Source organism: Paenibacillus sp. IITD108 (assembly GCF_036541265.1).
GTDB lineage: Bacteria > Bacillota > Bacilli > Paenibacillales > Paenibacillaceae > Pristimantibacillus.
The window spans coordinates 57,672-115,342 of the sequence record NZ_JAZHCT010000015.1; the positions used below are offsets into that span (position 1 = coordinate 57,672).

Annotated in this window: 40 protein-coding genes and 5 tRNA genes (2 of these 45 cut by a window edge); 28 read left to right on the forward strand and 17 right to left on the reverse strand. The window is 44.5% G+C overall.

Annotated features, from left to right (window positions below; genetic code table 11):
* Together V1L65_RS14645 and V1L65_RS14650 are read right to left on the reverse strand one after the other, a co-directional pair.
* Nucleotides 1-856, reverse strand: partial view of a sensor histidine kinase gene (locus V1L65_RS14645; RefSeq protein ID WP_331699928.1) — the 5' portion only. It extends 587 nt beyond the left edge of the window; 856 of the gene's 1,443 nt are visible here — the first part of the coding sequence; the start codon lies at nucleotides 854-856; the stop codon falls past the left edge of the window.
* A gap of 3 nt (nucleotides 857-859) precedes the next feature.
* The gene (locus V1L65_RS14650; protein ID WP_331699929.1) at nucleotides 860-1,516 is read right to left on the reverse strand and encodes a response regulator transcription factor; all 657 of its coding nucleotides are present in this window, start codon (nucleotides 1,514-1,516) and stop codon (nucleotides 860-862) included.
* 188 nt (nucleotides 1,517-1,704) lie between these two features.
* Here V1L65_RS14650 and V1L65_RS14655 point away from each other — a divergent pair, with 188 nt between their 5' ends.
* From V1L65_RS14655 to V1L65_RS14730, 16 genes are all read left to right on the forward strand, one after another.
* On the forward strand, nucleotides 1,705-2,442 hold the full coding sequence (locus tag V1L65_RS14655) for a M15 family metallopeptidase (protein WP_331699930.1): 738 nt from the start codon (nucleotides 1,705-1,707) through the stop codon (nucleotides 2,440-2,442).
* A complete protein-coding gene (locus tag V1L65_RS14660; RefSeq protein ID WP_331699931.1) occupies nucleotides 2,429-3,667 on the forward strand; it encodes a CapA family protein in 1,239 nt (412 codons plus the stop codon). The genes V1L65_RS14655 and V1L65_RS14660 overlap by 14 nt, the downstream gene beginning before the upstream one ends.
* Nucleotides 3,668-4,509: 842 nt before the next feature.
* Entirely contained in the window at nucleotides 4,510-6,198 is a 1,689-nt protein-coding gene (locus tag V1L65_RS14665) for a glycoside hydrolase family 10 protein (protein ID WP_331699932.1), read from the forward strand.
* Between the two features lie 119 nt (nucleotides 6,199-6,317).
* Nucleotides 6,318-7,310 carry a LacI family DNA-binding transcriptional regulator gene (locus V1L65_RS14670; RefSeq protein WP_331699933.1) on the forward strand — a complete coding sequence of 331 codons (993 nt, stop codon included), beginning with the start codon at nucleotides 6,318-6,320 and terminating at the stop codon, nucleotides 7,308-7,310.
* Nucleotides 7,311-7,377: 67 nt separating this feature from the next.
* Nucleotides 7,378-8,373 (forward strand): N-acetylglucosamine kinase, encoded by a 996-nt coding sequence (locus V1L65_RS14675; protein WP_331699934.1) that lies wholly within the window; start codon nucleotides 7,378-7,380, stop codon nucleotides 8,371-8,373.
* Nucleotides 8,374-8,387: 14 nt separating this feature from the next.
* Entirely contained in the window at nucleotides 8,388-9,716 is a 1,329-nt protein-coding gene (locus V1L65_RS14680; protein ID WP_331699935.1) for a 6-phospho-beta-glucosidase, read from the forward strand.
* On the forward strand, nucleotides 9,716-10,642 hold the full coding sequence (locus tag V1L65_RS14685; RefSeq protein WP_331699936.1) for an ABC transporter permease: 927 nt from the start codon (nucleotides 9,716-9,718) through the stop codon (nucleotides 10,640-10,642). The genes V1L65_RS14680 and V1L65_RS14685 overlap by 1 nt, the downstream gene beginning before the upstream one ends.
* 27 nt (nucleotides 10,643-10,669) lie before the next feature.
* Nucleotides 10,670-11,563, forward strand: coding sequence for a carbohydrate ABC transporter permease (locus V1L65_RS14690; RefSeq protein ID WP_331699937.1), 894 nt, complete (start codon nucleotides 10,670-10,672; stop codon nucleotides 11,561-11,563).
* 32 nt (nucleotides 11,564-11,595) lie between these two features.
* The gene (locus V1L65_RS14695; protein WP_331699938.1) at nucleotides 11,596-13,251 is read left to right on the forward strand and encodes an extracellular solute-binding protein; all 1,656 of its coding nucleotides are present in this window, start codon (nucleotides 11,596-11,598) and stop codon (nucleotides 13,249-13,251) included.
* A gap of 181 nt (nucleotides 13,252-13,432) precedes the next feature.
* Nucleotides 13,433-18,301: an endo-1,4-beta-xylanase gene (locus V1L65_RS14700; RefSeq protein ID WP_331699939.1), complete on the forward strand. Its 4,869-nt coding sequence runs from the start codon at nucleotides 13,433-13,435 to the stop codon at nucleotides 18,299-18,301.
* A gap of 153 nt (nucleotides 18,302-18,454) precedes the next feature.
* Nucleotides 18,455-20,200 (forward strand): sensor histidine kinase, encoded by a 1,746-nt coding sequence (locus V1L65_RS14705; RefSeq protein WP_331699940.1) that lies wholly within the window; start codon nucleotides 18,455-18,457, stop codon nucleotides 20,198-20,200.
* A complete protein-coding gene (locus V1L65_RS14710) occupies nucleotides 20,193-21,755 on the forward strand; it encodes a response regulator (RefSeq protein ID WP_331699941.1) in 1,563 nt (520 codons plus the stop codon). The genes V1L65_RS14705 and V1L65_RS14710 overlap by 8 nt, the downstream gene beginning before the upstream one ends.
* A 183-nt stretch (nucleotides 21,756-21,938) precedes the next feature.
* Nucleotides 21,939-23,246 carry an ABC transporter substrate-binding protein gene (locus V1L65_RS14715; protein ID WP_331699943.1) on the forward strand — a complete coding sequence of 436 codons (1,308 nt, stop codon included), beginning with the start codon at nucleotides 21,939-21,941 and terminating at the stop codon, nucleotides 23,244-23,246.
* 142 nt (nucleotides 23,247-23,388) lie between these two features.
* Nucleotides 23,389-24,324 carry a carbohydrate ABC transporter permease gene (locus V1L65_RS14720; protein ID WP_331699944.1) on the forward strand — a complete coding sequence of 312 codons (936 nt, stop codon included), beginning with the start codon at nucleotides 23,389-23,391 and terminating at the stop codon, nucleotides 24,322-24,324.
* Nucleotide 24,325: 1 nt separating this feature from the next.
* A complete protein-coding gene (locus V1L65_RS14725; protein WP_331699945.1) occupies nucleotides 24,326-25,153 on the forward strand; it encodes a carbohydrate ABC transporter permease in 828 nt (275 codons plus the stop codon).
* Nucleotides 25,154-25,169: 16 nt separating this feature from the next.
* The gene (locus V1L65_RS14730; RefSeq protein ID WP_331699946.1) at nucleotides 25,170-27,920 is read left to right on the forward strand and encodes a family 78 glycoside hydrolase catalytic domain; all 2,751 of its coding nucleotides are present in this window, start codon (nucleotides 25,170-25,172) and stop codon (nucleotides 27,918-27,920) included.
* A gap of 590 nt (nucleotides 27,921-28,510) precedes the next feature.
* Here the strand turns inward: V1L65_RS14730 and V1L65_RS14735 are convergent.
* The 7 genes from V1L65_RS14735 to V1L65_RS14765 form a co-directional block, all read right to left on the reverse strand.
* Nucleotides 28,511-28,969: a nucleoside deaminase gene (locus V1L65_RS14735; RefSeq protein WP_331699947.1), complete on the reverse strand. Its 459-nt coding sequence runs from the start codon at nucleotides 28,967-28,969 to the stop codon at nucleotides 28,511-28,513.
* A gap of 20 nt (nucleotides 28,970-28,989) precedes the next feature.
* The gene (arcC, locus tag V1L65_RS14740; RefSeq protein ID WP_331699948.1) at nucleotides 28,990-29,940 is read right to left on the reverse strand and encodes a carbamate kinase; all 951 of its coding nucleotides are present in this window, start codon (nucleotides 29,938-29,940) and stop codon (nucleotides 28,990-28,992) included.
* 107 nt (nucleotides 29,941-30,047) lie between these two features.
* Nucleotides 30,048-31,496 carry a cytosine permease gene (locus tag V1L65_RS14745; RefSeq protein WP_331699949.1) on the reverse strand — a complete coding sequence of 483 codons (1,449 nt, stop codon included), beginning with the start codon at nucleotides 31,494-31,496 and terminating at the stop codon, nucleotides 30,048-30,050.
* Nucleotides 31,497-31,560: 64 nt separating this feature from the next.
* The gene (locus tag V1L65_RS14750) at nucleotides 31,561-32,736 is read right to left on the reverse strand and encodes a tetratricopeptide repeat protein (RefSeq protein WP_331699950.1); all 1,176 of its coding nucleotides are present in this window, start codon (nucleotides 32,734-32,736) and stop codon (nucleotides 31,561-31,563) included.
* Nucleotides 32,733-34,163, reverse strand: coding sequence for a DUF1116 domain-containing protein (locus tag V1L65_RS14755; protein ID WP_331699951.1), 1,431 nt, complete (start codon nucleotides 34,161-34,163; stop codon nucleotides 32,733-32,735). The genes V1L65_RS14750 and V1L65_RS14755 overlap by 4 nt, the downstream gene beginning before the upstream one ends.
* Nucleotides 34,164-34,169: 6 nt before the next feature.
* Nucleotides 34,170-35,714 carry an acyl-CoA synthetase FdrA gene (fdrA, locus tag V1L65_RS14760; RefSeq protein ID WP_331699952.1) on the reverse strand — a complete coding sequence of 515 codons (1,545 nt, stop codon included), beginning with the start codon at nucleotides 35,712-35,714 and terminating at the stop codon, nucleotides 34,170-34,172.
* A 15-nt stretch (nucleotides 35,715-35,729) separates the two neighbouring features.
* Nucleotides 35,730-36,632, reverse strand: coding sequence for a DUF2877 domain-containing protein (locus tag V1L65_RS14765; RefSeq protein ID WP_331699953.1), 903 nt, complete (start codon nucleotides 36,630-36,632; stop codon nucleotides 35,730-35,732).
* 347 nt (nucleotides 36,633-36,979) lie between these two features.
* Between V1L65_RS14765 and V1L65_RS14770 the strand changes: the two genes are divergently transcribed.
* Together V1L65_RS14770 and V1L65_RS14775 are read left to right on the forward strand one after the other, a co-directional pair.
* Nucleotides 36,980-38,674 carry a PucR family transcriptional regulator gene (locus tag V1L65_RS14770; RefSeq protein ID WP_331699954.1) on the forward strand — a complete coding sequence of 565 codons (1,695 nt, stop codon included), beginning with the start codon at nucleotides 36,980-36,982 and terminating at the stop codon, nucleotides 38,672-38,674.
* Nucleotides 38,675-38,869: 195 nt separating this feature from the next.
* The gene (locus tag V1L65_RS14775; protein WP_331699955.1) at nucleotides 38,870-39,622 is read left to right on the forward strand and encodes a uracil-DNA glycosylase family protein; all 753 of its coding nucleotides are present in this window, start codon (nucleotides 38,870-38,872) and stop codon (nucleotides 39,620-39,622) included.
* A gap of 95 nt (nucleotides 39,623-39,717) precedes the next feature.
* On the opposite strand, the gene V1L65_RS14780 is transcribed toward V1L65_RS14775, so the two are convergent.
* Together V1L65_RS14780 and V1L65_RS14785 are read right to left on the reverse strand one after the other, a co-directional pair.
* Nucleotides 39,718-40,083 carry a hydrolase/acyltransferase gene (locus V1L65_RS14780; protein ID WP_331699956.1) on the reverse strand — a complete coding sequence of 122 codons (366 nt, stop codon included), beginning with the start codon at nucleotides 40,081-40,083 and terminating at the stop codon, nucleotides 39,718-39,720.
* A 250-nt stretch (nucleotides 40,084-40,333) separates the two neighbouring features.
* On the reverse strand, nucleotides 40,334-40,540 hold the full coding sequence (locus tag V1L65_RS14785) for a hypothetical protein (protein WP_331699957.1): 207 nt from the start codon (nucleotides 40,538-40,540) through the stop codon (nucleotides 40,334-40,336).
* 317 nt (nucleotides 40,541-40,857) lie between these two features.
* On the opposite strand from V1L65_RS14785, the gene V1L65_RS14790 reads away from it, so the two are divergent.
* The 7 genes from V1L65_RS14790 to V1L65_RS14820 all read left to right on the forward strand — a co-directional run bounded on the left by V1L65_RS14790 (nucleotide 40,858) and on the right by V1L65_RS14820 (nucleotide 43,931).
* Nucleotides 40,858-41,325: a SprT family protein gene (locus V1L65_RS14790; RefSeq protein ID WP_331699958.1), complete on the forward strand. Its 468-nt coding sequence runs from the start codon at nucleotides 40,858-40,860 to the stop codon at nucleotides 41,323-41,325.
* Between the two features lie 39 nt (nucleotides 41,326-41,364).
* A tRNA-Asn gene (locus tag V1L65_RS14795) sits at nucleotides 41,365-41,440 on the forward strand.
* A gap of 5 nt (nucleotides 41,441-41,445) precedes the next feature.
* Nucleotides 41,446-41,536, forward strand: a tRNA-Ser gene (locus V1L65_RS14800).
* A 567-nt stretch (nucleotides 41,537-42,103) separates the two neighbouring features.
* Nucleotides 42,104-42,178: transfer RNA gene (locus tag V1L65_RS14805), tRNA-Glu, on the forward strand.
* A 47-nt stretch (nucleotides 42,179-42,225) separates the two neighbouring features.
* Nucleotides 42,226-42,301 (forward strand) — tRNA-Lys (locus tag V1L65_RS14810).
* A gap of 45 nt (nucleotides 42,302-42,346) precedes the next feature.
* Nucleotides 42,347-42,432: transfer RNA gene (locus V1L65_RS14815), tRNA-Leu, on the forward strand.
* A gap of 680 nt (nucleotides 42,433-43,112) precedes the next feature.
* Nucleotides 43,113-43,931, forward strand: coding sequence for an alpha/beta hydrolase (locus V1L65_RS14820; protein WP_331699959.1), 819 nt, complete (start codon nucleotides 43,113-43,115; stop codon nucleotides 43,929-43,931).
* Here the strand turns inward: V1L65_RS14820 and V1L65_RS14825 are convergent.
* A complete protein-coding gene (locus tag V1L65_RS14825; protein ID WP_331699960.1) occupies nucleotides 43,903-44,163 on the reverse strand; it encodes a hypothetical protein in 261 nt (86 codons plus the stop codon). The genes V1L65_RS14820 and V1L65_RS14825 overlap by 29 nt on opposite strands.
* A 126-nt stretch (nucleotides 44,164-44,289) precedes the next feature.
* Here V1L65_RS14825 and V1L65_RS14830 point away from each other — a divergent pair, with 126 nt between their 5' ends.
* Both V1L65_RS14830 and V1L65_RS14835 read left to right on the forward strand, forming a co-directional pair.
* The gene (locus V1L65_RS14830; protein WP_331699961.1) at nucleotides 44,290-50,217 is read left to right on the forward strand and encodes an S-layer homology domain-containing protein; all 5,928 of its coding nucleotides are present in this window, start codon (nucleotides 44,290-44,292) and stop codon (nucleotides 50,215-50,217) included.
* Nucleotides 50,218-50,221: 4 nt separating this feature from the next.
* Nucleotides 50,222-50,641 (forward strand): alpha/beta hydrolase, encoded by a 420-nt coding sequence (locus V1L65_RS14835; protein ID WP_331699962.1) that lies wholly within the window; start codon nucleotides 50,222-50,224, stop codon nucleotides 50,639-50,641.
* Here the strand turns inward: V1L65_RS14835 and V1L65_RS14840 are convergent.
* The 5 genes from V1L65_RS14840 to V1L65_RS14860 form a co-directional block, all read right to left on the reverse strand.
* On the reverse strand, nucleotides 50,601-51,620 hold the full coding sequence (locus tag V1L65_RS14840) for a FecCD family ABC transporter permease (protein WP_331699963.1): 1,020 nt from the start codon (nucleotides 51,618-51,620) through the stop codon (nucleotides 50,601-50,603). The genes V1L65_RS14835 and V1L65_RS14840 overlap by 41 nt on opposite strands.
* Nucleotides 51,621-52,646, reverse strand: coding sequence for a FecCD family ABC transporter permease (locus V1L65_RS14845; RefSeq protein ID WP_331699964.1), 1,026 nt, complete (start codon nucleotides 52,644-52,646; stop codon nucleotides 51,621-51,623).
* A 25-nt stretch (nucleotides 52,647-52,671) separates the two neighbouring features.
* The gene (locus tag V1L65_RS14850) at nucleotides 52,672-53,691 is read right to left on the reverse strand and encodes an ABC transporter substrate-binding protein (RefSeq protein WP_331699965.1); all 1,020 of its coding nucleotides are present in this window, start codon (nucleotides 53,689-53,691) and stop codon (nucleotides 52,672-52,674) included.
* Nucleotides 53,692-53,836: 145 nt separating this feature from the next.
* Nucleotides 53,837-55,663 (reverse strand): cache domain-containing sensor histidine kinase, encoded by a 1,827-nt coding sequence (locus V1L65_RS14855; RefSeq protein ID WP_331699966.1) that lies wholly within the window; start codon nucleotides 55,661-55,663, stop codon nucleotides 53,837-53,839.
* Nucleotides 55,660-57,225, reverse strand: coding sequence for a response regulator transcription factor (locus V1L65_RS14860; protein ID WP_331699967.1), 1,566 nt, complete (start codon nucleotides 57,223-57,225; stop codon nucleotides 55,660-55,662). The genes V1L65_RS14855 and V1L65_RS14860 overlap by 4 nt, the downstream gene beginning before the upstream one ends.
* Before the next feature lie 239 nt (nucleotides 57,226-57,464).
* On the opposite strand from V1L65_RS14860, the gene V1L65_RS14865 reads away from it, so the two are divergent.
* A protein-coding gene (locus V1L65_RS14865) for an ABC transporter permease (RefSeq protein ID WP_331699968.1) crosses the window boundary here: on the forward strand, nucleotides 57,465-57,671 show its 5' end (the start). It continues 708 nt past the right edge of the window; 207 of the gene's 915 nt are visible here — the first part of the coding sequence; its start codon is at nucleotides 57,465-57,467; the stop codon falls past the right edge of the window.

Below are 57,671 nucleotides of genomic sequence, written 5' to 3' on the forward strand. Positions count from 1 at the left end.
CGTTATACTTCGTCACACGCAAGTAATTGGCATAACCGATAATTGACGTGAGCGGGGTTTTAATTTCATGCGTAAAGTTTTGAATAAAACGATCCTTTTCACTATTGCGCAGCTCCAGCTCTTTAATCGTATTTTCCACCGCATCGGCCATAATATTGAAATTGTTGGCAAGCACCCCAACCTCATCTTTTGCTTTTATTTTTACACGTTCTGTGAAATCTCCCTGCGCTATTACTTTGACCGTCCGAATTAACTTATCAATCGGTCTGGTCAGCCCTTTGCTGACAAAAAACATAATGAGCATGTAAAGTAAGCAAGCGATAATATCCATTTGAATAAAAAAGCGGTATTGATCGATTCTTTCCTCATAAAGATGAGTAACATCCTTGGTATACGTAAATAAATAAGCCTTTTTTTGAACGTCAATTAAGTTAGCCGTAAACAGCAGCGTCCGGTCATCAATGTCCCGTAAAATGTACCGAATTTCCTCCAACTGCAAGCCGTCAAGCTCTTCCCGTTCCTCTGGCAGCTTTTGATCGGCATTATTGCTGAAAATGAGCTTGTTATCCTCATCTTTAATTTCTATAAAAATTTGCTGATTGCGATTTTGGGAAATAAACTCGTTAACGATTTGCTCCATTACTTTTTTTTCGTAATCGACAGAATCATAAATTTGCATAATAGGGACGATGGCATTGACGCTTGCCTGAATATTCATATTTTCGCTCAGCGTGCTCTTAATTTCCTGCTCCAGCATTTTGCTATGAATGCGCTCGATAAATAGGATGGATGATAAATTAAAGATGAGAACGAATGCAAGGAGGGAGAACAGATAAATCTTTTTCCAAAACTTCATGCTTTAGTCCTCCAGGCGATAGCCAATCTTGTAGATGGTTTTAATATAATCCTGCATATGGAGCTTTTTGCGCAAAGATTTAATATGCATATCAACGGTTCTTGTCTCGCCGTAATAATCAGCTCCCCATACCCGGTCGAGAAACTGCTCGCGCGTCAGCGCGATGTTTTTATTTTTCATCAACACAAGCAGCAGCTCGTATTCTTTAGGGGTCAGTTCCACAGGCTCTCCGTTTATCGTCACCTCTCTTTTGTCCATAAGCAGCTTTACATTTCGAAACTCCAGTACATTTTCTTCCTTGCCATATCTTCGAAGCACGGTTTCTATCCGCGCCAGAAGCTCAATTGCTTCAAATGGCTTTACCATATAATCTTCAGCGCCAAGCTTCAAGCCGTTCACCTTATCAAATACTGAATTTTTTGCAGTAAGGAAAATGACAGGTATGCCAAAGGCTTTAATCCGATCCATTAGCATGAAGCCGTCCATGCCGGGAATCATTACATCGAGCAGGATCAAGTCGATTTTTTCTTTCTTGATAAGCTCCAAAGCAACAAGCCCGTCATAAGCTTCCATAGTCTCGTAATGAACGAGATTTAAATTCATTTTTATGATTTTCGATATATTCACATCATCTTCAACGATCAATATTCGCTTGCTCAATGGTTGCTTGTCTCCTCTATCATTTTTATAAGCCTATTAATAGCACCAATCCCCGCCTATTGCAATGTCAATATTAAACTATGAACACTTCTCTCCTTCGACTTTACAACTTCATTACAATTACATCTAACTTCCCATATATCTAACTTTTAAACTTTATGTATAGACATAAAGGAGAGAGTATACCGATGACTAACAAATGGATAGCTGCATTTGGCGCATGTTTGCTGGCTATGCAGCTGACAGGCTGCTCCGATTCGGCTGTTAAGGCTGATCCGGCAGCAAGCGAAATTCCTGTGGGCGGAGCTGTTGAATCTGACAAGCCTTCTCCGCCTGCTCAAGACCCTTCGATTGTGGCTTTAGTCAACAAGCAGCAAAGTTTAGACGAGACGTATGTGCCGGATGACTTGGTTACAGTGGATGTGCCTACTGTTCTGAACAATCCGGAAGTGAATCAGTTAAGAAGGGAAGCTGCCGGGGCATTGAAGGAAATGTTCGACAAGGCTGCTGACGCAGGCATTAAGCTGTATGCTCGCTCGGGTTATCGTTCCTTTCAAACGCAAAGGCAGCTATTCGAAAATTACGCTGCCAAGCATGGCGAGGAGGCGGCTAATCGCTATAGCGCCAGAGCAGGGCAGAGCGAGCATCAAACGGGGCTCGTGATGGACGTTACAAGCGAAAGCGTTAATCTTCAGCTCGAGGAAACGTTTGGCGAAACGGCCGAAGGCGAGTGGCTCAGCGAGCATGCGCATGAATTCGGATTTATTATTCGTTATCCGAAGGGTCAGGAAAAGATAACAGGCTATATTTATGAGCCTTGGCATATCCGCTATTTAGGAACAGAGCTTGCCGGCAAAGTTTACACGAGCGGTCTGACTTATGAGGAATATTTGGAGAAGGAGAAGCCAAAAGATGAGATCAGCTAGTGCAAGGCGCAGAGCGCGCAGGAGGCTGCTGGTACTGCTGCTATTTATGGTTCTCGTTGGTTTAATTGCAGGAGTTCCCTATCTCGTGAAAGTATTTCAGCGCTTAGAAACGGGCAATCTGCCAGTTGCAGCCGAATCCAGCCCGAATGCAGGCAGCGATTCGGAGCAGCATACCACTATCCGCATCGCTGCTGCCGGCGACATTATGTTTCATCAGACACAGCTCGACAGCGCTTATGATGCTAACAGCAAAACCTATGATTTTAAATCCGTATTTGAAGATATTAAGCCAATTATTAGCGCTGCTGATCTGGCTATTGCTAATTTTGAAACGACGGCAGCCGGATCAAGTCGGCCATACAGCGGCTATCCTGTCTTCAATTCTCCAGATGAAGCTATCGATGCGATTAAATATGCAGGCTTTGACGTTTTGACCACTGCGAACAATCACAGTCTGGATACCGGCAGCGAGGGACTGAAACGGACGGTTGAAGCGATTCAAAGTAAAGGTATCGATACAGTGGGCACGTATAACAAAAAACCGGAATCACGAGTGCTGATGAAGGATGTTAAAGGAATTAAAGTGGCTATACTATCTTATACAGAAAGCACGAACGGCTTAGGCAGCAAGTATGCCGCTGATGAACTAAATGCGATGATCAATATGATGGACAAGACCGCGATCGTTAAGGATATACGAGAAGCCAAGCAGCTTGGAGCCGATATAATAATTTCCTTGATGCATTGGGGCGATGAATATGTGGAGCAGCCGAATGCGAAGCAAATTGAATTTGCACAGCTGATGGCTAAGGAAGGCGCAGACATTATTTTAGGAAGCCATCCGCATGTTATACAAAAGTCAGAATTCATAGAGACAGCAGATAAATCAACGTTTGTCATTTATTCGATGGGCAATTTCATTTCCAATCAAAGGAGGGAAACGCTCGACAGCCGCAATGAGCTTACGGAGGACGGTATTATCGTTAACATCGATATTCGCAAAGACAACAAAACTAATGAAACGACGATACAGCATGTGGAATACGTGCCTACATGGGTTTATCGCGACAAGGAAGAAGGCCAATCCAAATATACGTACCGCATACTTCCTGTTGAGAGTTATCTTGATAGCAATGATATATCCGCGGCATTCAAACAACGCATGAAACGTTCACGCGATGCAACGGTATCTAAAATGGATACAACACCAATTATTAAAAATTGAAGCTATTCGTGGATTAAAATAAAAGAACCTGCTTCGCCTGTCAATGCGGCTAATGGACGCTTGCATGGGCGAAGAGAAGGTTCTTTTTTAAAAATATAGAAAAGTATATCATTTTACTATACTTTCTCTATATTTCTCTGGAATGAAACGTGCAATCGCTATAAGGACGGCGAAAGCCGTTTCACCTTGTTAAGCCTAGTTATGAGTAAGTTGTTTTGCTGTATATGAAATATCATATACAATATGCTGAAATGCCCCAAAAAACACAAATGTATATGAATTTTCATATACACTACAATGAAATGCCCCAAAAAACACAAATGTATATGAAATATCATACAGAATCGGTCGGTGCCACCTCAAAACAGCTAAATGTATATGAAATTTCATATATAATAGGCTGAAATGCCCCAAAAAATACAAATGTATATGAAATATCATACAGAATCGGTCGGTGCTACCTCAAAACAGCTAAACAACAGTGGCCGGAATCCCAAACTTGATCGCAGTAGTATTCCAAGCAGTAACATCCATTCTATTGCTTCTTGTTGCCCTATTCACAATTAATCGGTACCCTCCAAAGTTACGCTACAAATTTTAATTGACGGATAGCGCGAGCGATGGTAATATCTAACTAAAGTTTAAACCTTTAAACTTTTATAACGTAAATGACCAACAAGACCAATCAAACGAAGAAAGCTGTTCTCTTATTGATTAATGTGTAGAAATATGTTGTTACTTGCAACAATTATGCCTATTACATTGATCAAGCAATTCGTATCAAGCATTTTTTTTAACTTTAAAGTTAAAGCCTTTAAACTTTTGTGAAGGGTGAGATGCTTATGGCGATTAGAAAAGGAAAGCTGATGAGGTTCGGTCTTATTCTGCTTGTAATCTGTTTTGTAATGCCAATGTACGCTCCAGCTGCAAGTGCAGCTAATACACCATTCGAAACAGAAATTATTGTGAGGACAGTCAATCAGTTTAAAATTGCGGCAGACGTCACAACGTTTATCAACAAGGCCGTGCAGTATAATGTCGACGTTATTAATTTGAATGTGAAGCAGGATGAGGATGACGAGGTGCCTTCAGGCTATGTATTTTACGACAGCGATATTGCGCCGATCGCCCCTGGCTATGCCACATTCGATGCTCTGCAGCACGTTATTACGGCAGCGCATGCCAACAACATTAAGGTCAGGGCATGGATACCGCAATTTCATGATCAGGCTGCCTTCAATCTTAACCCCGGCTGGCAAATGTATTCACTAGTCGGCGGTGTCGCCAAACCGTTCAAAGGGTCGGGAGGCGACGAATATTTTGTCAATCCGATTCATCCCGATGTGCAGGCCTATCAGCGTTCCATCATATCTGAGGTTGTAAGCAATTATGATGTTGACGGGGTTGTACTGGATTGGCTGCGATTTGATGATTACAACATGGATGTGAGCAGCTACACGGTAAATTTGTATCAGAGTCTGTATGGCTATTCGCCGCTCACGATCAATTTTGCGACAGATTCTACCCGCAGACAGGAGTGGAACGCATGGCGAACAGATAAAATCGGACAGTATGTCGCCGATGTGCGGGATGATATCGAAGCGGTGAAGCCGGGGCTGGAGCTGGGCGTATATATTTTGCCGCCTGAATTTACTGAGGTAGGGCAGGATGTATCGAAATTTCATGAATCGATAGATTTTGTTGCTCCGATGGCTTATTTCGATGATTGGGGCTTTACTCCGGATTGGGTGTACGGTACAAACGGGATTTTGGCGGATACAGCGGCATTAGCGGGTTCAGCCGTGCGCATCGTCCCGGCGCTCGATGATGATTGGACGACTGCTCAGTACAATCAGGTGTACGGCGGCATTCGAGATAACTATCCGAATGTTACACATTTATCATTTTTCTCTTATGGGGCATGGAGCGATACGACGCTGAGTCAAATAAACACGCGAAGAACCTGGCCGGATAATGGAGAGTATGACGCTGCGCTTCCTGCCGGCTGGAAAGCAAGAAATATCGGTTTAACAGCGGGCACAGCCTCCTACAGCAGCGGAGATTTTACGCTTACGAGCAAGAGCTCCGACATTTGGGGCACGCAGGATAAGCTTAATTTTATTTACCAGACGATGACCGGTGATGGGACGATTGTTGCCAAAGTGAATGCTATGAGCAATATGAACAGCTGGGCAAAAGCTGGCGTCATGATAAGGGATACGCTGAATCCATCTGCAAAGCATGCAGATATGCTTATGACGCCTAGCAATGGCGCGACGTTCCAGTATCGCGCTGCAACTGGCGGCAGCATGACGGATGTCCTTGCATCTGCCAGTGTGCCGCGCTGGGTAAAGCTGGAGAGAGCGGGCAATCAGTTTATCGGTTATATATCGTCCAATGGAACGAGTTGGAGCGAGGTGAGCAGAAAAACGATTGCGATGAACAGTTCCGTGTACGTAGGCATTGCGCTGAGCAACCCAGGCAGCTCATCCTCGAACAAAGCCATGTTCAGCCAGGTCCAAATCTATTAAAAATTAGGATTCAAAACGCATCCATTCCCGAATTGACAACATTCGGGATGGATGCTAGCATCACAATTAAAGTTAAAACCTTTTAACTTTAATTCGGATTAAAGGAGAAGGCTGTATAGATGAACATTTATGATGTAGCAAAAAAATCAGGATTATCCGTTGTAACGGTTTCCAGGGTCATTAACAATTCCCCAACTGTGCGTGAAGGAAATAGACAAAAAGTACTAAAGGCGATGGAAGAGCTGAATTATCAGCCCAACTCGGCAGCACAGAGCTTAGTGCGCGGCAAGACAGGAATCATCGGCATGTCGATCACAAATTTGAATGACTCCTTTTATGACCGGGTTATTAAAGTCGCCAATCGCAAGCTGGCGGATCAAGGCTACTTTTTAGCATTGTCTATTTTGGAAAATGAAGGCGAAGGCGATATCAACAATTTTTTGTTTCAAAGAGACCGCGTGGACGGCATTATATTGCTGTCGCCTATCGAAGAGGAGCAGTACGTTGCCGAGCTGAAAAAGAAAAAAATCCCGTTTATTTTGCTGGATAACCAATTTGAGCACGACGATGTATCCAGTGTTGTTGTAGACAATTTCAAAGGGGGCTATGATGCGACGAAGCATTTGATTGAGCTGGGACATACAAAAATCGCGCATATTGGGGGCCCAACTATTTTTCTAAGCGTTACAGAGAGAAAGAAGGGCTATGTGCAGGCTCTTGCCGATGCAGGACTGGCGCCATTTGCCATTGAATATAGCGGTTTTACGGTAAGCAATGGCTATGAGGTAGCGAAAAAATGGATAAGGGAGGATGCCTTGCCTACAGCCATTTTTGCAGGGGATGACTTTATCGCGCTGGGCGTCGTCCATGCACTGCGTGAGGAAGGCATCAAGGTACCGCATGATATATCAGTAGTCGGTTTTGATGATCAGCAGCTCGCCGCAGAGTTTTTTCCGCGGCTGACAACGGTGCGGCAGCCAGAGGCGCAAATGGCGAGCATAGGTGTAGATTTGCTGCTGAAGCAAATTAATGGCCAGCTCGAGAAACCGACGGTAACTAAGCTTAGCCCTCAGCTGCTTGTTAGAGAGTCTAGCGCTTATCTGAAAATATAATGTTTGAAGAAATTATGAGTCCGCGAAAGAGAACGACAGAAATAAATATTTAGGAGTGACTGAGCCTGTGAAATATTATTTGGGAGTCGATGCGGGTGGCAGCAAGACTTACGCAGTAATTGCCGATGAGCTGGGCCAAGTAGTCGGAATGGGAAAAGGAGGGAATGGCAATCATCAAACGAATCGCAAGCAGGCGGAAATTAGCTTGAACGAAGCGGTAGCCGGTGCGCTTGATGAAGCAGGCTTAACAGCCCAGCAAATTGCCCTTGCCTGGTTTGGCCTTGCCGGAGCAGATCGTGAAAGCGATTTCCGTATTCTTCGGCCGATTATTGCGGGGCTGAAGCTTCCGAAAACCGAAATATCATGTGATACAACGATTGCTTTGCGGGCAGGGACAGAGCATCCGTACGGCATTGTGCTTATTTGCGGCTCTGCAGTTAATTGCTCAGGAGTAAACCGGGCTGGCGAGACGTTCCAATGCGGAGGCTTTGGCTATCAATTCGGCGATTTCGGCGGCGGATATGATCTTAGCGTAGAAGTGTTCCGCAGTGTTATTCGCGCATTTGAAGGCAGGGAAGCTGAGACGCATCTATCAGATAAGCTTATCAAGCTGCTCGGGTACGCCAGCGTTGCAGAGCTAAGGGACGATTTTCTCGATCATTCCAGAAGCTTGCCGGTCAGTGCAGCAAGGCTGCTGTTTCAGGCTGCGGAGGAAGGGGATGCAACAGCAACCAAGCTGCTCATTAAACAGGGGGAGGAGCTTGGGCTTGCAGCATTAGCTACGATTAACCGCTTGAATATGAGCGGGGAAGCGTTTGATATTGTGCTCGCAGGCAGCTTGCTTGCAAAAGGCGATCGAGCAGGAATTATCCGTTCAGCTATTGAGAAAAAGGTCAAGCTGGCAGCCCCTGACTGTAAACTCAAGGCTTTGGATAAGGAGCCGGTTATCGGAGCGGTCATTTTGGCCATGGAGAGCAGTGGCTTGCAGCTGGACCGGGAGCGAATAGAAAGGCTTTCGCAAACGCAGCTTGGTTATATTCGAAAAATTCAAAATATTCAATAAAGGAATGGTTTGGCATGAAGAAAGCGTTGAAGCTGGTCGTTATTGGCGGCGGTTCCTCCTATACGCCGGAGCTGATGGAAGGTGTCATACAGCACTACAAGGAGTTGCCCGTAGAGGAAATATGGCTGGTTGATATTGAGGAAGGAATCGAGAAGCTTCATATTATTACGGAGCTGAGTAAACGCATGGTTGCAAAGTCACAGCTGCCGATTAAAGTGTACGGCACAACGAACCGCAGGGAAGCGATTGCCGGTGCTGATTTTGTTTGTACACAAATCAGAGTTGGTATGCTGGAGGCACGCAAATGGGATGAACGGATTCCTATTAAGTATAATGTCATTGGCCAGGAAACGACAGGCCCCGGCGGCATGATGAAAGGACTGCGCACGATTCCGGTCATCCTTGATATTTGCAAGGATATGGAGGAGCTGGCGCCGGACGCCTGGCTGCTTAATTTCACGAATCCGGCAGGGATGGTAACCGAGGCTGTGCACAAGTACTCATCGATTAAAAGTGTAGGCTTATGCAACTCGCCGATCGGCTTCAATAAGTGGCTGATGGAATTTTTCAAGCTTCCAGCCGAGCGCATTTATGCTGAGTTTGTAGGCATCAACCATTTGCACTGGGTGTCGGATGTCGTAATTGACGGGCAAAGCAAGCTGCAGGAGCTGATCGATTATCCGCAAAGCTATAAAGCCGCCAATGTACCTTTTGAAGCTTGGAGCCACCGCTTTCTTGATTCCTTGCAAGCGATTCCATCTTATTATTTGAGCTACTTCTATATGACAGATAAGCTGCTGAAGGAGCAGCAGGAAGCAGCGAAGCAAAGCGGCTCGCGGGCTGAGGTTGTCAAAAAAGTAGAGGAAGAGCTGTTTGAGCTGTACCGCAATGTCGAGCTGGAGGAAAAGCCGAAGCAGCTGGAGCAGCGCGGCGGCGCTTACTATTCTGAGGCGGCAGTGCTGCTCATGCGTTCGATTTATAACGATGCCAGAGATATTCAAACGCTCAACGTAAGAAATGGCCGTATTATTGATTTTTTGCCGGAGGATGCTTCAATCGAAGTCAATTGCATCGTTACAAAGCAAGGGCCTATCCCGCTGCCTCTGCGTAAAATTCCGCCTTCCGTCAAAGGCTTGCTGGCTGCTGTTAAGCAATATGAAAGCTTGGCGATTGAAGCAGCTGTACACGGCGACCGGAAAATAGCCTTGCAGGCGATGGTTCATCATCCGCTGGTGCCTTCTGTCGAAATAGCGGAGCAATTGCTCGATGAGATGCTCAAGCAAAATAAGCAATATTTGCCGAAATTTCAATGGGCCGCACAAGGCAGGGAGGACGAAAGCTGATGAAGGCAGCCCCTAAGCCGAGTAAACTGAACAAGTTTTGGAAGCAGTGGGATTTGCAATCTATGGTTTTGCCAGGCGTTATCTTTATATTCATTTTCAGCTACATTCCGATGTACGGGATTGTAATGGCTTTTCAGCAGTACGATATTTTTGCAGGAATATGGAAGAGCGAATGGACGGGGCTGGCCAATTTTCGGATGTTTTTCAATGCGCCGGAGTTTCTTAACATTATGCGCAATACAATTGCGATCAGCTTGTTCAAGCTCGTTATTTCTTTTCCTGCGCCTATCATTCTTGCGCTCATGCTCAATGAAGTAAGGCATATGGCGTTTAAGAGAATGATTCAAACGATAAGCTATCTGCCTTATTTTTTGTCATGGGTTATTGTGTCTGGCTTCGTGTTCTCTCTCCTCTCGGTTGATAATGGCACAATCAACATTCTTCTTCAGAAGCTCAATCTGATTGAGCATCCAATTAACTTCTTAGCGATTCCAGAATATTTTTGGACCATATTAGTAAGCGTAAATGTTTGGAAGGAAGTCGGCTTTGCCAGCATTGTCTATCTTGCAGCTATTGCAGGCGTAGATCCGACGCTGTATGAGGCTGCTTCCATCGACGGCGCAAGCCGATTGAAGCAAATTTATTTAATTACGCTGCCCAGCATAGCGCCTATCATTATTATTTTTATGATTTTAGCTATCGGCAATATTTTAAGCGCTGGCTTTGAGGATATATTGCTGCTTGCCAACAATCCTATTTTGCGGGAATACTCCGATGTTATTGATACTTACGTATACCGAGTCGGCATATTGAATTCGCGCTTCTCGTATGCCACAGCAGTGGGGTTATTTAAAGCGGTTATTAGCGTCAGCCTGCTCATTATTGCCAACAAAATAGCACGCAGAGCAGACGTCAGCCTTTGGTAGAAGTCTGTATTCATAAGGGAGTGATTCATGATGCGGCTTAGTCTCGGAGACAGAATGCTGCAAAGAACAATCTACGTTTTTCTCACGCTGCTCGCCATCGTCATGCTCTATCCGTTCTGGAACTCGCTCGTCATTTCCTTCAATCTGGGAAGCGACACATCGCTTGGCGGAGTTACGCTATGGCCAAGGGCATTCACGCTGGAAAACTACTATATCGTTTTTCGCGATCAGAGGCTGCTGAATTCCTTCTGGATTTCCATTGCAAGAACATTAGCCGGGACGGTATTATCCGTATTTTTCACTGCGCTGCTTGCTTATGGCATGTCCAAAAAAGTGCTCTATTTGCGCAAATACTACATGGTTTTCTTTATCGTTACGATGTTTTTCAGCGGCGGCCTTATTCCTACCTTTATGCTTGTCCGTTCACTTGGCATGCTGAACACATTTTGGGTTTTTATTATTCCAGCTTTAATCAGCGTGTATCATATGATCGTGATTCGCACCTTTTTCTCGGCATTGCCTGATGGATTGGAGGAGTCTGCAAAAATAGACGGCTGCAGCAACTACGGCATTTTCTTTCGTATCGTAGTGCCGATCTCAGGTCCTGTGCTGGCGACCATCTCGCTGTTTACGGCGGTTGGGCACTGGAATGACTGGTTTACAGGGGCGATCTATGTGTCCAAGGATCATTTGCTGCCTATTCAAACGCTGCTCCGGCAAATTATGAATTCGAATATTATGACTGAAATATCGTCGTCCAATGCCATTGCGCTCGATCATATGAACCGCAATCGAACGGTCACGACCAAGTCATTGACGATGGCTACTATGATGGTTGCTACTATTCCAATTATTTTGACCTATCCGTTTTTACAGAAATATTTTGTCAAAGGGGTATTGATCGGGTCGATGAAGGAGTAGCTTCAATAAATTAAAGGAAAGTAGGGGAAAAGATGACTAAAAAATTAAAGTGGGTGTCATTTGTTATTGCTGCTTTACTTGTTTTCCTTGCTGCTTGCTCCAACAATGGGGGAGGCAAGGAGCCGAGCGCAGCGCCGCCGGCAACTGGCGGGCCTACGAGCGATGCCGGAGATGTGGAAGACAATTTAGGCGTTAAGCCTGTAACCTTCAGCTTCTACGGCCATTATGACTGGATGACGACGGCACCCTGGGGAGACAATGAGGCGACGAAATGGATACAGGAAAATTTAAAAGTGAATGTGAATCCCGTACAGGCAGGCGGAGCGGCTGAAGAGAAGCTCAACACGATGATCGTCGGCAACGATTTGCCAGATGTCATATTTACAGATCGCGGAGCGGTAGTCGAACGTCTGGTGAAGGCCGGCAAGCTTGTCGCACTCGACGAATACTACGATAAATATCCGAACTTTAAAAAGTATGTGAAGGAATCCACCTTTAACCTGCTTCGATCCGAAGACGGTAAAATCTATCAAATTCCGAACTGGTACACAGCCGGCACCTTTGGCAACGGGGGCTGGATGGTGAATAAAGATATTTACAATGAGCTTGGCAGACCTAAGCTGGAAACCTTTGATGACTTATATGATTATTTATTGCAGGTTCGGGACAAGTATCCGAATGTTGTGCCTTTGGAAGTTGGCGAGAAGGGTGCCGGACTGGACATTATGTATGGCGGCTTTAAAGAAAATGCGACCAGTCATGATATCGGTCTCAAAGGGTATCCGGACGGCGACAAGCTGGTATCCATCTTTGAGGATCAAGCATATAAAGAGCTGGTGCTCTACATTAATAAGCTGTTCCGAGAAAGACTGATTACGCAGGACGCGCTGCAGCAAACACAGGATGCCGTGAAGGAAAAGGTGAATACGGGCCGTGTAGCCGTCATGATCGAATCCAATATTACGACTTACGGCGCTGAGGGTCATCGTGCACTGACCAATGCGAATCCAGACAGCGGTTATGAAATTATTTGGCCGATCCGCAAAGCGGGATTAGACAAGGATAAAATTTTTGTTAGCGGCTTTGAGAGCTTGGGCTGGAACGTAAACGTCATTACTACAGAAGCAAAAGATCCGGAAGCGATTTTTGCTTACTATGATTGGATCACCGGACCTGAAGGGCAAAAGGTACTGTTCTTCGGACCTAAAGGCTTGTTCTGGGATGAGGAAAATGCGGACGGCTCGCCCATTCCGAATGAAGCGTACAAAACGGGCGATGTCAACGAACGTACAGAGAAGATGAGAAAATTCGAGGACTTCAACTGGGCGGGCAATACGACATTTATTGATACGGCCAAAATGAACCTGGAGATGGCGCTCTCCGAAAATCAGCGCTCATGGGAGACGATCGCGCAATCTACTGTAACATGGGCGACTAGCAAGGACGTGACGGAATATGTGAATACGGAGCCGATTCCTGAAACAGAAATTGGCGTCATTTTACAAAATGTGAATGATATCTATACAGTAGCCTTCGCCAAAATGGTACATGCAAAGTCGGATGAGGAAGTGCTTGCTGTGCTGGAGCAGGCGAAAAAAGATTCAAACAAGGCAGGCCTTGATAAGCTGCTGCAATTCCGCACTGAAAAGTGGCAGGAGAACGTACAAAAAATTAATGCAGGCCATTAGTTTATTCGTATAACGCAGACAAAACGAGGACGATACACCTGAGTATGTATTTTGCACAATTGTTATCACTTATTTTTTTAATAAGTTTGTTTAACTATGGAGCGAAGTATATACCAGGTGATTTTTTTTGCCAAAAAAGCTGTATTGGCAGCACGAATAGACGAAACAGGAGGGGTAATTAATGAAATTAAGGCTAAAGAAGCGGCTCGCTTCAATTGCTGCGGCATCCTTGTTGTTCAGCTCAATTGGCCTGCAATTAGGCTATGCAGAACCGGCTTCAGCTAATGAAGCGACGAACACGCCGTTTGAAACAGAGGTTATCGTGAGGACGGTCAATCAATTTAAAAATAACGCTGATGTGCAAAGCTTTGTGAATATGGCTGAGCAATATGGCGTTAATGTCATCAGTATGAATGTGAAGCAGGATGAAGATGACGAGGTTCGTTCCGGGCAGGTGTTTTACAACAGCAGCATTGCCCGGATAGCTGAAGGCTATGAAGATTTCGATGCCCTGCAGGCTGTTATTGATGCTGCTCATGAAAAGGACATTAAGGTACATGCCTGGATTCCTCAGTTCCACGATCAGGAAGCTTTTTTGGAAAATAGTGATTGGCAAATGAAAGCATTGGTTGACGGCGTACCGACACCTTTCACTGGCTGGAATGGAAGCGAATATTTCGTCAACCCGCTTCATCATGAGGTGCAGGCGTACGAGCGCTCTATTATATTAGAGGTTAACGAAAATTATGATGTCGATGGCGTCGTGCTCGATTGGATTCGCTTTGATGATTACAATATGGATGTAAGTGAGTATACAGTAGACAAATATGAAGCAGAGTTTGGTTACTCGCCGCTTGAAATCGACTTCAGTACGGAATCTGCCCGGCGTTCGCAGTGGAATGAGTGGAGAACGGATCAGATTGGTGAATATGTAGGCGGTATTCGCAGTGATATTGCGCAATCCTCCAAACCGAATACGAAGCTGGGCGTGTACATCTTGCCGCCTGAATTCGTAGAGGTAGGACAGGATGTGTCCAAATTCAAGCAGCATATTGATTTTGTAGCGCCCATGGCTTATTTCGACGATTGGGGCTTTGAGAGCGATTGGGTATACAGCAATGAGTATGGCATTTTGAAGGATACATCGGATTTGACCAGCGGAGCGAACGTCGAAATTGTAGCTACGCTGGATAACGATTGGACGGATGATGAATATCAGGAAATTTATAAGGGCTTACGGGAAAATTATCCGGATGTAAAAAGGCTGTCCTTTTTTGCTTATCAAAAGTGGCCAGAATCTGAGTTGATTAAAATCAAAGAGCGCAAGGATTGGCCTACGCCTGGCTGGACACCGCCGGTTGAGCAGGATTACGAAGCGGAACTGCCGGAAGGCTGGAAGGCTAGAAATATTGGACTTAAGCCGGGAGCTGCAAAGTATGAAGCTGCAAACGGTCAATTTATACTAAGCGGCCATTCAACGGACATCTGGGGCAATATGGATCAATTGAACTATGTCTACAAAGAGGCTTCGGGCGATATGACGATGATTGTTAAGGTCAAATCCATGGAGCAAATGAGCGGATGGGCCAAGGCGGGCGTCATGATTCGCGAATCACTCGATCGAGACTCGAAGCATGCCGACATGATGCTTACGCCGGAGAATGGCGCAACCTTTCAATATAGGCAACATACAAGAGGAGGCATGGCAGATCAAACCGCTGATGCAGCAGCGCCGTTATGGCTGAAGCTGAGCAGAAGCGGTGATGATTTTACTGGCTATATATCCGCCGATGGCGATTCTTGGGAGCCAGTAGGCAGTATTACGATTCCAATGGATGAGCAGGTGTATGTTGGCATCGCATTAAGCAACCCGGACGATAGCGAGTCCAATCAAGCAGTTATTGAAAATGTGGAACTGTTAGAGGAAGATTCGCCAACAAATCCTAATCCGGGCGGAGGAGCGATCCCTCAGCCTTGGTCAGCAGCCAGTATTGGATCCGGCACAAGCAGCTCTCAATATGATGCGGCAAAAGATAGCTTTACAGTAAAGAGCACAGGCACAGATATTTGGGGCACCAGCGATGCGATGCATTATATTTATCAGCCGCTTAATGGCGACGGGCATTTAATGGCCAAGGTTGCCGGAATGACAGATGTAAGCGAATGGGCAAAAGCGGGTGTCATGATCCGTGAATCCATTGCTGCCAATGCTGCGCATGCCGATATGATGATGACGCCGAATGTGGCCAGCTTTCAATTCCGTGAACAAATGGAAGGCAGCACAGCTGACACGACCAGACCGGGAACGCTTCCTGCATGGGTGAAAATTGTGCGCACAGGCGATACGTTTATTGGATTCGTATCGTCAGACGGCAGCGAGTGGACGAAGGTGGGCGAGAAGCAGATTGCGATGCCGGACAATGCGTATGCAGGGCTGGCTGTCAGCAACCCGGGCAGCAGTTCTTTAGGCAAAATTATGTTCGAGGAGGTTTTGATTTACGAAGGAACGGATGCAGAGCCGCCAACCGCACCGGGTTCACCGCAGGTTACTGAGGTGACAAGCGATACGATTGCACTGTCCTGGATTGCGTCAACGGACAATATTGCCGTTTCGGGCTATGAGATCAGTTATGGAGAGCGCACTGTTTTTACAGCAAATACAGCAATTATATTGCAAGGCCTGACGGCTAATACGACGTATGATTTTTTGATTAAAGCTGTTGACCTGGCGGGCAACCGGTCTGGCGCAGCTGCGATAACGGCGTCTACTGAGGGGTATAATTTGCTGAAGGGACATAACTGGAATCAAATGTCGGGTGCAACGATGGTAGGCAGCGAGCTGATTGTAAAAGGATTGGGAAGAGGGATCATTCCGCTAGGCAACCAGTCAAGTCAGCCTGCTGTTGCCAATCCGCCTATAAATTTGCGCGGGCCGCAGCTGAATGTATCTGGTAATTTTATGATAGATTTTGAGCTTCTAGCTTCGCAGCAGGCGCGCCCTTCTGTACAGCTGTACGGCGCCTTGCCGATCATTCAGGATGAATGGCGGGAAGAAGGCAAATATGTCAGCATGGAGCTGCATGGAGGCAAGCTGCATGTAAATGTTTATGATGGCTTGTCCGCTTATCCGGATACAGCTGAGTACAGTTATAACGGAGCTGGCGAAACCAGAGTTTCCGTAGCAAGCAATGCTGGCAAGCTTGTATTTTATGTGAACCAGAATGAGGTCGGGCAGTTGGATGATCCAGGCGTATTCGATAGCCATAAGGTTTATTTCGGAGCAGATGCGGCTGTCGGCAAATCCTTCATGATTCAAGCCATCTATGCGAAGCCGCTGGATCCAGCTTCAACACTGGACGTCCAGGATCAGCAATTTAGCTTATCGGGCAGCAGGGCTGAGTCGCTGCGCAGCCTGGCGGCCAAAAAATATTCGCATTTGTCTATCGGTACAGCCGTTTCTGTCAATGCGCTGATCAGCGACCCTCAATATGCGGAAATACTAGGGCGCGAATTCAATATGATTACGCCGGAAAATGATATGAAATTCCAATTCATACATCCGCAGCGCAATGAATATGCCTTTGCTGAAATGGACGCGCTGATGGAATATGCTGAGCTTCATAAAATGAAAGTGCATGGCCATACGATGGCTTGGAGCGAAGCTGTACCGCGATGGGTAACCGACGGCAATTTCAGCAAGCAAGAGTTAAAGACGATATTGGAAGAGCATATTACAACTGTTGTGAGCCGTTACCCGAAAATTATGAGCTGGGATATTATTAATGAGCCGATGGCAGGCCTGAATGTTGATCCCAATATTCGTCCGTCTATTTGGTATGATAAGCTTGGCGAGGAATATATTGAAATCGCATTAAGAGCGGCACATGCGGCTAATCCGGCAGCAAAGCTATATGTAAATGAGTATTGGATAGAAGAGGATAATATAAAAAGCAATGCTGTGTTTGAATTAGTCAAAGGGTTGAAGCAGCGCGGTGTGCCTGTGCATGGCGTAGGCTTTCAGATGCATGAGGATTTAACGGATCAGTGGGATCCTGTCAGCGCAGCAGAGTTTAAAGCAACAGCGACTAAATTCGCTAATATCGGCATCGAGGTTCGTGTTTCGGAGCTGGATATGAACATTCATAAACCTGTCAATGCGGCTACACTGCAAGAGCAAGCTGATTATTTCGGTGAAATTACCGATATGGTTAAAAAATTCAAAGTTAATGGTATAAAGTTCAATGCACTGTCGATGTGGGGCTTTACGGATCGTTACTCGTCCCTGCAGCCGCATCATTCTTATGGCAGCTTTGGAAATGGACTTATTTTTGATGAGAATTACGAAGCGAAGCCTGCATATGATGCTTTAGTTGATTCCTTGAAAGAGCCAGGTCCGGCAAATCCTAACCCTGATACTAATCTAAACCCAACCCCAAATCCAAATCCGCCAAGTGAAACCGATGAGGACGAGGAAGAGGAGTCGGGTGAGAATGGGAAAACCGATGGAGATGGCAATGGGCAGTCCGGCAATCAGCTGAAGGACATAGGCAATCATTGGGCAAAGCAGGATATTGAGCAAGCGGTGCAAAAAGGCTTCGTGAAAGGGTATCCGGATGGAAGCTTCCAGCCGGATCGTCATGTAAGCCGGGCTGAGTTTGTGCATATGCTGGTGCAAGCTTTAAAAGTGCCGCAATCAGCTTCGACATTCAGCTTTGTTGACCAAGCTGCTATCGGCAGTTGGGCGCAATCATCGATCGCAGCAGCGGCAGGCAAAGGGTGGATAACCGGCTATCAGGATGGCAGCCTGCGCCCTAACGATGGGCTGACAAGAGCGGAGCTCGCTGTTATTGTCGCCCGTGCGCTCCAGCTTGAACCATTAACTGCGCCCACAGAGTTTAGCGATGACAGCCAAATTCCTGACTGGGCGAGGGGATACGCAGCCGCGCTGCAAAGCAAAGGAGTTTTGCTTGGAAAAACAAATAAACGCTTCGCTCCTAATGAAGTAACGACTAGGGCGGAAGCCGTGAAAGTCATTTTATCGATCTTATAGCTTTTGTAAAATAACTAGAAGTGCAAAAGAACCTTCTCCACGCCGTTCGCCAATGGAATCAACCTTCCATAACGTACTGCCGGGAAGGTTTTTTTAAATGAAAAGAAAGTAAAGGTTTTCAAATAATGTAGACGAAAAGGAGGCGGATGAACTATGATAGCAAAAAAAACGCTGAAGGGGAGTTCGGCCATGCTCCGTCTCATTCGTAAATTTAATAGCCGCTGGAATCGCATTCGTGTTCCTTACAAGCTCATGCTTATTTATATTCCGCTTATTATCGGTCCGGCCTTGCTAAGCATGTATTATTTGACGAATAATTACGCGAATGAAGCAAAAGTAAACAGAATCTCTAACATGACAGACCTGTTAAATGTGCTGGGCAAGAAATTAGATGACCAGGTGCATACCTTTGAAAAGCTGTCCCGTCAAATTATGACAGATACTGAAATTATGACATTGGCTACGAAGCAGCCTGAAACGACATACGACCGCTTTTTAATAGAAAGTGCAATTAACAATAAACTGAATGCAATCTGGCTCAACGCAGACAACAATAGTTACATTCGAGCCATTATTATTGCAACGGACGATCAAATATACACGTATGGAAAAAGCTCTATCTTGAATTACGATGTGCTTGATCCAGTGTATCAAGAAAAGGTTGAACAGAAAAAGGGAGGGGCAGTCTGGTTCGAACCGCAAGCTTTTTCGGACGGTTTTTCGGACACGCTGTCATTTCGATTGGCCAGAGCGATAAAAGACCCGAAGCTTCATCATTTAGGCCACTTAACGTTAATCATCGATACGAAGTTATTTACGGATCAATTTGATGCGACCGTGCAGGATATACCTATTAAACTGCTGGATGCTGACGGCGAAGTGCTGTTATCTAATGAAATTGTATTGGACTCCAATAAATATCAAGCAGACACCTACTCGCAAGAGCCGATGTATACAGGATGGTCGCTGTCGGCAGAGCTGCCCCTGCAGCAGCTCTATGCTTCTATCTACGATACTGTAAAGACCGCAGTCATGTTAATTTCTATTTGCGCGGTCATAGGTTTGCTTGTTACTCATTTGCTAGTAAAGGATCTTGTTATCCCCATTCGCAAGCTATTGCGGAACATGAAGCAAAGCATTCGCGGCGTTAAAGCCGAGAAGCTGCAGCGTTTCGCAGGCGCGGTAGAGATTGTTGAAATGAATGATACGCTTATCTCCTTAATGTATGAAATAGAAAATTTGATTGAAGAAAAGACGAAGCAAGAGCATAAAAAGAAAAATGCAGAGCTGCGCGCTTTGCAGCAGCAATTGTCCCCCCATTTTTTATACAACACATTAAACTCTATACGCTGGATGGCTATTATTCAAAAGCAGGATCATATAAAAGATATGCTGGATGCACTGAACCGGCTTTTAACCTATGGACTAAGGGGAGATGAGAAGCTAGTTCCGATGCGCACAGATTTTGCTATTTTAGATGATTATGTGAAAATACAACGTGTCCGCTATCAGCATTTCGAATTAATTTGCCAAATACCAGAGGAGCTTCTGGATATACGAATTCCAAAGTTTTTATTGCAGCCGTTAATTGAAAATTCGCTTATTCATGCGCTCGCTCATGCCGATCGTCCTGGAGTCATTACGATTCGAGCTAGGGCGGAACGAGATTATATTTGGCTGGATGTGATAGATAACGGGATTGGGATGAGCGAAGAGCAATTGTTAAAATTAAAACAGAGCAAGCATAGTGAGGATAAGCATTTTGGTTTTCATAGCGTTGTCGAACGTGTGCAGCTTCATTATGGAGAACAATATGGAGTATTTATTAATAGTGAACAACAGAAAGGGACAATAGTTACATTAAAAATACCGAAGCAGGAGGGAGCTCTGTATGCGTAAAGTAATGATCGTAGATGACGAATCACTTGTGCGGATCGGTCTTCAATCGATGATCGACTGGGAAAGCCGCGGTTACCGTATAGAAGGTGTTTTTAAAAACGGGGCAGAAGCGCTCGAAGCAGCTAAAAGAGAACATTACGATATTGTTTTGACAGATATTAAAATGCCGGGCATGGGCGGCTTGGAGCTGATCAGCCATTTGCGGCAAGTAAGCCCAAGCACGAGTGTCATCATTCTTAGCAGCTACAATGACTTTGAATACACTAGAAAGGCAATTCAATTAGGCGTCAAAGATTATATTTCAAAATATCAAATAGAGCCGGAAGAGTTATTCCGGGTACTAGACAGCTTGAACGTTTCTTATCACGAGGCAGACGCTGTCTCCCGCCCTGACGCTGAGAGCGCACTGTCTTCGTTAGAAGCCGAAAAGGCCAGACTGCTTGTGGAAAGCAGGCAGCCGGATGCTTGCTTTGAATACCCGCTGCTCAGTGCGTGGATGGACAAGCTTCATGCCAGCAGCTGCCGCTGGATTATGATAGAGCCGCTAGAGCGCCAAGACGGCTATGAAAACGGAGAAATACGCGTTCTTTCCTTGCTTATAGCCGAAATGTTTGCACGTATTAAAAACCCGATTTTTTTAGGCGAGGATAAAGGCAGGCTGCACGGACTGCTTGCTGTTGCGGAAACGCCGTTCACGACAGAAGTATTGGAAGAAATGACTACAGAGTGGTGCGCCACCAGTCATGAAAAGTTAAATATAAAAACAGCTGTCTTTTGGAGCTCGCCCCGCTCTATTAAGGACGGCTGGCATGAAGCAAGATCGGCAGCCTTGCAATTGAGCCGTTTAGCTTTCCATAAAGAAGCTTTATGGATGATAGAGGACCTATCTCCGGTGCCTCGCTCCTTTGAGCATGAAGAATGGCTGGAGCTCCATCAGCTTATTCGCAAACGCATTGCCTTTTATCAATTTCATGAGCTGGCTGCAGATTTACAGCAGCATTTGGATGAAGGCGAGCATATAGAGCCGGAGGAATGGATGCGGTTATACAAGCAAGCCGCTCATCAATTATCCGATCATTTGCTGAATGACTGCCGGATTGCAACAGAATATATAGAAACATTTTTTAACGGATTATGGCCGCTGCCTGACTATATTTCAAAAGTGAAATCCAGTACGCAGCTTTTGCGGCATTTTTCCCAAATGACAGCAGCTGCCGAGCAGTACACCCAGTCTGGCGCCAATACAGCAGTCTGGATTGCTAAAGTTAATGAGTACGTCGCCAATCATTACGCTTCATTGCGGCTTGAAGATGTTGCCGAGCATGTTCATCTGAGCGTCAATTATTTCAGTCAAAAATTCAGACAAGAAACTGGAGAAGCCTTTATCGATTATTTGACGAGAATTCGTATTCAAGAAGCGATTAAGCTGTTTAGAAGCACCTCATTGTCCACTGAAGAGATTGCCGAGCAGGTTGGGTACATGAATGCGAACTATTTCACAAAAGTGTTTAAAAAGGTTACAGGCCAAACGATTAAACATTTTAAATTAAAATAAGCAGCATCGTAAAAAATGGAAGGTTTACCGATAAATTTGGCATGCGGGTTCGCATGTTATTGAAAAGTGGAATAAAAACCATCGATTTGACGATGGCTCGAGTTATCGTGAAGCGCTTACAATATATTCGAAAGCGTTGATAAAAGCAGCTTGCACGATCGATAACGAAGGGGGATTAAAAGGATGAGAAAAAAATCAATTATACTTCTTGCCTCAATCATCATGGCAGCAATAGTGCTGCAAGCGTGTGGCGGGGGCAACTCTGGCGGAGGAAAAGATAAGAATAACACCGGCAGTAATGCTACAAAACAGCCTAATACAGAAAATGTATCTTTAAAGGTATGGGGGGATCTGGGTAATCAAGCTGTTTTGGAAGAGCCTTTTAAAGAAATAAACGCACTCTTCGCTACAAAACATCCGAACATCAAAATCGAGTTTGATTTTGCTCAAAACGATCAAAGCTTGAATGTGGCGTTGCAAGCGAATGAGCTGCCGGACTTATTTATGGTTCAAGGCGATAAAACATCAAAAATGAAAGAAATGCAGCAGAATGGTTTTATAACGGACCTGACTTCTTACAATATGGATCTCAGCCGATTCTCCGAATCCGAAAAATCTTATTGTATGATTGATGGCAAAATTTATTGCTCCTTGCCTGCATTTTTTGATACAAACGTTGTCTACTATAACAAAGATATTTTTGCTAAAAATAGTTTGAGTGTTCCTGCTAACTGGGAGGAATTTATGTCCATTATGAGCACGCTTAAAAGCGCAGGCGTAACCCCTATTGCATTAGCGGGCAAAAACGAATGGGATCGCGCTTGGCCGGTATTTGCCTTCGCTCCTGCCTTTGCTAATGACGGATTGAAGGCTGCCATGAATGGGGACGGCAAATTAACGGACGATAAAAATCTGGCGGATATGTTCCAATTCATTCGAGATTTTTCAGAAAAGGGCTATTTTGATAAAGACTTTTTAGCCACGGATAGTGCCGGCGCACAGTTTGCTTTTACAAATGGCAAAGCCGCTATGATTATTGACGGAACCTGGAACAACTCCACGTATAGCGAGTCGGGACTCAACCTGGGCCGATTCTCCGTACCGAATAATGATGGCAAGCGTATAGTTCAATCCAGCTATAGCAATTTTATGACGTATGCTATATCCTCCGGCTCGAAGCATCCAGACGCAGCAGTACAGTATTTGAACTTCTTGAATAGCGTGGAGGCGCAGCAAATAATGGAGAACTATACTGGCCTCGTTCCAACGCTGAAAGATATAACAGCTAAAGATGAGGGAGTTAAGGAATTAGCGCAATTTGACGAGGCAGGATTAAATATATACTCCGTCCTGACAGCTCTATCAACTCCAGAGTCCAACGCAGCAGATATTATGATGAAGGATGTTATTCCGAAGCTGCTATCTCTATCCATTTCAGGAGAGGAAGCGGTGCAAATCTTAGATAAGGCCGCTTCGTATCCAACAAAGTAAACCTTAACCGGCTTATATGGTGAAAAAGCAGGCAGCTGTACAGTTTTACAAATATTCTTGGCCAATACAGGCAGCGTTCCTTGGGCACGCTGCCTGTTGTTAAAGAGGAAGCCGTTTTATTGTTGTGAAGGAATGAAATGAGGTGCTTGCAGCTATGCTAACCTGGCTTAAAAAACGTCCTTTTATTTGGTTTATATTGCCCGGTTTACTTCTCTATTCGTTATTTTCTATTTATCCTATTTTTTCAGCAGCACAGCTAAGCTTAACGAAGTGGGATGGCATTGGCGTAAAACAATTTATCGGGTTTCAGAACTATATGGAACTATTCAGCAATCCCGAACTATCCAGCCAATTAGTAAATGCGTTGAAAAATAGCGGAACGATTTTTTTGCTAAATACAGTCGTCGTTTTACCTTTGCAGATTATTATCGCTTATATTTTATTTTCCCAAATTAAAGGGCACCGCTTTTTTCAAGCGATGATCTTTTCGCCGCAATTTATTTCCACGCCAGTTATTGTGTTTATGGGTGTCCTTATTTTTGACGGCAATATTGGCGTATTTAATAAGCTGCTTGAAGCGATTGGGATGAGCGAGTATACAAGACCGTGGATGGGAGTTCCGGAGTTCGGCATCTATATTGTGTGGCTGCTCATTGCATGGTCGGGTATTGGAGTAGGGATGGTTTTCTTTTTAGGGGCTATGAAAATGATTTCGCATGAAATTATGGAGGCTGCCTTGCTTGAGGGGGCGAGCTATTGGAGACGCTTTTGGTCCATTATCGTTCCGCAAATTAAAACGACTATATTCAATATGTTGATATTGACCTATATATTCGCTATGACCACCTTTGATTTCAGCTTTATGCTAGGCGGTGTGTCCGGCGGCATAAACCGAAGTGTCGATGTGATGTCGCTGTTTTTCTATCGTATCGCTTTCGGTGAAAATAGTGCGGTAGGCGGCACTACAAACGTAAATGCAATGGGAATGGGCACTACGATAGCCTGTGTAATGTTTGTCATTATTTTTGTCGTTGCCTTGCTGCAGCTTTCCTTAACGTATCGGAAATCGGAGGACTGATATGAACATACTGCGTCCAAAAAAGATGATTACGAGCTCCATTTTATTATGGGGGACATCGCTTTTCACCCTCTTTCTGCTAGGCTATATGTCTTTTCAGTCTTTAAGGGACAAAAAGGATCTGCTGTCCAACACATTCGGCATCCCGGATGCTTTGAGCTTTGCCAACTATATCAAGCTATTTGCCGAGGCGAAATTTTTTGTATATTTTTTCAATAGTGTATTCATTCTCATCGCCGCACTGCTTCTGGTTGTTATTTTATCTACAATGGCTGCATACGGGATCGGCAGATTTCATTTTAAAGGCAAGCAAGGCGTGCTGCTTTATTTTATTGTCGGGTTAATGTTTCCTGTTCAGCTCGGGATCGTTCCCGTCTTTCTGCTTATCCGGCAGCTGGGCTTAATTAATACTCCTTGGGCGGTAGTGCTTGTGCTGGCGGCTGGACTGTCCATGCCCGTCTTTCTGCTAACTATTTTTTTTGAAAAGCTGCCAAAGGATATGTACGAATCTGCCAAAATAGACGGAGCGAATGAATGGACAACCTTTTATAAAATAATGTTTCCACTCGCGAGCCCGGTTGTTTTCAGCGTATGTATCATTATGTCCGTGCAAATATGGAATCAATTTTTTATTCCGATTATTTTTCTACAAAGTGAAAGCAATAAAACATTGCCGCTTATGATCGTTAAATTCACGAATAATATGATGTATAACTTTGATCTGGCGCTGGCTGGCTCTGTTATGGCTACCATTCCATTATTGATTTTATTCTTTTTCTTCTCCGGCAAAGTGATGGAAGGCATGGCATCCGGCGGAGTAAAAGGATAGAGGAGGAGGCTTTCCGTTGAACTCCATACAATTGACTTCATTACGTACCGAATATTTAATCAATCCACTGGGTATTGATAGCCCTGAGCCCCGCTTCAGCTGGATCATTGACGCTCCTAACCGCCGGGGGGTTATGCAATCTGCCTATCAAATTATCGCCTCGTCCAATGAAGCCTTTCTGCATGCTGATACAGGCGATCTATGGGACACAGGCAAGGTGCTCTCCGACATTTCATTGCATGTAAAGTACGAAGGCGATCCCCTTTCTTCTGAGCAGCAGGTATATTGGAAAGTACGCATTTGGGATGAGAAAAATGAAGTGACCTCATATAGTGAGCCTGCCTTTTTCAGTATGGGGCTGCTCCGGCGCGATGAATGGCATGGCTGCTGGATCGGTCTAAAAAGCGGTCTTCGCCCGACTAGGGAGAGGCCTAATCCGGTCGTTTATTTCCGCAAATCGTTGAATTTGCAGCAGGCCGTTCGCCGTGCAACGATATATGCAACCGCGCTTGGCGTATACCGCATTCATGTTAACGGTGAAAAGCTGGGCAGACATCTTTTTGCACCGGAATGGACAGATTATCATGTTCGTACACAATACCAAACTTATGACGCTACTTCAGCATTTCAGCAAAGCAGCGGTGAAATTGCATTAAGCGTTATGCTGGGCCATGGCTGGTATACAGGCTATCTTGGCATGTATGGCTTTCAAAAATACGGCATGGAGCCCTCCTTCTTTATGCAGTGCAATATTGAGTTTGAAGATGGAACAGGTATGTCCGTTTCCAGCGATGAGAGCTGGAAAGCGTCTTTCGGCCCGATTACCGCATCAGACCTGCAAATGGGCGAAACCTATGATGCGAATAAAGCAATGGAGGGATGGATGCTGCCGTCTTTTGAAGAACATACTTGGTATCCGGCAGAGCGGATGTACGACTATCGCGGCAAGCTGGTTGCTCAGATGGTTCCGCCTGTTGCCCAAACCCGCGAGCATTCAATCCGTTCTATTAGACAATTGCCAAATGGAAGCTGGTTAGTCGATATCGGTCAAAATCTGACCGGCTGGCTGGCGCTGCAGCTGGAGGAGGAAGCGCAGCAAACCATCACGCTTCGTTATGCTGAGGCGCTAGATGCAGAAGGAAATTTATATACGGATAATTTGCGTTTAGCGCTGCAAACGGATCGTTTTAAAACAGCAGAAGCGGGTGCTTATCAATTTGAAACTGCGTTTACTTGCCATGGCTTTCAATACGTTGAGATTAGCGGGTTAACGAAGCCATTGACGAAGGAGCAGCTTACCTGTAAGGTTGTTCATTCCAATCTTACCGAAACAGGGGAGCTTACAACCTCCAATCCGCTAATAAATAAATTGTTCCAAAATATACTTTGGTCGCAGCGCAATAATTATATGAGTGTGCCAACCGATTGCCCGCAGCGTGATGAGCGGCATGGCTGGACGGGGGATGCGCAAATTTTCGCAAGAACAGCGGCTTACAATATGGATATTGCTTCTTTTATGACGAAGTGGATGACGGATCTGGCGGACGGACAGCAGCCAACCGGCGCTTACAGCGACTTTGCACCATTTGTGTTTGGGCCCAAAACAGCCTATAACAATGATTTTACGTATACCCATATTGGTTCTGCCGGCTGGGCGGATGCACCGGTTATCATTAGCTGGCTCATGTATGAGGTATATGGAGACAGGGAGATTTTAAGGCGCCACTATGACAGCATGAAGCGCTGGATGGATTATAACGATCAGCTCTATGCAAGCGGCATACGCTGCGACGCTCCGCAATACGGGGACTGGTTATCTGTCCATGAACGTCCGCTTGAGGAAATGAAAGAACAATATGGCTGGCTCGTCGCTGAAAATTCTTCTACCCCGTATGACGTTTTTTCTACCTTGTATTGGGCCTATGATGCTCAGATCATGATAAAGATCGCCAGCTTGATAGGAAGCAGGGAGGAGGTTTCACACTATGAAGCCTTATACCGAAAAATCGTAGCAGCATTTCATGCTGAATTTATTACTAGTGATGGCGAGATCAAGGGGGATACACAGACTGTATATGCTATGGCGCTCGATTTCAATTTAATTCATAATAAACAGCTGGAAGAGAAAGCATTGAACCGGCTCATTCGTAAAGTGACCTCGACAGGCATGGCTACTACCGGCTTTCATGGCACCCGCTCCTTGATGCGCGTGCTGTCAAGATACGGCCATGATGAATTGGCATTTTCTCTATTATTAAAAGAAAGCTATCCGTCATGGCTATATTCTGTAGTGAATGGAGCTACTACGATTTGGGAACGCTGGGACGGCTGGACGAAGGAGAAAGGGTTCCAGCGACCGGGAATGAACTCCCTTTGTCATTATGCTTTTGGCTCTGTTGGAGAGTGGCTGTATGAGCAGGTAGGGGGAATTAGAGGCAGGGAAGCAGGCTGCAGGCAAATAACTATAGCACCTAAGCCGCTAGGCGGCTTAACCTATTCGAAAGCAAGCTATGGAACTCCTTATGGCAAAGTAAAGTCTGAGTGGAAACTTGAGGACAATACCTTCCATTTATCCGTCTGTATTCCTGCAAACACTCGTGCTTATATCCATATTCCGTCTGCTTACTCTGGTCAAATAGAAGAGAATGGTCAGCCTGTTAATAATGAGACAGACTGCCTGTCACTCCATGAGGCAAGCGATGCTGAAGTCGTTTATTATGCAGGCTCCGGCATCTATAGCTTTACATCGAAACTTGCTAGAACGTAGTGATGAAAATCGCTAGAACGCAGCAAATGAAAATTGCTATAACCTAGCAAGTTGCAAAAAAACCTCTCTTTGCAGATGAGCTGCAAGGAGAGGTTTGTTCCATATGCTTAGCCAATTGGGAATGAAGCAGCGGCTGCGTCCGCCTAAACTGGAATACAGTGCCCGCCTAAACATGATTGCAGTCCCCGCCTTAACATGATTGCAGTCCCCGCCTAAACATGATTGCAGCGACCGCCATTTCGCATTGCTTGTTTCCCTATTCACAATGATCAACAACATCCCTAGCTGGTCAGTCGTTCCGTTATTACGCCCAAAATCGCAGTTTTGAGGCTTCAAAGTGACAGACGTTCCGCTATTGATCCATAAATCGCAGAAAAAGCTTCTTTTAGACCCGAATAGCGGAATGTGTGGCCGCGAAATTACAAAAATGACGGTTTTAAGGCAAATAACGGAACGTGTGACCATGCCGAGACATAGTGTGCAGCCTTTGGCAAGCAATAATAAGACTCTACAATGACTCGTTATTTTTTGAGAACCGTTCGCCGAACGGGCAGCAGAAAATTGTAATTTGCAGCGAAAGTGTCAAGCTGTTACTTGTTTTCTTCTTGAAGCTTATCGAAATGCTCGAACAGGTAGTCGCAATCATCGCGTTGCGGCACTTTAACCATATTAATTACGCTGTCATCAATGCCTTTCAAATACTTGCGCAAATGCATGTCGCTGAAGCCAAACTTGTCTGCATCTTCAGAAGTATTGCAGTAGTATACTTCTTTGATGCCTGCCCAGATCATAACAGAAACGCACATTGGACAAGGCTCGCAAGTGGCATACACGGTACAGCCTTCCAAATTCATCGTGCCCAATTTTTTGCATGCCTCGCGAACGGCAACCATCTCTGCATGTGCAGAAGGATCTGTGTCGCGCATCATCGTATTGCTGACTACTGCAATAATTTCGTCGCCTTTCACGATTGTGGCGCCAAACGGGCCGCCGATCTTTGCGTTCATGCCTTCAATTGTTTTTTCAGCTGCCATTTTCATGTAATCCATTGTAATAGCCTCCCTAAAAATTAGTTAATGATATGGGTTCCTGCTTGCTTCTGGATAGCATCCTGTAAGCTTTCAGGATTCGTAATAATAACACGACGGCCTTGCTTCTCAAGGAATTTGAGGCTGGCTTCGATTTTTGGCAGCATGCTGCCTTTCGGGAAATGGCCTTCAGCTGCATATTGCTTGATTTCTTCAACGGACACCTCATCCAGCGCTTTCTGCTCAGGCGTGCCGAAGTGGACGAATACTTTTGGAACACCAGTTGTAATGACAAGCGCTTCTGCATCGATCTGCTCTGCGAGCAAGCTCGTAGCAAAGTCTTTATCGATTACAGCATCAATACCTTCATACGTTTGCTCGGCTGTCTTCACGACCGGAATGCCGCCGCCGCCAACTGCGATTACGACATAGCCGGATTCGATCAGCGATTTGATAACATCCTTTTCTACAATATCAACCGGTACAGGTGATGGCACAACTCTGCGATATCCGCGGCCGGAGTCTTCAATCATTGTCCATTCCGGATAAGATTTCTTCAGCTCTTCGGCTTGCTCGGCAGTGAAGAAGGAGCCTACCGGCTTCGTTGGGTTTTGGAAGTTTGGATCATCGCTGCTAACCTCTACTTGCGTAATTACTGTAGCGACTTTTTTAGTAATGCCGCGGTTAATAAACTCATTGGTTAACGCTTGCTGAACCAAATAGCCGATTCCGCCTTGTGTATCGGCAACGCAATTGACGAGCGGAACAGCGCTCATGCCGATTACTTCGTGGGCAACCTCGCTGCGTCTCAGCTCAAAGCCGACCTGCGGCCCGTTGCCATGAGTAACGACCACATCGGTGCCTTCCTGTACCATATCTGCAATATTAGCAGCAATTTCGCGAACGGCTTCGGATTGATCCTGAATAGAATCACGGTCATTGTCCTTGACGAGCGAGTTGCCGCCAATAGCTACTACTACATATTTCCCCATTGTCTCCTCCTGCATGTTTGACTGAATCATCAAGAATAGGTGTGAAGCTTGAACTATTGAATCGGTTAACGTGCCTCCTTCGTTTACGCGAAGAACGGCGGAGCCGTTTATCCTTGTGTAACGGCATTCGATTTTTTGTAGAATAAAGTGTAAAGAATAAACGAAATAATGAACCCGGTGAAGAAGGCAAAATCTTTGAATGTGACGAGCAATGGCACATTAGTAAATACGACACCGGACATTGGGATCAGGAAGCTTATGATCAGCACGGTCATAGCAACTTTGTTATAACCGCCTTTGAATTCGCCGTTAGAGCCCGGCTTTACATACATATGGCGAAGGTCTAACACCTGCTTGCGTTGAATGAAGAAGCTGGCAAGCATAATACCTGCTATTGGACCATACATCGAGCCGATAAAGCTATAGAACAGATACAGCATTGTTGTATCGGACACAAGCTTCCAAGGCAGGATAATCGTACCGATTACAGCTGTGAGAATACCTGCGCTTTTAACGGTAAACAGCTTAGGGAACAGCGCTGTCATTTGCAAGCCGGCTGGCTGCAAATTACCGAATACGACGAATGCAGTCGCACCCAAATTGAGTGCCAAAAGCAAGATAATAACAGCAAAGGTGCTACCCATTTTGCCAATAGCGTCTACGATGTTGAAGATTGGCTCTCCAAATGCGATTTCTACACCTGCAATCAAAGCGATACTTGTAATCGCAAATAATATATAGGATGCGATAAAACCGATCGGAAGTCCCCATTTTGGAGCGTTGATTGATTTGGCGCGCTGTGTAAAGTCAGAAATATTGACGATAGGGCCGGCCCAGTTTGATACTAATGCGCTTACGCAAGCGATAAAGACAAGCGGGTTATCCATAGGCTGCGAAGGCACGTAGTCCATAATAGGTCCGATGCCGCCTGCGACGTAAATGCCCCAAATAGCAGCGCCGATAATAAACACGTATACGATAGGCGATGAGTATGCGCTGAATTTGCTAAGCGCCTTCATGCCAGTCAAGAAAAGCAGTACGGTTATGACCCATAGAATGATATACGAAAGCATCGTTGGAAAGTCTAAACCGAATAGGTTGAAGCCACCGCCCCAGGACATATAATCCGGGAATATGCGGGTGAATATGACGTTGAACGCCTGTGCACCGACGACTGTTGTTGTTCCGAAGAAAACAAGGCCAGAGATCAAGCCTCTGCTAAGAGCTGGAATAATGGAGCCTTTGACGCCAAAGGAATCTCTGAGCAGCATGGCAAAAGGAATACCATATTTAGCTGCAGCAATACCGTTAAGGGCATAGCCGGCAGAAACGATTAGAGCTGACAGCATAACTGCCCAAAACACTTGTGTTACATTTAAACCGAGAACAAAAAATCCTGCTACGGTCATATACGACATAATGTTGTGTACAGGACCCATCCAAACGGTGATATAGTTGAACATGCCCCAATCGCGCTTTTCTTGCGGAATTGGCAAAATATCATCTGCATAGCCGTAGGATTTAAATTCCTCGATCATTTTATTATCGTCACTCATTGTGAGTTCCCCAATCTCCCTTATGGGCGTTTTAATTGGATAACGATTCACTTGCCAATTAACATCATGATTTTTGCTGTTCTTCTAACAAATGCAGCGACTGATTTTTATGCTGGTGATAAAGCGGATTGGAAGGATCACTGGCAATTGCATTTTCTATAGCGTCAATAGCCTCCTGATGCCTGCCCAACGAACGCAAGCTGTTAGCTTTGTGGAACGAGAAATCATAACGATGAGGCTGCTGCTCAAGCAGCTTATCCATCTCGGCTACAGCTTCTTCATGCCTGCCTAATTCTCTTAAATAATTGGATTTGTGATACCGATAAAATGTCTCGTCAGGATTAAGCTCGATCGCTTTATTGTACTCAGAGAGCGCTTCCTCAGGCTTTTTCAGCATCCGCCAGCTATTGGCTGTATAGAAATAAAAGTCGAGATCGTCAGGCTGTAACGACAATGCTTGATTGTACAACGCAATTGCATTCCCATATTCGCCAAGCTCTCCAAGGAAATAGCCTTTATAGTAGTACAAGTCCGTGTTTTGCTTATTTTCGCTTAGCGCTGCGTCAATAAGCTGGATGGCTTCCTTATACTTGTCCTGGCGAGCCAGTTCCTTGGCTTCAGTAATATTCGGGTGGCTGTCAACGTTCTCATTGTTTAATATCCGGATGACATTTTGCTGCTCCATTTGTTCGGCATGCTGAAGGGAAGATTTGCCGTCACGGTCTTTCAGATGAATATCAGCGCCAGCCTTAACTAGCAGCTGGATAATATCCGAATACAACCGGCCGCCGTTGCCCAGGATGACTGATTCCAATAAAGCGGACCAGCCTAGATTGTTGATATGATTAACTGCAACGCCTGCATCCAAACAAACTTGAACGGTTTTCAGGTAGCCCTTCTCGCTGGAAGGAAGCAGCGCCGTGCCGCCAAATCGATTCACGCTTTTTATATCTGCACCCGCTTGAATCGTGAGGCGCAAAATATGATAAAAGCCATTCGCTCCCGCACAAAGGTAAGGCGTGAGCTGTGTAATATCTCTTGCATTTACATCGCTGCCAGCGTCAATTAAACGCTTGGCTATTGCCATATTGTTCTTTTGGGTAGCGGCCATTAGAGCTGTACGGCCATTGGCATCCTTAAAATGAACATCTGCGCCGCCCGAAAGCAGCTGCTCAACAGCAGCTGCATCCTCGCGGTCACAAGCATTTATAAGCTCTTGACTGATCAAATTCTCGCTCATAGATTGTCTCCGGAGCTTAGCGCAAGCAAGGCTTTCTCGAAGCAATCAACTGGCGGATTGGTAATCCCTGCGCCGATCATACCGATTCCAGCTTCTTTGTGGGCAATCGCAGTATTGATAACCGGCATAATTCCAGTTTGTATCACTTTGCGAATATCTATGCCTGTTGGAATGCCGTGGAAATTCAACAATGGAATCGTCACATTAGGATTTTCAGTCGTAGTAATTTCTCTCATCTTTGTTGAATAGCCTAATGCTTCATCCACCGTACCGCCGACTAAAGCAACGATAGCTGGCGCAGTAGCCATTGCGAAGCCGCCGATTCCGTAAGTTTCTGTTATCGCGCTGTCGCCGATATCCAGTCCTGCATCTTCAGGCTTGTAGCCGGCAAACATCGGTCCGATAACTTTTTGTGAGGGGCCTGTAAACCAAGTATTTCCAGGCATGCCGCTTACGCGAATACCAAATTCTACGCCGTTGCGCGCCATTGTCGTAACGATCGTGCTGTTCTCGATGCCGTGTGCTGCATCAAGCGCGCATTTACACATTGCCATCCAGGTCGGGCCAGAGAAGTAATCGCTGCTTGCTACGAAATTAAAGACTTCGATTTTTTGTTCATTTGTAAAGTCTGTTTGCAAAATTAATGGTGTAAGAGCTTGGATAAGCATTGTTGTACCGGCATTGTTGCGGTTATGACACTCATCACCCATGTGAAGCGCTTGAGCCAGCATGAGACGCAGATCGATACCATTCGTAGAGAATTTCATGGCGTCGCGCAGCATCGGTCCAAGCACGTCTCTCATCCAGTTAAGACGCGCGATAACTGTTTCATCGTTAGCGCCCATACGAAGAATTTTGGAAAGCTGCTCACTTAGGTTTGTAAATGCGATATTGCCATAGGTTTTATTTTCAACGATATGCATGAACATAGAGGCTGAGGTTACACCAGCCATGGATCCTACACAGTTATGCTCGTGACATGGAGAGAAGGTGATTTCACCGGATGCCGCTACTCTTTCAGCATCTTCCAAATCCTTGGCCAAGCCTTCAAAAACAAGTGCGCCCGTAACTGCGCCTTTCATTGGACCGCTCATTTTCTCCCAAGTTATTGGAGGACCTGCATGTAAAATAGTCGTTTTGGTCATGCCAGGAACGACGTTAATCGCTTGATCGAAGCCAATCAGCACAGGCTGTGAATTAATAATGCGTTCAACCGCCAGCTTGTTGGCTGCTTCAATCTTTTCCAATATTTCTGGTTGTTCCAGTTTATCTAGAGCAGCAATCAGCTCAGGCTTGCCGCCGCCTGGCGGCTTCCATTCCAAGTGGCTGACGCTTGTTTTTTGTTTTAATAGATCATCTTTAAACATTTCAAGACCGACATTGATGACATGCAGATCACTGTTGAAAAGCGTATTCGTTTTGCTCATATCTATTTAAACCCCTTTCTCCACAAAGCCTCTAGCCAATAGTCCAGCGTTCGTGCTGCTGCTCGCATAAGTAACGCCTGCATCAACCAGTTTTTTCAACTGCTCATCTACGGAAGGGGTATCCAAATCCGTACCTAGCACATAACCGACAATTTCAAGATGTCTTCCTTCTTGCTCTGCAAGCTGCTTAGCTTCAATAATGGCAGGAACCATAACGCCTACAGGGTCTTCATGGGAGCCGTAGCCGAGTACAAAATCCATCAAAATAACGCCTACAGACGGATCTTTAGCTTCTTGCTTGAAGCGATCTATGCGAGTAGAAGGGTCAATCATTGGATGCGGCTTGCCATTCGTAAATTCGTCATCACCGAAATCGATAAAGGTATGGGCTTCGCTGACTTGAATGTTTTTCAGGCGCTTTTCTGGATCTTTAGGGATATTGCTATAAACGTCATCATACTTTTCCATTGCCAAATACATGGATTCGTCACAAAGCGTGCCGCCGCAAAATAGACCGCGAATATATTTTTGCTCTGGTGTAAGCTTAGCTTTAACTTCTTCAATAAGCGGCAAATTAAGCGGATGCTTGTCAATTTTACTTTCATCAACGCCAGATAAAATGACAGCTTTAAGCGCAGCTTCTTTTGTTGTTTTGGCAAAATGTCCGCCTGCAGCTACAACCGCTTCTTCGGAGCCGCCAATAAAGCAAACGACAACGGGCTTATTCATATTTTTAATTTCGGCAAGCACTTTTTGCTCAACGCTTTTTGCTGGCGGCTTCGAAATAAGAACGATAACCTTCGTTGCATCATCCTCATTTAGTGCTTTCATTCCATCTAACATCATGATTCCGCCAACTTTTTCACTTAGGTCGCGTCCGCCTGTACCGATAAGCTGGGTTATGCCGCCGCCAAAGTCATGGATGCGTACACTAACTTCTTGACTGCCTGTACCAGAAGCGCCAACAATACCGATGCTTCCCTTACGAACCTTGTTAGCAAAGCACAAGCCGATATTATTAATAATGGCAGTACCACAGTCTGGACCCATCAAGAACAGTCCTCGCTCATGAGCCATCTGCTTCAATTCAATTTCTTCCTCAACGCTGACATTATCGCTGAACAGCATGACGTGAAGATCATTTTCCAACGCTTTTTTAGCTTCTCTCGCTGCAAAAGCGCCGTTTACTGAAATGACAGCCAGATTAGCACCTGGAATGCTTTTAGCTGCGGAATCAATAGTTGGATATTTGATATCGCTTGCGCCGATAGCCTCGTCCTTTTTGATAAACAGCTCTTCAACAGCCTCGTAGCTTTGCTCAGCCAAATCATCTGTTGCAGCCTTGATAACAATCATAAGATCACTGTTTTTCGCTTCTTCCAGCTCGGCAGTCATAAGGCCGACATTTTGCAGCACTTCTTTGTTCATTTCAGTTCCCATTGCAATAAAGGCTTGTTCGATGCCTTCGATCTGATTCGCTTTAGTCGTTAATGACATAAGGGAGACGGAATCGAAATATGTGTTCTTTTTAATGACTACTTTGGTTGCCATATTCTACCTCCAGCATTAATTTAAGTGAAGCTCCAATCCGTGAATAAGTCCGAGAGCGATATCCGTTCCAGAGGAGGAACCGATGCTCAATACGGCAGCAAGCCTGTCTTTTGTTTCTTCTGAGGTGCTATGAATCACAGCTTGCATAAATTGAACAATTTTCTCTCTAACTTGTCCGGCGGCAGCTTTTTTCATAGTTATGCAACTGATCTGATTCGTGAGTTTCGATGCATGCAAAACGACATCCATGCAAAAAGACCGATAGGGCCAAAGCGGGCTATCTGGCATATTGAATACCGTAAACAATCCTGTTAAATAATCATCACCTGAAGGGGTGAGGCCTGGACCAAGTCCTATCAATGAAACAGCTTGTTGAACTGCGCTTTCCCATCTGGCCAGGGATAGCTGTTCAAGCAGGCTTCGCGATCGTTCCTCGAGCATTCTTGCAAATTCGGTTTGAATGATATTATCAGTTGTTATTGACTTTTTCATTCCGCCTGCTTGGCCATGCTCCTGAATAAATAATTTTGCTTCGAAAATATTTCGTTTCAAAAGCGCAGTATCGGCAGGATAAACAGGCAAGAGGCATTGCCAAGGTTCCGTTTGCCTGATGGATATATTAAACTTATTTTCTATTTTTATACAATTGTTGCTGACAAAAATCCGATCACCAACGGCTAGCTCCAGCGTGGAACAACTGTCGAGATCGGTTATCAATGTATTGGGTCCATTATCCAAATGCCGAGCTGCTATTGTATAGAGCTCGCCATTTTCCAAGCAAGTTACGTTAAATGTACGCTCAAAGCTGCTGTGAATGATTCCTTGAAAAGATCCTTTCCCAAGAAGCCGAAGAAATTCGAGATCGCCGGAAATCGCGTTACAAGCATAGGCTGCCTTTTGGTTTGATTTGTTCGTCATGATCAGTCAGAGAATCTCCTCCTTACATGATGTGATGAGTTGCATAACTGTACTGGACGGATACTAATGAGGGTGCTCATTTCACCTAGACCGTAAAGTCGCTTATCCTTGGCATTCCAATTCTTAGATGCTACACTAGTGAAGTTGATGGAATGAAAGTCCCTGGAATGGTGAACCTAAAAACGTGAGAATTTTGTGAAATACTTCACATTTATTGGTAATATCCGCCCATTACCTTAATTATAATTCTGCTGCTATGAAGCGGTCATCATTCACCGAAACTAAAAATACATATTACTTATTGTGCACATTGCATAATGGGTCAGCAAAGGAAGGGGAGGGTCGTAATGTTAACCGTCAATGATTTATTGCATATAAAGGCGATTGAAGGTATTAAGCTGGCTGCAGGTCATACTGGTATGATCAATCAAATTTCGATCGTTAATATTATCGAGAATCCTGATGTGTTTGACTGGCTGTCTCCTAACGAGCTGATTTTATCGACAGGCTATATTTTTAAAGACAGCGCAGAGCTGCAAGATAGAGTCATTCAAGAGCTTGCAGAAAGCAATTGTGCAGGTTTGGTCATCAAGATGAAACGATATTTCGATAAGCTTCCGCAAAATATGATTGATCTGGCTGACAAGCTGGGCTTTCCGCTTTTAGAGCTGCCCTTCCAATATACGTTATCGCAGGTTATCGCAATTATTAATGAAAAAACGAATGCGGGCTATGATAGCTTGAACCGGCGTTCGCTGGATCTGCACAACGCCTTATTCAAGATCGCACTTGAAGGAGGCGGGATTGAGCAAATTACGGCGGAGCTGTCCGCTACGATTCATAATCCGATCGTCATATTAGATCGCTACTGGAATTTACTCTGCTATAAGGAGCATGCGGAAGCCATTACTCCACTTGAGCAAATGATACCGCTTGTCATTAGCAAGCCTGTGTTCGGTGCAGATTTTACCGATCGTATTCCTAACTATATGAGTGAAATCAAACGATCCATTAAACGCAGTTATTTTCATAATGGACAGGAATTCAAATGCCGCATTATGCCCGTGGCGGTGTCGAGCTTTGTTTATGGGTTTATCGTTGTTTTTCAAACCGTACGCAAGCTGGTCGAATTTGATTATTTGGCGCTGGAAAATGTATCGACTATTTTGGCGTTGGATCGCATTAAGGCAAGAGAAATTGAAGAAGTGAAGCTAAAAATCAGACAGGACTTTTTTGATGTGCTATTGTCCGGCAATCCGATATCCGCCAAAATGATCGATACCTTATCTGATATGCATGGCCTGCAGGAAAAATATGCTTACTACTGCTTGCTTGTCCATATGGAAGCCAAGGATCCGGAAAGCTATTCCAATATGGTGATTCACAAGTACGAGCTGGAGCATATCGCCAAAAAATGCGTGCAGCTTATAAATGAATGGTCTGAGTCAGCAAACGGGGAAGTAACTTGCTATTATCGTAACCAGCAAATCGTCATTTTAGTGGGAAGAAGTGAAAATAAAGCAGCAATAACGAAAAATGAAGCGAAGAGCTATGCACAGGAAATTTATGACCGGCTGCATCATCAGCAAAAGGGTATTGCTTTTTTCATTGGCGTTGGCGGCCAATACAAGACGATCCATATGCTGTACAAAAGCTTTTTCGAGGCACAGGAGGTGCTGCGGCTGCAGCAGCGCTTGAAATATAACCGCATCGTATCCCACTATGAAGATTTTGCAGTTTATCATTTTTTGGATAACAATGTGAATGCAGTAGAGATGGAACGTTTTTTCCAAAAGACATTGGGCGCGGTAGCGGAGCATGATCATTTGTTTGGTACAAGCTTCATGTCTACGCTAGAATATTATTTTAAATACAATCACAATGTATCAGAGGCTGCCAAAGCGATGTATATTCACCGCAATACTTTTATTTATAGGATAGACAAGACGAAGGAGCTGCTGCATAGTGATTTGAAGGATGCCGACGAGCTTCTGCAAATCCAGCTTGCTTTGAAGCTGTACCGATTATTGAATAAAACATAAGCGAATATAAGTAAAACGTCAGGGCGGCAGCTCTGGCGTTTTTTTAATGATATGAAAGCATAAGTTTACACTTCATACCTGTTCCAATATTTCATTGGTAAACGAGCTTGTTCAAAGGACGGCGGAGCCGTTTATCCTTGTTGGATGAATTTTTGGGATGCTCGTATGCATGAATGGACAAGTTAGGAGGTAGAGGTGAGAAAATTTATGCTAATTTCACAGCATTTAAATACGTATAGACGAGCCATTCTTTCACTTCCTAAGCATAAAGCATGGCGAAAAGAAGAGCTGCTGACTGATGATTTGCTGATGGCTCGCAGCGGGAAGCTGGAAGTATACTACGCGCCGCATAATGAATATTTCAATCCTTTAGCAAGGATTATGATTATCGGACTAACGCCGGGTTTTGCACAAATGAGAATAGCAATACAAGCCGTAAAGGCTGCATTAGAAAAAGGGCTTTCTGATGAAGAAGCATGCAGACAAGCAAAAGAGAAGGCGAGATTTGCTGGAAGCATGAGGAGCAACTTGATGGACATGCTGGATGCTATAAATTTGCATAAGTATTTGAATATTTCGAGCAGTTCCGAGCTGTTTCATGCGCAGCAAAGTCTGCTGCATACAACATCTATGCTGCGTTTTCCGGTTTTTATGAATAAGAAAAACTATAGTGGCGCACATCCTGGCTTAATGTCCAGCCAAATGCTGAAGAAAGCTGCATTAGCGTATGTAGAAGAAGAAATTCAATTAACGAATGCTGCGCTCATTATTCCGCTCGGCAAAACAGTAGAAAGTGCACTGAATATTCTTATTAAAGAAGGCAAGCTGGATGAAAACCGATGCCTATGGGGGTTTCCACATCCTTCGGGGGCCAATGGGCACAGGCATAAGCAGTTCGCTCTTCACAAAGAGCGGATGAGAAATAAGTTAACGGAAATTCAATGGTAACGGAAGCGGACGATTTCAACTTTACGATCACAACTGCGCTGAAAACAAAAACCGCCGGTTAATAAACCAGCGGTTCACATGTCACTTGATTGATTTTACGCGTCGTATAACCCTTCTTCAAGCTCCTCGTACCATTGCTCCAGCTGTGCTTGCAGTGCGCGAATTTCGGTCAGCAATGAAATGAGTGGATAGGACTGCTCCTTAACTGCAGAAAAATCGCGTTCCAGCTCATTGATATAGTCCAGACCGGAAATGATGGATACGTTCTCGCTATGAAGCTCAACATTATCGCATTCTGCTATCGCATATGGTAAGCTTGGAATATGCTCAGCCGTTAATTTGTCAATTTCCTTGTGTAAACGCAGATTAAGCGCGCTTAGCTGGTAGGCATGCGTTTGAGGCATTTCTACGAATGAAATGCGGTCTTCCTGCTTCATAACTACAAATCTCATCGTTGCCATAATAAAATGTTTCCCCCTTGGTATCGTACAAATTGATCGTATAGTAAAACATATAGTAAATCGTATAGCAAATCGCATAGTAAATCTTAAAGTGAATTGTAAAGTAAATCGTAAAGTAAATAGAAGAATCTATTTTAATATAGAGGCTGTTGGAATAGCTCGGTAGCAGCGGCCTAATAGCTTGGATAACAAAGCTATAACGGAGTTCGAGAAGCTATTTATATTGTAACGAATCGTAGTAGGGTGTCGATTAATTGTGGATAGGGCAATAAGCAATCGAAAAGGGTACTACTACGATCAAGGTTGGGATTCCGACCGCTGTTGTAGTCCAATTTTTTTGATGAAATAACCCCTGTAAAGGATAAAATTGGCCTACAAAGGCGGACGCTGCCGCTTCTCCATTCCCAATCTTGCTCTTCGTTCCCCTTTCTTTTTGCTTGCCAATCGTTGCCCACAATTAATCGACACCCTCCGTAGAGACGCTATCTGCGAACAAATGCTATTTAGGGAGTGTTTTACAGCCAATAAGCATGCTAGGATTCGTTGCAAATTTAAAACAAGCTTTTTCGGCACAATAGCGCTACTAGCATTCGTTAAAGTTTCCAAACAAGTTTTCAACAGCCTTATTCTAGAACATTAGCAAGCTTCATTATAGCATTAATACTATAAATTAATGAACATTTTCAATTATTTTATAGGTAATAATATACGTTCCTACATGACAGTGTAGCTTAAAGCCTGCTGACAATTCAAGTAGCAGAAGGAGAAAGCAAAATGACAGACGAAGAGCTTCAGCTTTGGGTTGAACAAATATCGCTGCAATACTTCAATCGCCCTTTTGTTCATCGGGCAACCTTCAACAGCCGACTAAAGGCGACAGGAGGGAGATACTTTACTAAAAGCCATAATATCGAAATAAGTCCGCATCAGCTGCAAGCTTTTGGAGTGGAGGAAACGGAGAAAATAATCAAGCATGAGCTGTGCCATTATCATCTGCATATAGCCAAACGGGGCTATCAGCATCGTGATGCTGACTTTAAAGCGCTGCTTGCCCATGTGGGAGGATCGCGCTACTGCCAGACCTTGCCAGAAAGGCAGCAGCGCAAGCCGCAGCCTTATCGCTACAAGCTCGTCTGTATTCGTTGCCAGACAAGCTATTTACGCAAAAGGCGGCTCGATCCGGCGCGATATGCATGTGGAAAATGCAGGGGAAAATTAAAGCTGATAGCGCTTGACATTTAAGTTTAGGCATGATAAATTTAGTATTGTCGATTTTACTTTTCCCTGATAGCTCAGTCGGTAGAGCACTCGACTGTTAATCGAGTTGTCACAGGTTCGAGTCCTGTTCGGGGAGCCATTCATGGAGAGATACCCAAGTGGCTCAAGGGGACCCTCTGCTAAGGGGTTAGACTGCGTAAGTGGTGCGAGGGTTCGAATCCCTCTCTCTCCGCCATATTTTTATAGTAAATACGACAAGCTGGAGACCGTTTAGCGGTCTTTTTTTATTTTGCTAATGATGAAGGTGCTAGTCGCGTTGGTGGTCTGTTGAGTGTACCTAGGAAGGTGCTGATTGGTGCTGATGGTATGTTGAGCGTATCTAGGAAGGTGCTGTTGGTGCTAATGGTATGCTGAGCGTATCTAGGAAGGTGCTAGTCGCGTCGATGGTACGTCGTCGATCAAGTGGTCAGACGTTCCGCTATTTAGGCAAAATTGCCTGTATTCGATCGAGAAAGTGACACACGTTCCGTTATTGGCATTAAAAATGGCGAAAAACCGCTCTCTAGACCCGAATAGCGGAACGTGTGACCATTAAATCCAGAGAACAGTTATTTTTACGCGAATAACGGAATGAGTGTCCAAGTAACTCAGTATTTTAAGTCGTCGCGGGGTATTTTTGTTAATTCTGCTGTTTAAAAGCAGTTGAAAAATAGCTCAAAAGAAATTTTAAAAAAATACTTGCAACAATCTCGTATTCTAGTTATAATATAACTTGTCGCCAAAACGATGAAGCTTGTACAATGGCCCGTTGGTCAAGGGGTTAAGACACCTCCCTTTCACGGAGGTAACAGGGGTTCGAATCCCCTACGGGTCACCATTACCTCATTTTTGGAGCAGCTCTTAGGAGTTAGTTTCATGTCTTGAGAGCCATTAGCTCAGTTGGTAGAGCACCTGACTTTTAATCAGGGAGTCGAAGGTTCGAGTCCTTCATGGCTCACCAGTTTTACTGGAATGAAGCCGATTATAGGATCGGAATTTTATAATTGCGGTCGTGGTGGAATGGCAGACACGCTAGCTTGAGGGGCTAGTGGTAGCAATACCGTGGAGGTTCGAGTCCTCTCGACCGCACCATCATATTAGATGATGAAAACCCTTGCGGAGCAAGGGTTTTTTTGTGTTGCCTTTTTTCATATGAGCATTCTAAATAGGTGGAATTTCTCTAAAAAATCATATTGGGGTCGAATGGGGGATGAATGGTTATTGTGCAAGTTATCCAGGGGTTGAAAATTTAGATTGAAGCAAATTACATAAATCCTCAATAATTCCACTATGATTCCTCCAAACGATTTTGCTGCATATTGAATTCCACTCAACCGTGAATTGTAGATTAATTATTATCACATAAGTTAAAAACGGTGCGGATCTCGATTTAGTCTTATCAATCAAATGTTAAATTAAGTCCCCTTTGTTTAATATTTAGAATGTTGCTTTGGTCATGGAATTAATAGAATTTAGATATTACGCGAAGCAGGAGGTGATGGACTACGGGATGGAGGCTGATAAAAAGCTTGAAGCAGTACTTGATGACAGTTACGTGATTACCGATCAGAATGCATTCTCGAAGTTCTAAAAAATGGAGATGTACCGAGCCTTTCACTATAGAGTTGCAACTGCTGCGCGGCCGAGGACAGGGGGATTTTGTACCTAAGGCAGCGTTAACACGGGCTGAAGCAGTGCAAGCACTTGTTAACTTGCTTGATAAGCAATATTTTAAAGAAAGGAGAATTTGTATTCGTAAGGAGCTTATATACTTGACGGACGACCATAGAGTTTCATTAACAGCTTATTTGTATGAAAGCTTCTCCGGCAATACCGAAGCGCGGGCGGCAGTTGTTGTGCTGCCCGGCGGAGGGTACCGCAGCATATCGGAAAGCGAGGCGGATCCGATCGCATTAAGCTACTTGTCGAGAGGGTATCATGCATTTGTGCTTCGTTATTCTATTGGCGAATTTGCAGCTTTTCCGGCTCCGCTAATTGAGGTTTCGCGCGCATTGTCTACCATAAGGCGCAATGGAGCAAGCTGGGGAGTGGACGTTAATCGAATAGCGGTATGCGGTTTGTCTGCCGGGGGACATTTGGCAGCCTCGCTTGGCACGATGTGGCAGGACAAAGAAATTGCCGCAGCTGCGGGCATCGATTCCGGCGAGAATAGACCTAATGCGCTTATTCTCGGATATCCGGTAATTACCTGTTCCCTTGGTCAGCACAGTCCGCTCAACAAAATGTGGACTCAGGCAGCCGGCAAGCCGCCGCTCCCGGACATGCAAAGCCGGCTTTCTTGTGAGCTGCTTGTCGACGGGCATACGCCGCCCTGTTTTATTTTTCATACTTTTGCAGATCAGGTAGTGCCTGTACAGCATGCTTTGTTGTTCAGTACGGCGCTTGCCGATCATCAAGTGCCGTTCGAGCTTCATGTTTATCAGGACGGACCGCATGGCCTGTCCCTTGCCAATGCTGTAACGGCAGGCGGAAAAGTGCAGTATATGAATGAAACGGTTGCGCAGTGGATGGAACAAAGCTGCCGCTGGCTGCAAAGTGTTTTTAAAGATAATGATCAAGTAAATGATTAGAATTTGAAGAAGGGCTGTCCAATAAGCCCCAAAAATAAAAGTTGGTCGGAAAAACGTCATGTTTTCCGTCCAACTTTTTTTGTGCTTTCACTTTTTTAGAAAAAGCAGCAAAGCGGATGGCCGCCGCCTTAAATTGTGAGACAAGCCTCAATCCAAACTCGTTAACATAGTTAACAAGGTAAAGAATGGTTACATTGGTTAATAAAGCTGCGTATTTCGTGTTTTTATCCATATGCTTTAGTTGAAAAAACCCACAAATATTGAAAGTTTGCAATATTTACCTATTAAGAAGTTCAATAGAATGAAAAGTAAGCGCATTCACACCGCGTTTTTTTAATTATGAGAGGAGTGACATGGTATGAAAATGAAGTATCAACGCTTGTTTGCGTGTCTCCTGGTGTTCACCATGATGATGATGGTGCTGCCGCCGATAGGGACATCGATTGCAAGCGCTCAATCCACTGCATTTGGCTTTACGGCAGAGAAGTTTAATTATCTGGCAGACACAAAGTTGAATACTACCGAAGCTAAGAATGGCTGGTCTAGCGGCTGGAAGCAAGACTGGGAGCTGACGGGAGAGCTGCCAGACAGCTACGTGGTAACAGATGAGGGTTCTTTCCGTATGACTAACAAACTGCTTGCTTATCGGGGATTGGACACGCCTATTCGAGTGGATGCCAACCAGGACTACTATGTATTTTGGAAGATGAGAGTAGATGGGACTACCAATACGATAGGTTCAACTAGAGCAAATTTAGCACTTTCCAGTAATACCTTCTTTGGGATGTCGAGAATGGAAAACGATGGATTGCATAGACTCGTCGGAAGATTTCTTGGCAATCATATTACGACTGAGACAGAGTTTAAACTGAATCAGGAATACAGCTTTCTATTGAAAATTGGAACTAATAATGAAAACAAACGGTTTGCCGGTCTCAAAGTGTTTGGTCCAGGAGTGGCGGAAATTACGGAGCCTCAATCCCAACAGGATTGGACACTATACTGGAACATAACATCTAAGAATGTATTTGATACGATCGGGCTGCAAGCTGATTTGTACAGTGACAAGGGAAGCACAACATTTGACGATATTATACTTAGTTCAAGATGGGAGGATATTGAAGGAACAGCTGCATTCAAGGCGATCGAAGACTTTGCCTATGCGGAAGGAACAAAGCTGCAAACGACAACTGCAGATGACGGCTGGAAAACGGGATGGAAGGCAGATATTGATCTACGGACTGAACTGGACCCCTCTATACAGGTGAACCAATTCGCTACAGTGGAGCATCAGAAGCAAATGAATCTGTATCGAGGGATGATTGTACCATTAGATCTGGCTAAGGAAGACAGTTATTATTTAAAATCCGTATTTTCAATTCAAGATAACGGCAGCGGGACGGAAGGAAAAGCTTTGCTTATGCTTAATAGCGACAATTATTTTGGAGCCGAGTTCGATTCAGCAAGCTCCAGTTATCGCTTGAAAGCCAAATTTCTCGGCGATGAGCAAACGGGTGAAGTGCTGGAAAACGGAGAAATGTACTCCATGGTAGTTAAAGTAAAGAAAGAAACGGGGGCGGTAAATAAAGCGTACGTGAAAATATATGCTAGTAACGAAGAAATTGGTAATGAGCCGGTTGGCGATTGGGATTTGATATTGGAAGGAACGGGTGACACAAGCACAAGTTTTGATGTATTAGGCTTTGAGGCTGACCTTACGAATGACGCAGCAGTTATTACACTGGACAGTATTTATGCAGCACCCAGCTGGGATACTGTTACAGCTAAAAGAACGTTTTTTATGGAAGATTGGTTTGATCAGGGAGCAGGGAAAAAGCTCAATGAGACAATTGCAGCGGGCGGCTGGACAAGTGGCTGGAAGCAAGATATACAGCTCCAGCAAGCATTATCAGACGATGTTCAAATTTCAGGACAAAGAAGCGTCAAGCTAAAGCAAGATGAAAGTATATATCGCGGGATTATGCCGATGACATTAAGCAGCTCGGACGTCTATTATATGAGCTGGAGACTGGGAACGGAACTTGGCACGGATGAAGAGGTGGTTGAATCCAAATTTTCCCCAACTTCTCAAGCGGCTGTATATTTGGATGAAAATCATTATTTTACAATGAAGTATGATTCAGATAATCAGTTAAAATGGGCATTTTACTCCAATGGTGAAGAGACAGAAGCAGATACAGTACTGGAAAAAGACAAAATCTATACACTTGCAGTGAAAATAGCTGCCGCAGGACAATCAGATGAGGCGCAATTATTTGCTAAATTGTATCCGAGAAATGAATCGCTTGTTCATGAGCCTGACAATGAGGAAGTAAACTGGGATATTCAGCTTATGTTGCCTAAGCAGCTAGTGATTGAATCGGTTGGAGCTGAATCAAAGCTTGGCATAAATAATGCTCTTGTTATAGACCAGGTTATTATGGGTTCAACTTGGGATGAAATTAATCGATCCGAAGATAATGAAGTAGCACAGGCGCTTTTTAAACTTATTACATTTCCAGATAGTGCTAATGCTACAGATGCTTTGGGCAATCAATTGCTAGAAGTGAAGAGGCTGAAGGAAGCTGGCAATTACGCAGCCGCTTTGGATCGCTTTAAGGATTATTATATTGATAAAATGAGCGGATTTGAATTTGGCGTGGAGAAACCAGGTTTTGGGACACGTGGATCAGCGGAGCAAGCGATGAATGGGATTATCGTAACCTATGTGCCGCCTGATGGTACAGCCGAACATATAATTGGAGAGCCGGGCTACGTGGAGTGGTATAAGTTATCTCCTGAAGATCCAAACTTTCCCGGATCGTTAGCTGAGATGGACTTTACAATGCTGTTAAGTCAAGCTTTCAGAAAAACCGAAGATCCGAAATATCTGAAGCGCTGGAATGATTATTGGGATGATTTCGCCAGACATAATAATGAGCAGTGGCATGCAGCCATTGCATTACCTGATCGAGCAGAATTTAAACGAGTAAATAACACATGGGACTCAAAGCTTCGTTTGGCTAACCGCAGCGATATGTTTATACAACAGATGAGCAATATAACAAGGCCTTTATCTGAGGATGGTAAATATGTACCGGTTGATAAAGAGATTAATTTAGAGGATGTAAAGAAGAGCATTGATCCGGTTACGTTAGCTTTGACACTTATTTTGTTGGAAGATAAACATTTGAATAAGCTGGAAATTATTCAAAGTAAACCAGGCGGAGCGCCTAATCAAAACTTCCAGGCAGGCATTTCGATGTATCGTGCAAGTTTGGCGCTAAGTGAATTCAATAATGCATCCGTTTGGGGGAATAGAGCTAACAAAATAATTACCGATTACATTGATCCTACTATCGGGGCAATGATGAAGGATGGCTCTGACTTGGAGCAATCTTTCAATTACAATGGTACGGCAATTGAATTGGGGCAGCAATTGAAAGATCTCTACGAAAAGAATGGAATTGCTTTTGATAATAAGTTTCAAAAAGACCGCTTGCGTTTTATGGCGAGCTTAATTCGTCCATCCGGAAATATGCCTGGCCTTTCGAAAATGGATAACCGTCCTTTTTTTGAGAAAGTGAATGGATGGCAAGAGTTTGTTCAGGATTATACCGTTCAGCAGATTTTGGATAATGTAACTTGGCTGGATGAAGAGAAAAAAGTGATTGTAAATGATAGGGAAAATCCAAAACCGGCACCTGCATTTAATTCCATCTATTATCCATACGGCGGGTTTACTATTATGCGATCTGGATGGGATAGCAATGCCTATCATCTCTTTATGAAGTCGAGTCGCAGAGGAACTGGTCATTCGGATGAAAGCGGGAACCAAATCCAGCTAACAGCGTTTGGCAAAACGATGCTGGTTGATGCAGGTCCTGATACTTACAGTCCAACAGATAAGGAAATGACGCTATATTTATTAAATAGTTATAGCCATAACACGATGATCGTGAACGGGCTGACACAGGTTAGAACCATTACGCCAGGCGTTCATAGTGGATATCAGGATCCGATAGATGCGAGATGGTTAACGAGCAGCCAATTCGATTTTTCGGAAGGGCTTTATGAGAGCGGCTATGGCACTGATATAATAGTCGAATCAGAATCTGGTGAAAAAACTAACGTAAAAACACGTACTCTTACAAATCTGAATCATGGTCGTCAAGTAATTTATATTAAAGCGCTAGGTATGTATGTCGTAACGGATCGTATGCTATGGCAGCCTAAACAGGAGCAAGGGGATACAGACAGTAACGATGTTGCAGCAAATAAGTATACACAGATATGGAACTTCGACTATACGTATTCTTCTAAAAACGTGTGCGGCAATTTCGCATCAGTTTATGTTGGTAGTCAAGTTGAAGATGATGGTAAACCAGTTACATGCCCAGAAACGGAAGGCTCCAATGCAGCTACGCAAAATAATCATATTTTTACAGCTGCTGATGAAGGACCGAATATTGAGCTGTACCATTTTCTAAACGGCCAGGATGAGAATGAGCCGCTAACGTATAATAAATATTTCGCATATACAATGGAGGATGGGCAAGTAAGAGGCTACTATCGTCATAAAACTACTGATGCAAAAGAAAAAGAAAAGCCGGATGTTCATTTGGAGTGGGAAAGAGAAGGAGAGAGTGATCAATTGCTCGTCACCTTCATTCATCCTCTTGCTCAAGGAAACGCGGCGGGCGACTTGGACGTAACCAAAATGAATTTAGATCCAGCAGTAGCAGAAGGATTTACAGCAAGCAACGGAAATGCGGTGCTGCATTATGTTGCGGCAAAAGATGATGCAGGCGGAATACTTGAGGTTGGTCCATTTACAATAACAGGAGAAGCATTACTTGCAGTGCAACAGGGCAATCAATGGCGAGGTATCGCTTTGGGTGCGCAATCTTTCTCGGCAAAGAAGAAAGGAAATAGCGGAAATACAGTAACGGTTTCTGAACCGAATTTTGAGTTTTTATTTAACGAGGCAACTGGAAAAATAGCAACGAAAACATTTGGTGTTCCAACAGGATTTGACTGGAAGCCTGCTCCTGGAAATAGTCAAGCGCTTGTTCCTGACTACGGATCATTTTATGATTCTGACCCGGTATTGACGGTACCGGGTGGAGGTGGAGGAATCTATACGCCGCCTGTAACAGATACAGATCCTACACAAGTGATCATACAGCAACAAGACTTGGACAGTGGCAGCAACGATCAGTCCGGATATAGTTTGTCATTGGCAGATGAAGTCTCAAGTATCGTTATCCCGCGCCAAGTGGCGAAAAATATGGGGAATAAGCCGCTTACGCTGCAATGGGATAATCGGACGATAGAGCTGCCAGCACAAATGATAGGTCAGTTATTACAGCAAGCAAATGATGACAGCAATGGTCAAATCGTGATTACTGCCACGATGCTTAGCGAGCAAGATGGGGCCGGGATACTGCGCTCGAGCGGCAAACTGACAGCCGATGCTTTGCGGCCTGCAGGGCAAGCGATGCAATTTGAGGCATCTTATGTTGATGACCATAAACGAAGCCATGATTTGAATGAATTTCAGCAGCCGGCAATAGTATCGTTCCAACTGCCAGAGCATATAGATGCCGAATTGGCGGGCATTTATTATTGGAATGGCAATGGCGATATTGTATACATTGGCGGCAAATTGGATGCTGCGACTGGCATGATTAGCGCTACAGTTTATTCTTCTGGAAAATTAGTAGTTGCAGAGTATAAAAAAGTATTTGCCGATACAAGAGGACACTGGGGCGAGCGAGTCATTCAAAAAATGGCTGCCAAGCATATAGTCAACGGTACGAGTAATGATACATTTGCTCCTGACAGATCTGTTACTCGTGCAGAGTTTACTGCTATTTTGGCCCGTGCGCTTGGATTGAATGGGAATACCGCTGCAGCCAGTTTCTCTGATATAGAGCAAACAGCATGGTACGCATCGAGCGTAGCTGCGGCATCCGCTGCTGGAATTATTTCTGGCAAAGGAAATGGAAAGTTTGCTCCTAATGAAAATATAACTAGAGAAGAAATGGCAGTCATGTTGAAGCGGGCGTATACGCATCTTAATGATGCTTTAGAAATTCCACAAACCTCTGCAGCTATTAAAGATTTGGATGCCATACCGGCATGGGCAAAGGATGCTGTGATGGCTGCTTACAGCTTGCAGCTGTTGAAAGGCAGAACCGACGGCAGATTTGATGGCAAGGCTAGCTTAACTCGCGCAGAAGCGGCGCAAGTGACGGCAAATTTGCTTGATAAACAGCAATAGAAGAATGGAGAAGTTTGTATTCGTACGGAGCTTTGTGCTCCGTTACTCTATTTCTGAGCATGCAGCATATCCTGCGCCTCTTATCGATGCATCGCGCACCTTGTCTGTTATTCGCCATAAAGCGGCGGACTGGGGAGTGGTTGCTAATCGGATTGCGGTATGCGGCATGTCAACTGGAGGACATTTGGCGGCAAGTCTTGGCACCATGTGGCCAGATAAAGAAATTGCTGCGGCCTCAGGCATTAGGATAAACGTCTCCTCCGTCCTATGGATAGGTGCGTTTACCAGTAATTATAAGAACAAGTTAATAATGAAAACTTATAAAGTCTTTTTATTTGAAAAAAGCATGGACCTGGAGCGTATTCGCTTCAGGTCCATTGCATTCAATTGGCTTTGGCAAGCAGGTAAAGAAAATAGGGCGTAACCAGTATCGTAATAATGACACCGGTCGGGATGTCGGCACCAAGACTGATCGTTCGCGTGATCGTGTCGGCGAGCAATATAATGAGGGCTCCGACGAGTCCGGCGACAGGGAGCATGAATTTATGATTGGAGCCCACCAGCCGCCGGGCGATATGCGGGCTGATCATGCCGACGAAAAAGAAATTGCCGCCGAGCGCTACACTGCCTGAGGAAAGAGCGACAGCCGCCAGCGTCAGGCCAATAAATTCTTTGCGGATCGCCAGTCCAAGACCAGCCGCAGTTTGATTGCCAAGACTCAATGTGTTGAGAGCACGTGATTTGTAAAAAACATAAAACCCGATAACGATAATCCAGGGAGCAAGAATACTAATGTAATTCCAATTATCTCCCCAAAGGCTGCCGGCTGACCAGCGCAGCGCGAAGTCATATTGCTTCTTGTCCAACTGCAGCGTCATAAGAAGGGTTATAGCGCCATAACCGGTGCCGACCGCGACTCCAGTCAAAATGAGGCCGGTATGCGAAATTTCCCTGCCTTTGCGATAGGCCAGCAGAAAAATAATAACAGCGGCTGCAATTCCGCCTGCAAAAGCCAGAAGCGGCAGCATAAAAGGCGAGAAGGCTCCGTTTACAGCGAATAAAGTAATATAAAGCATAACAGACAGTCCGGATCCGGAACTGATTCCGAGCGTGCCTGGGCTGGCCAAATCATTTTTCAGTAAGCTTTGCAAAATTGCTCCTGAAAGTGACATGCCAATGCCAACTAATATGGCCAGCGTGATGCGCGGCAAGCGAAAATCAAACACAGTCAGATTTTGCTTTGGCGTTCCTTTTCCTATCAGCACTTGAATGACCTCGCTAGGAGAAAGATTCATTTTGCCGACATTCATGCTGATGACTGCTAACAATAGCAAAAGCGTTCCGAGAATTGCGATGATGACAATTGGCTTTATTTGATTAGACGTATGATTTCTGACCGCCATTTATGAAAACTCCCTCCTTTGTTTGCGCACAAGGTAGAGGAAAAAAGGAACTCCGATTACTGCAAACACGATGCCGAGCGGAGTTTCATGCGGTTTGTTTATCGTTCTCCCAATAATATCAGCGCCCAGTAAAAACACAGATCCATATAAGGCAGAGGCGGGAATGATATAGCGGTAATCGACCCCGATTATATAGCGGACAATATGCGGAACGATTAATCCGACGAACCCGACAGGACCGACGATAAGCACACTTAATCCAGTCAAAATAAGGACGATTACTGTCGCTGATCCTTTGACTAGCTTGGTGCGAAGGCCAAGACCTGCAGCCAGATCGTCGCCAAAATTCAATATCGTAATAGAAGGGGAGAGGCAAATCGCCCAAATGACACCTCCGATAAAAAAAGGGGCGATATAAGCCAGCTCCACCCACTTAGCCCCTGCCGTGCCGCCTGCTGTCCAGTAATCAAGCGCCTGGCCGATTTCATATTTTATAGCCAGGTAGGTACAGAAAGAACTGAACAGCATGGAAATCGAAATACCTGCCAGGACGAGCCGTTGCGGCGTCATGCCTCGCTTGCCCACAGAAGCAAGATAATAAGTAATGCCAGTTGCGAATGCAGCGCCAATACATGAATAAAGCATGACCTCTAAATAGGAACTGCCAGGCAAAAAGACCATGCAGATTGCAATGGCGAGCGTTGCTCCGGAGCTGATGCCCATTAAACCGGAATCGGCAAGCGGATTGCGCGTTGTGCCTTGCATAATTGCACCGCATACAGACAGGCTGCAGCCAACAATAATGTCCGCCACTGTGCGCGGCAAACGAAACGTCTGAATGATTTGGTGTTCGGTTACTGAAGGATCGAACTGAAAAACAGCTCCCCATGCCAGCTTGAAACTCATTTCGGCAGCTCCGAACGTAATCGAAGCCGCAGAACCAATCAGCAATAAAATACAGCCAGTAAACATGAACAGCGAAAATCTAAACAAATTAGTTTTGTTTTTACTTTCATTTTTGGTCATGGTCAGCACCTATAATCTTGATTGCTCACTTTGTTTTTTCCAGCAGCTTATTAAGAATCAGCTCCATCTGCGCGGTCATGCTTACTACATCGGAGTAAAAGAACAGGCCGGTATACTCGCCCGGAATTTCTATAATGTTGCCTGCTGCAACTGCCGGAATGCTCTTCCAGATTTCGGTTTGTGCGAATTCAGATATTTTGTCTTCCATCAAAAACCAAATGACATAATCGCCAAAATATTGCGCTGCCACCTCATAGGATAGGGAGCCGCGGCCATTTCCGGAATCTTTCACAAGCTCTTCAAGTTTTTGCGGCTTTTTCAAGTGAAGATGTTCGTATAGAAGAGTACCGCCGCGAGAACCGGTTTCGTAGAACACGCCGTAAGAATCAGCGCCCCAATCCTGGAAAATACTGAATGTTTTATCTTTGAATATATCCGCGTTCAGTTCAGCTTGTGCCTCGGCTAATTTATCTTCAAATTGCTTGATCGCGGCTTTCGCCTCTGCTTCGCGTCCAGTCGCTTCTCCAAGAAATTGCAGACGCTCAACCGGTGAGACTGTAGTTTCCGGCACGACAAGCACAGGGGCAATCTTGGAAAACTTATCTGCATCCAGAGGATCATATGTAACGATCAGATCAGGATCCAAGCTCATAATGCTCTCCGCATCCCATTTCTCTATGATAGGGATGTCACCGAATTTATCATAGAAAGGCATCGTTTCCTGCGCCCAGGCGTAAATGCCTGCAGGCTCAAAGCCTAGTGTGAATACATCGCCGATATACCAGTTGACTACAATACGCTGTGGGTTTGCAGGTATTTCAATTTCACCTGTCACTGTCGTTACTTTTCGAGTTGCAGAGGACTCACCGTTTTCTTGTTTGTCTGTATCAGTGGCGCTGCTCGATGGCTCTGCAGTTGGCGTCGGGCTTGTGCTCACCAGTGCAGTGCTGTCAAGGTCATTTTTCGCGCAGCCCGCAAGTACTAAAAAACATGCTGCCAATACAAAAACTAAAATTTGAATCTGTTGCTTTCTCTTTCTAACCACAATATAGCCTCCCAATAATGTAATAATTATTTGATAATGATTATCAATTTCAACAAAGCTATTGTATGTTTAACCATTCCAAATTGTCAAGCCTAACATTTCAATTTTAAATAGAGTTGACGAAGAAGAAGCCTCCTGCCCCACTTCATTCATGGGGAGAGAGGCTTCCTTTATGCGGCAAGCGCATGCGAATCGTTGTGCCTGCATCAATCGAACTGCTGACGCTTACGCCCCAGCCTTCGCCAAAAATCAGCTTAATGCGCTGATTGACGTTTTTTATGCCGATATGCTGCTCATCTAAATTATAGTTTTCCTGCAAGATGCGGTTAAGCTGCAGCAGCTCCTCTTCGGCAATTCCTTTTCCGTTGTCGCTAATGGCCACCTCAGTGGCGAGCTCACCAGTCTCACTTTCAATCTGTACACTTTCAATAGTAATAACACCTGCTTTTCTCGATGGCAAAATCCCGTGATTCAAAGCATTTTCCAGCAGCGGCTGTAATGAAAATTTGATAATGACATTAGACAGCGTTTCCGGATCGATCTGCCAGTCGACCTCGAAATGGCGCGGATAGCGAAGTTTCATTAACTCGAGATAGGTTCGGGCGTATGCGGCCTCTTGACTTATAGTAGTGACGGGCTGATCTGAATCCAGCCCATATCGCAAAATATCGGATAACAGTGTAATCGAGTGCGAGACTTGATTATGTCCTTTCGTTAATCCGATTGCCAAAAATTTAATCGACTCCAATGTATTGTAAAGAAAATGCGGATTGATCTGAGCTTGAAGAGCTGTGGTATGCGCTTTATTGAGCAATTGCTGACGCAGCTCTAGTTCCTCCTGTAATATATTTTTAGCATTCATCGTTCGAAAGATGGATTGAATAATATATTTCAATTCATTAAGATGCTTGCGTTCCGACCATTCCATCGCATATCCAAGCCTGTCCTGCCCTTCAAGGAAGGACATGATTTGATTGACCGGAGACAAGGTTTTAATAGAAATAAAGATAGAAACGGCAAGCAGCACGAATACGCCAGCTCCAAAAAATAAAAAAATAAACCAATAAAGCTGCTGTACCTTCTGATCGTACTGACTTAATGGAACAAGCAATAAATACGTCCACGGCTTGCTTTCGTCATCCGGCAGCAAATGCGTCACGATATAATTTTGACCGTCTATTTTTTGGATGCTGGAAAAAGCGGCATGCGGCCAAGCAATGCCGGAGAGCAGCGGCACTTCTTTCATATTCTTCATAAAATCGTCTCGCTGATGGCTGTACATAATTTCATTACGATCATTGATAATGTACAAATATTCGGAGTGCAGCAAGGTGTTGCGGTTTAAAAATTTGCGAAGCTCCTCGATATCAATATTTGTCGTTACGGCTCCTATTTTTTGACCGAAATAGTAGGCTGGACGGGTAAAGGAGATATAGTAGGGATAAATATCATTTCTCAGCCTCAATTGGACAATGGGATCGTTTCCAGCGATCGGCCCGAAAACTTGACTATGCCATGTCGCATCATCAAAATCATCAAGCAGCCTGCTTCCGCGATTGGAAATGATGTAACGGTTTGTGTCGGAATAAATATAAACGGAATCAGTAAATGTATAGGTGCGGGTGTACATCGATATTTTGTCGTATATGTTTTGGTACTGAAGGGATGAGAAGTTTTTCTCGTCTTCCTGCAGCAAAAAGCGGTTCACATCCTCCTGATTAATCAGCTCCAGCGAGATATGATTCATTTGATAAAAAATGGTGTCTACCACATCCCGCACGCGCATCAGGTTATTCTGGCTGACGGTGCTCGTCTCGCTTTGCATAGCGCGATCCATTTGTTTATAAATAATATAAGTCATTGCGGAAAAGGGAATAACGACCAGAAAAAAAATAAGCAGCAGGCTTTTAACAAACAGGCTTCGAAACTTAAAGTTTCGTACTGCTCGCAATAAAGTAACGGTATTGCTCATAAGGGCGTCTCTTTAAATCTGGAATGAATTAAATACTGTTTTGGGCTTTTGCCGGTAACCTGTTTGAAAATACGTGTAAAATATTCTCTATTTTTATAACCGACCTTCTCCGGTATTTCATAAATTTTGTGCTCACCCGATTGCAGCAGTGAAATTGCCTTTTGAATACGCACCTTGGTTAGAAAATCGATATAATTCATGCCGGTTGACTGCTTGAACATGCGGCTGAAATAAATCGGATGCAGGTAGACGTGATTAGCGACATCCTCCAGCGATATATCAAAATGATAGTTTTCCATAATAAACTGTTTAGCTAGTTCTGTGCTTTGATTGGAGCTTGTTTGGGTCTGATTTATGATAAAGCGGGACAGCTCGGTTAAATATTGAATAGACCAGCTTTTTATTTCGGATAGCGCTTTCATTTCGATGATACAATGATAATCAAAGCGTTTTTTTTGCATGTCCTTATCCAGCATGCCTTTATAAATAAGATCTTGTGTAAGTTTTGCAAATAAATCGATGAAAAAGCGGCGGACAGCCGTTAACGGGTAGGTTTGCAGCAATGCTGTCCATTCATCAAGCTTATCCTCAAGCCCATGCTGCTTCCCTTCAAGCAGCATAGCAAGCAACTCCGTGCTGTCCGGCATCAGCGGCTTTTGGGAGAGCTCAGTTTTTTCTGTTTGTTCTGCCGGAGCGGTTTCTTTTAATTCTGACAGCTCCAGCAAGGAAGGAAAATACATTTTAGAAATGATAAACAAATCAAACTGAAATAATCTTCTTAAATGAGAGGTTAGCTGGTTTATTTGTCGGCTTAGCTTTTCTTTAAATACTTCGACGGCGTCCTGGTTAGTAGAAACGGCAGCCAAAGTAATCCGCTTCTCGTACGTATGCACGCAATAGAAACGGATAAGGCTGTTACTGCTCTTCAACATATTCAGCAAAGCATGATGTCTTTGTTTGACCGAGCTGTCGGCATCAGCACCGAAGCTTAGTTCCGTATGGAGCAGGCAGCAGGGATGGCTGGCAAGATCGAATTCAAATCGGACAAGCGCAGCTCTTGCAAGCTTACTATCGCTAGTGGCAAATAAACCGCTTGCCAGATCGGCAACAAATTGCTCATGGAGCAACGGAAGCACATCTGAAAATCGGCTTTGTTCTTCTTCTAGTAGAGAGCGTCTGGAAAACTCTTCGTCCAGCTCTTCCCTAAGTTTAGAGAAAACAGCTGCCATTTCCTCATATTTAGTCGGCTTGAGCAAATAGTGATTAACATTGTATTCTATAGCGCGCTTGGCATATTCAAATTGCTGATGTCCGCTAATGAGCACGATTTTGGTCGCCAGCCTTTGTTGATTCACCCACTTAGCCAGCGAGAGTCCGTCAATTTCAGCCATATTAATATCGGTCAAAATAACATCAATATGCTCCTTTTCCAAATAGGCAATGGCTTCCTTGCCGTCTTCAAATGAGGCAGCCAGCTCAAAGCCGAAAGCGTTCCAATCCAGAAAATAGGCTAACCCGTTTCTTACGATCTCCTCATCATCTACGATTATTAGCCGATACATAACCTCACCCCGCTTTAATTACCAGTTATTATAACATATGTTTTTTTCAAGAGGTCCCAGTTACAAACAGATTGCTGATAATCATTAATAATAGATACATTAGTTAATTTTCATCCGGTTTAACAGAAATAATGACTGGAACAGGTTAATAAAAAGCGGTTTTGTTGGACTTTTCAGAATGTGAATGAAAACAGGGCACTTCTATAATCAGTGTATAAAGAGAGAAAGGAGTGTGACTGTTGAGCAAATCTGCAAAGAAATACATTCGATTAAATCTTCCGCTGCTATTGCTGGCCTTGCCGGCGCTGCTCTACTTTTTTATATTTCATTATTTGCCGATGTTTGGAGTTATATTGGCATTCAAGGATTACAAGTACAGTGAAGGGATTTTGGGAAGTGCCTGGGCAGGGCTGAAAAACTTTGAATTTTTTTTCTCCTCGCAGGAT

Bases quoted from the DNA above. Each gene is read 5' to 3' on its own strand.
- V1L65_RS14660 (WP_331699931.1), top strand. From the start codon at position 2,429: ATGAGATCAGCTAGTGCAAGGCGCAGAGCGCGCAGGAGGCTGCTGGTA.
- fdrA (WP_331699952.1), bottom strand. From the start codon at position 35,714: ATGGCAACCAAAGTAGTCATTAAAAAGAACACATATTTCGATTCCGTC.
- V1L65_RS14735 (WP_331699947.1), bottom strand. From the start codon at position 28,969: ATGGATTACATGAAAATGGCAGCTGAAAAAACAATTGAAGGCATGAAC.
- V1L65_RS14670 (WP_331699933.1), top strand. From the start codon at position 6,318: ATGAACATTTATGATGTAGCAAAAAAATCAGGATTATCCGTTGTAACG.
- V1L65_RS14685 (WP_331699936.1), top strand. From the start codon at position 9,716: ATGAAGGCAGCCCCTAAGCCGAGTAAACTGAACAAGTTTTGGAAGCAG.
- V1L65_RS14830 (WP_331699961.1), top strand. From the start codon at position 44,290: ATGAAAATGAAGTATCAACGCTTGTTTGCGTGTCTCCTGGTGTTCACC.
- V1L65_RS14690 (WP_331699937.1), top strand. From the start codon at position 10,670: ATGATGCGGCTTAGTCTCGGAGACAGAATGCTGCAAAGAACAATCTAC.
- V1L65_RS14780 (WP_331699956.1), bottom strand. From the start codon at position 40,083: ATGGCAACGATGAGATTTGTAGTTATGAAGCAGGAAGACCGCATTTCA.
- V1L65_RS14835 (WP_331699962.1), top strand. From the start codon at position 50,222: ATGGAGAAGTTTGTATTCGTACGGAGCTTTGTGCTCCGTTACTCTATT.
- V1L65_RS14665 (WP_331699932.1), top strand. From the start codon at position 4,510: ATGGCGATTAGAAAAGGAAAGCTGATGAGGTTCGGTCTTATTCTGCTT.
- V1L65_RS14770 (WP_331699954.1), top strand. From the start codon at position 36,980: ATGTTAACCGTCAATGATTTATTGCATATAAAGGCGATTGAAGGTATT.
- V1L65_RS14715 (WP_331699943.1), top strand. From the start codon at position 21,939: ATGAGAAAAAAATCAATTATACTTCTTGCCTCAATCATCATGGCAGCA.
- V1L65_RS14745 (WP_331699949.1), bottom strand. From the start codon at position 31,496: ATGAGTGACGATAATAAAATGATCGAGGAATTTAAATCCTACGGCTAT.
- V1L65_RS14695 (WP_331699938.1), top strand. From the start codon at position 11,596: ATGACTAAAAAATTAAAGTGGGTGTCATTTGTTATTGCTGCTTTACTT.
- V1L65_RS14705 (WP_331699940.1), top strand. From the start codon at position 18,455: ATGATAGCAAAAAAAACGCTGAAGGGGAGTTCGGCCATGCTCCGTCTC.
- V1L65_RS14860 (WP_331699967.1), bottom strand. From the start codon at position 57,225: ATGTATCGGCTAATAATCGTAGATGATGAGGAGATCGTAAGAAACGGG.
- V1L65_RS14855 (WP_331699966.1), bottom strand. From the start codon at position 55,663: ATGAGCAATACCGTTACTTTATTGCGAGCAGTACGAAACTTTAAGTTT.
- arcC (WP_331699948.1), bottom strand. From the start codon at position 29,940: ATGGGGAAATATGTAGTAGTAGCTATTGGCGGCAACTCGCTCGTCAAG.
- V1L65_RS14680 (WP_331699935.1), top strand. From the start codon at position 8,388: ATGAAGAAAGCGTTGAAGCTGGTCGTTATTGGCGGCGGTTCCTCCTAT.
- V1L65_RS14655 (WP_331699930.1), top strand. From the start codon at position 1,705: ATGACTAACAAATGGATAGCTGCATTTGGCGCATGTTTGCTGGCTATG.
- V1L65_RS14755 (WP_331699951.1), bottom strand. From the start codon at position 34,163: ATGAGCAAAACGAATACGCTTTTCAACAGTGATCTGCATGTCATCAAT.
- V1L65_RS14725 (WP_331699945.1), top strand. From the start codon at position 24,326: ATGAACATACTGCGTCCAAAAAAGATGATTACGAGCTCCATTTTATTA.
- V1L65_RS14840 (WP_331699963.1), bottom strand. From the start codon at position 51,620: ATGGCGGTCAGAAATCATACGTCTAATCAAATAAAGCCAATTGTCATC.
- V1L65_RS14765 (WP_331699953.1), bottom strand. From the start codon at position 36,632: ATGACGAACAAATCAAACCAAAAGGCAGCCTATGCTTGTAACGCGATT.
- V1L65_RS14750 (WP_331699950.1), bottom strand. From the start codon at position 32,736: ATGAGCGAGAATTTGATCAGTCAAGAGCTTATAAATGCTTGTGACCGC.
- V1L65_RS14825 (WP_331699960.1), bottom strand. From the start codon at position 44,163: ATGGATAAAAACACGAAATACGCAGCTTTATTAACCAATGTAACCATT.
- V1L65_RS14700 (WP_331699939.1), top strand. From the start codon at position 13,433: ATGAAATTAAGGCTAAAGAAGCGGCTCGCTTCAATTGCTGCGGCATCC.
- V1L65_RS14790 (WP_331699958.1), top strand. From the start codon at position 40,858: ATGACAGACGAAGAGCTTCAGCTTTGGGTTGAACAAATATCGCTGCAA.
- V1L65_RS14845 (WP_331699964.1), bottom strand. From the start codon at position 52,646: ATGACCAAAAATGAAAGTAAAAACAAAACTAATTTGTTTAGATTTTCG.
- V1L65_RS14710 (WP_331699941.1), top strand. From the start codon at position 20,193: ATGCGTAAAGTAATGATCGTAGATGACGAATCACTTGTGCGGATCGGT.